The organism is Streptomyces venezuelae, assembly GCF_008642355.1.
GTDB classification, from domain to species: Bacteria; Actinomycetota; Actinomycetes; order Streptomycetales; family Streptomycetaceae; genus Streptomyces; species Streptomyces venezuelae_B.
The window spans coordinates 6,528,732-6,586,402 of the sequence record NZ_CP029193.1 but is presented as its reverse complement, the minus strand read 5'-3'; the positions used below and the strand labels follow the sequence as shown (position 1 = coordinate 6,586,402).

At 73.5% G+C, this 57,671-nt stretch carries 39 protein-coding genes (2 of these 39 cut by a window edge); 25 read left to right on the top strand and 14 right to left on the bottom strand.

All coding sequences use genetic code 11. The features are described 5' to 3' along the window. On the top strand, window positions 1-1,961 hold the 3' portion of the coding sequence (gene glgX, locus DEJ47_RS30150; protein ID WP_150173519.1) for a glycogen debranching protein GlgX. 148 nt of this gene lie to the left of the window's left edge; the window shows 1,961 of its 2,109 coding nt (coding positions 149-2,109); its start codon lies beyond the left edge, outside the window; the stop codon is at window positions 1,959-1,961. Here glgX and DEJ47_RS30145 read toward each other — a convergent pair. Further along, entirely contained in the window at window positions 1,915-3,225 is a 1,311-nt protein-coding gene (locus DEJ47_RS30145; protein ID WP_150173517.1) for an MFS transporter, read from the bottom strand. The genes glgX and DEJ47_RS30145 overlap by 47 nt on opposite strands. A gap of 90 nt (window positions 3,226-3,315) precedes the next feature. Between DEJ47_RS30145 and treY the strand changes: the two genes are divergently transcribed. Further along, window positions 3,316-5,826, top strand: coding sequence for a malto-oligosyltrehalose synthase (gene treY / locus DEJ47_RS30140; RefSeq protein WP_150175951.1), 2,511 nt, complete (start codon window positions 3,316-3,318; stop codon window positions 5,824-5,826). Here the strand turns inward: treY and DEJ47_RS30135 are convergent. Then, the gene (locus DEJ47_RS30135) at window positions 5,762-6,832 is read right to left on the bottom strand and encodes a cytochrome P450 (RefSeq protein ID WP_317850846.1); all 1,071 of its coding nucleotides are present in this window, start codon (window positions 6,830-6,832) and stop codon (window positions 5,762-5,764) included. The genes treY and DEJ47_RS30135 overlap by 65 nt on opposite strands. A 411-nt stretch (window positions 6,833-7,243) precedes the next feature. On the opposite strand from DEJ47_RS30135, the gene DEJ47_RS30130 reads away from it, so the two are divergent. Further along, on the top strand, window positions 7,244-8,521 hold the full coding sequence (locus DEJ47_RS30130) for a M14 family zinc carboxypeptidase (protein ID WP_150175950.1): 1,278 nt from the start codon (window positions 7,244-7,246) through the stop codon (window positions 8,519-8,521). Window positions 8,522-8,544: 23 nt separating this feature from the next. Here DEJ47_RS30130 and DEJ47_RS30125 read toward each other — a convergent pair whose 3' ends face one another. After that, a complete protein-coding gene (locus tag DEJ47_RS30125; protein WP_150173513.1) occupies window positions 8,545-9,096 on the bottom strand; it encodes a DUF1707 and FHA domain-containing protein in 552 nt (183 codons plus the stop codon). A 155-nt stretch (window positions 9,097-9,251) separates the two neighbouring features. Here DEJ47_RS30125 and treZ point away from each other — a divergent pair, with 155 nt between their 5' ends. Both treZ and DEJ47_RS30115 read left to right on the top strand, forming a co-directional pair. Then, the gene (treZ, locus tag DEJ47_RS30120; RefSeq protein WP_150173511.1) at window positions 9,252-10,997 is read left to right on the top strand and encodes a malto-oligosyltrehalose trehalohydrolase; all 1,746 of its coding nucleotides are present in this window, start codon (window positions 9,252-9,254) and stop codon (window positions 10,995-10,997) included. Window positions 10,998-11,060: 63 nt separating this feature from the next. Then, the gene (locus tag DEJ47_RS30115) at window positions 11,061-12,074 is read left to right on the top strand and encodes an aldo/keto reductase (RefSeq protein WP_150173509.1); all 1,014 of its coding nucleotides are present in this window, start codon (window positions 11,061-11,063) and stop codon (window positions 12,072-12,074) included. A gap of 25 nt (window positions 12,075-12,099) precedes the next feature. On the opposite strand, the gene DEJ47_RS30110 is transcribed toward DEJ47_RS30115, so the two are convergent. From DEJ47_RS30110 to DEJ47_RS30100, 3 genes are all read right to left on the bottom strand, one after another. Continuing rightward, window positions 12,100-13,224, bottom strand: a complete 1,125-nt coding sequence (locus DEJ47_RS30110) for an aminopeptidase P family protein (protein ID WP_150173507.1) — start codon at window positions 13,222-13,224, stop codon at window positions 12,100-12,102. Between the two features lie 74 nt (window positions 13,225-13,298). Next, the gene (locus DEJ47_RS30105) at window positions 13,299-13,802 is read right to left on the bottom strand and encodes a PDZ domain-containing protein (protein WP_223828551.1); all 504 of its coding nucleotides are present in this window, start codon (window positions 13,800-13,802) and stop codon (window positions 13,299-13,301) included. A 1,030-nt stretch (window positions 13,803-14,832) separates the two neighbouring features. Next, the gene (locus DEJ47_RS30100; RefSeq protein WP_150173494.1) at window positions 14,833-15,702 is read right to left on the bottom strand and encodes a LysR family transcriptional regulator; all 870 of its coding nucleotides are present in this window, start codon (window positions 15,700-15,702) and stop codon (window positions 14,833-14,835) included. A gap of 210 nt (window positions 15,703-15,912) precedes the next feature. Here DEJ47_RS30100 and DEJ47_RS30095 point away from each other — a divergent pair, with 210 nt between their 5' ends. Beyond that, entirely contained in the window at window positions 15,913-16,641 is a 729-nt protein-coding gene (locus tag DEJ47_RS30095; protein ID WP_150173493.1) for a glutamine amidotransferase-related protein, read from the top strand. Between the two features lie 95 nt (window positions 16,642-16,736). Here the strand turns inward: DEJ47_RS30095 and phsA are convergent, their stop codons facing one another. Both phsA and cyc2 read right to left on the bottom strand, forming a co-directional pair. Then, entirely contained in the window at window positions 16,737-18,686 is a 1,950-nt protein-coding gene (gene phsA, locus DEJ47_RS30090) for an O-aminophenol oxidase PhsA (RefSeq protein ID WP_202457482.1), read from the bottom strand. Between the two features lie 58 nt (window positions 18,687-18,744). Beyond that, window positions 18,745-20,967, bottom strand: coding sequence for a germacradienol/geosmin synthase Cyc2 (gene cyc2 / locus DEJ47_RS30085; protein ID WP_223828550.1), 2,223 nt, complete (start codon window positions 20,965-20,967; stop codon window positions 18,745-18,747). Window positions 20,968-21,198: 231 nt separating this feature from the next. Between cyc2 and DEJ47_RS30080 the strand changes: the two genes are divergently transcribed. From DEJ47_RS30080 to DEJ47_RS30030, 10 genes are read left to right on the top strand one after another with little or no spacing between them, the layout of a single operon-like run. After that, on the top strand, window positions 21,199-21,705 hold the full coding sequence (locus DEJ47_RS30080) for a hypothetical protein (protein WP_150173492.1): 507 nt from the start codon (window positions 21,199-21,201) through the stop codon (window positions 21,703-21,705). 34 nt (window positions 21,706-21,739) lie between these two features. Then, complete coding sequence (locus DEJ47_RS30075) at window positions 21,740-23,842, top strand: tetratricopeptide repeat protein (protein WP_150173491.1); 2,103 nt, start codon at window positions 21,740-21,742, stop codon at window positions 23,840-23,842. Continuing rightward, window positions 23,839-29,643, top strand: a complete 5,805-nt coding sequence (locus DEJ47_RS30070; RefSeq protein ID WP_150173490.1) for a CHAT domain-containing protein — start codon at window positions 23,839-23,841, stop codon at window positions 29,641-29,643. The genes DEJ47_RS30075 and DEJ47_RS30070 overlap by 4 nt, the downstream gene beginning before the upstream one ends. After that, on the top strand, window positions 29,640-29,996 hold the full coding sequence (locus DEJ47_RS30065; protein WP_150173489.1) for a hypothetical protein: 357 nt from the start codon (window positions 29,640-29,642) through the stop codon (window positions 29,994-29,996). Before DEJ47_RS30070 ends, DEJ47_RS30065 begins: the two co-directional genes overlap by 4 nt. Further along, window positions 29,989-30,420, top strand: coding sequence for a nucleotide exchange factor GrpE (locus DEJ47_RS30060; RefSeq protein ID WP_150173488.1), 432 nt, complete (start codon window positions 29,989-29,991; stop codon window positions 30,418-30,420). Before DEJ47_RS30065 ends, DEJ47_RS30060 begins: the two co-directional genes overlap by 8 nt. Continuing rightward, the gene (locus DEJ47_RS30055) at window positions 30,417-32,558 is read left to right on the top strand and encodes an Hsp70 family protein (RefSeq protein ID WP_150173487.1); all 2,142 of its coding nucleotides are present in this window, start codon (window positions 30,417-30,419) and stop codon (window positions 32,556-32,558) included. Before DEJ47_RS30060 ends, DEJ47_RS30055 begins: the two co-directional genes overlap by 4 nt. After that, on the top strand, window positions 32,555-34,435 hold the full coding sequence (locus tag DEJ47_RS36650; protein ID WP_161237669.1) for an Hsp70 family protein: 1,881 nt from the start codon (window positions 32,555-32,557) through the stop codon (window positions 34,433-34,435). The genes DEJ47_RS30055 and DEJ47_RS36650 overlap by 4 nt, the downstream gene beginning before the upstream one ends. Before the next feature lie 29 nt (window positions 34,436-34,464). After that, window positions 34,465-36,108, top strand: a complete 1,644-nt coding sequence (locus DEJ47_RS30040) for a hypothetical protein (RefSeq protein ID WP_150173486.1) — start codon at window positions 34,465-34,467, stop codon at window positions 36,106-36,108. Beyond that, a complete protein-coding gene (locus DEJ47_RS30035; protein WP_223828549.1) occupies window positions 36,105-36,599 on the top strand; it encodes a hypothetical protein in 495 nt (164 codons plus the stop codon). The genes DEJ47_RS30040 and DEJ47_RS30035 overlap by 4 nt, the downstream gene beginning before the upstream one ends. A gap of 3 nt (window positions 36,600-36,602) precedes the next feature. Continuing rightward, window positions 36,603-38,720, top strand: a complete 2,118-nt coding sequence (locus DEJ47_RS30030) for a hypothetical protein (protein WP_150173485.1) — start codon at window positions 36,603-36,605, stop codon at window positions 38,718-38,720. A 37-nt stretch (window positions 38,721-38,757) separates the two neighbouring features. Here the strand turns inward: DEJ47_RS30030 and DEJ47_RS30025 are convergent, their stop codons facing one another. From DEJ47_RS30025 to DEJ47_RS36645, 4 genes are all read right to left on the bottom strand, one after another. Beyond that, complete coding sequence (locus DEJ47_RS30025) at window positions 38,758-40,104, bottom strand: serine/threonine protein kinase (RefSeq protein ID WP_150175947.1); 1,347 nt, start codon at window positions 40,102-40,104, stop codon at window positions 38,758-38,760. A 38-nt stretch (window positions 40,105-40,142) separates the two neighbouring features. Further along, complete coding sequence (locus tag DEJ47_RS30020; RefSeq protein ID WP_161235469.1) at window positions 40,143-41,042, bottom strand: protein phosphatase 2C domain-containing protein; 900 nt, start codon at window positions 41,040-41,042, stop codon at window positions 40,143-40,145. After that, window positions 41,039-41,698, bottom strand: a complete 660-nt coding sequence (locus tag DEJ47_RS30015; RefSeq protein WP_150175946.1) for a vWA domain-containing protein — start codon at window positions 41,696-41,698, stop codon at window positions 41,039-41,041. Before DEJ47_RS30015 ends, DEJ47_RS30020 begins: the two co-directional genes overlap by 4 nt. Before the next feature lie 152 nt (window positions 41,699-41,850). Next, window positions 41,851-44,682: a GTPase-associated protein 1-related protein gene (locus tag DEJ47_RS36645; RefSeq protein WP_190415636.1), complete on the bottom strand. Its 2,832-nt coding sequence runs from the start codon at window positions 44,680-44,682 to the stop codon at window positions 41,851-41,853. Between the two features lie 212 nt (window positions 44,683-44,894). Here DEJ47_RS36645 and DEJ47_RS30010 point away from each other — a divergent pair, with 212 nt between their 5' ends. The 9 genes from DEJ47_RS30010 (at window position 44,895) to DEJ47_RS29970 (ending at window position 56,204) form a co-directional block, all read left to right on the top strand. After that, window positions 44,895-45,785: an alpha/beta fold hydrolase gene (locus tag DEJ47_RS30010; RefSeq protein WP_150173481.1), complete on the top strand. Its 891-nt coding sequence runs from the start codon at window positions 44,895-44,897 to the stop codon at window positions 45,783-45,785. Window positions 45,786-45,877: 92 nt separating this feature from the next. Next, window positions 45,878-47,224 carry a cytochrome P450 gene (locus DEJ47_RS30005; RefSeq protein ID WP_150173479.1) on the top strand — a complete coding sequence of 449 codons (1,347 nt, stop codon included), beginning with the start codon at window positions 45,878-45,880 and terminating at the stop codon, window positions 47,222-47,224. A 50-nt stretch (window positions 47,225-47,274) separates the two neighbouring features. Then, window positions 47,275-48,591, top strand: coding sequence for a DUF1266 domain-containing protein (locus tag DEJ47_RS30000; protein WP_223828548.1), 1,317 nt, complete (start codon window positions 47,275-47,277; stop codon window positions 48,589-48,591). Window positions 48,592-48,723: 132 nt separating this feature from the next. Further along, window positions 48,724-49,773, top strand: a complete 1,050-nt coding sequence (locus DEJ47_RS29995; RefSeq protein WP_150173477.1) for a LacI family DNA-binding transcriptional regulator — start codon at window positions 48,724-48,726, stop codon at window positions 49,771-49,773. Beyond that, window positions 49,770-51,341, top strand: coding sequence for a sugar ABC transporter ATP-binding protein (locus tag DEJ47_RS29990; RefSeq protein ID WP_150173475.1), 1,572 nt, complete (start codon window positions 49,770-49,772; stop codon window positions 51,339-51,341). The genes DEJ47_RS29995 and DEJ47_RS29990 overlap by 4 nt, the downstream gene beginning before the upstream one ends. Continuing rightward, window positions 51,331-53,277, top strand: a complete 1,947-nt coding sequence (locus DEJ47_RS29985) for a substrate-binding domain-containing protein (protein ID WP_150173473.1) — start codon at window positions 51,331-51,333, stop codon at window positions 53,275-53,277. The genes DEJ47_RS29990 and DEJ47_RS29985 overlap by 11 nt, the downstream gene beginning before the upstream one ends. 85 nt (window positions 53,278-53,362) lie before the next feature. After that, window positions 53,363-54,298 (top strand): ribokinase, encoded by a 936-nt coding sequence (locus DEJ47_RS29980; protein WP_150173471.1) that lies wholly within the window; start codon window positions 53,363-53,365, stop codon window positions 54,296-54,298. Then, window positions 54,295-54,684, top strand: coding sequence for a D-ribose pyranase (rbsD, locus tag DEJ47_RS29975; RefSeq protein ID WP_150173469.1), 390 nt, complete (start codon window positions 54,295-54,297; stop codon window positions 54,682-54,684). Before DEJ47_RS29980 ends, rbsD begins: the two co-directional genes overlap by 4 nt. Before the next feature lie 218 nt (window positions 54,685-54,902). Then, a complete protein-coding gene (locus tag DEJ47_RS29970; protein WP_150173467.1) occupies window positions 54,903-56,204 on the top strand; it encodes a M28 family metallopeptidase in 1,302 nt (433 codons plus the stop codon). Window positions 56,205-56,256: 52 nt separating this feature from the next. On the opposite strand, the gene msrB is transcribed toward DEJ47_RS29970, so the two are convergent. Together msrB and murC are read right to left on the bottom strand one after the other, a co-directional pair. Further along, window positions 56,257-56,664 carry a peptide-methionine (R)-S-oxide reductase MsrB gene (gene msrB / locus DEJ47_RS29965; protein WP_150173465.1) on the bottom strand — a complete coding sequence of 136 codons (408 nt, stop codon included), beginning with the start codon at window positions 56,662-56,664 and terminating at the stop codon, window positions 56,257-56,259. 32 nt (window positions 56,665-56,696) lie between these two features. Continuing rightward, window positions 56,697-57,671, bottom strand: the 3' portion of a protein-coding gene (gene murC / locus DEJ47_RS29960) for a UDP-N-acetylmuramate--L-alanine ligase (protein ID WP_150173463.1). Its footprint extends 429 nt past the window's final position; only the last 975 of its 1,404 coding nucleotides appear in the window; the start codon falls outside the window, past its right edge; its stop codon occupies window positions 56,697-56,699.

The window sequence follows — 57,671 nt, the reverse complement described above, 5'->3', positions numbered from 1 at the left end:
AGTCCGACGCGTTCGTGCGGCACGCGTACCTGCCCGGCGTCATGCCGGGCCAGCGGTACGGCTTCCGTGTGCACGGCCCGTACGCACCGGAGCAGGGGCACCGGTGCAACTCCGCCAAGCTGCTCCTCGATCCGTACGCGCGCGCGGTGAGCGGGCGCATCGACTGGGGGGAGGAGGTGTACGGCTACCACTTCGACGAGCCCGACGAGCGCAACGACATGGACTCGGCGCCGCACATGATGACGTCGGTCGTGGTCAACCCCTACTTCGACTGGGGCGACGACCGGCCCCCGCGCACCCCGTACCACGAAACGGTGCTCTACGAAGCGCACGTCAAGGGCCTGACGATGCTGCATCCGGACCTTCCGGAGGAGCTCCGCGGGTCGTACGCGGCGCTGGGGCACCCGGCGATCATCGAGCACCTCACGGGCCTCGGCGTCACCGCCCTGGAGCTGATGCCGGTCCACCAGTTCGTGAACGACCACCGCCTGGTCGACATGGGCCTGAACAATTACTGGGGCTACAACACCATCGGCTTCTTCGCCCCGCACAACGCGTACGCCTCCTGGGGCGACCGCGGCGAGCAGGTCCTGGAGTTCAAGCAGGCCGTCAAGGCGCTCCACGAGGCGAACATCGAGGTGATCCTCGACGTCGTCTACAACCACACCGCCGAGGGCAACCACCTGGGTCCGACGCTCTCCTACAAGGGCCTCGACAACGCCTCGTACTACCGCCTGACCGACGACCCCCGCTACTACATGGACACCACGGGGACCGGCAACTCGCTCCTGATGCGTTCGCCCCACGTCCTCCAGATGATCATGGATTCGCTGCGGCACTGGGTCCAGGACATGCACGTGGACGGGTTCCGCTTCGACCTCGCGGCGACGCTGGCGCGTCAGTTCCACGAGGTGGACCGGCTGTCGTCCTTCTTCGACCTCGTGCAGCAGGACCCGGTGGTGAGCCAGGTGAAGCTGATCGCCGAGCCCTGGGACGTCGGCGAGGGCGGCTACCAGGTGGGCAACTTCCCGCCGCTGTGGACCGAGTGGAACGGCATGTACCGCGACACGGTGCGCGATCTGTGGCGCGGCGAGCAGCGCACCCTCGCGGAGTTCGCGTCGCGGCTCACCGGCTCGTCCGACCTCTACCAGGACGACGGGCGGCGCCCTCTCGCGTCCATCAACTTCACCACCTGCCACGACGGTTTCACCCTGCACGACCTCGTCTCGTACAACGAGAAGCACAACCACGCCAACGGTGAGGACAACCAGGACGGCGAGAGCCACAACCGGTCCTGGAACTGCGGCGCGGAGGGTGAGACGGACGATCCGGACATCCTGGCGCTGCGCGCGCGGCAGATGCGGAACTTCACCGCCACACTGATGCTCTCGCAGGGTGTGCCGATGCTGAGTCACGGCGACGAGTTCGCGCGCACGCAGTCCGGCAACAACAACGCGTACTGCCAGGACAACGAACTGGCGTGGGTGCGCTGGCCGGACGGTGAGAACTCCCTCCTCACCTTCACCCGGACGATGGCGATGCTCCGGCGCGACCATCCGGTCTTCCGCAGGCGCCGCTTCTTCCACGGCAGGCCGGTGCAGGGCACGCACGACGAGCTGTCCGACATCGCCTGGTTCACCCCGGAGGGTGATGAGATGGAGCAGCCGGACTGGGACTCGTCGCAGGCGCGGGCGCTCAGCGTGTTCCTGAACGGCAACGCCATCTCGGAGCCGGGGCCGCGCGGGGAGCGGATCTCCGACGACTCGTTCCTGCTCCTGTTCAACGCGTCCCCCGACGCGATCGAGTTCGTGGTGCCGGTCAACCACGGCCGTCAGTGGCAGCTCGTGATCGACACCGCGCGCGAGGACGGGGTGCCGCCGGAGCCCGGACCGAAGGTGCGGGCCGGCGACCGGATCACGCTGGCGGACCGGAGCCTTGCGGTGCTGCAGCGTCCGGCGTGACGGTGACGGTGGCGGCGGTTGTGCGGTACGTCTCATGGGGGCGGTGTGACGGGTCGGGGCGGTGCGGGTCGTGGCGGGCGATCAACGCGATCACGAACGCGACCGCCGCGGCCGCGCTGCCGAGGGCGAACGCCGCCCCCGCGCCGTGCGACTCCGCGAGGCGCCCGGCCACCGCGAGCGTCACCGCCTGGCCGCCGACGAACGCGCTCGCCGCGAACGTCATGCCCTCGGCGAGCCGCCGCGGCGGCACGGCGCGCTCGGTCAGTGCGAAGCCGGTGATGAGGTTCGGCGCGTAGACGGCGCCGAACAGAGTGACCACTGCGTAGAGGCCGATCAAGCTGTCCGTCCACACCAGGGGCAGTGACAGGAGTGCCGCGGCGGCCGTCGCCACGCGCCAGCGGGCGATCAGCCCGAAGCGTTCGGGCAGCGCGGCCATGGAGAGACCGACGACCGCGCTCATGACGCCCATCGCCGCGTACACGAGACCCGCCTGCCCGGGTCGGCCGAGCTCGTCGGTGAGCGCGGTGATGCCCGCGCCGCAGGCGCCGAGCAGCACCCCGAGGAACAGGAGCCCCACCCGCACCACGTACACGGAGCGCGGCAGGCGCGGGCGTCCGCCACGCGCGCGTGCGGGGTGCTCCGGGACCGCCTTCGGCGTACGTCCGGTGGGGTGCAGGGCGAAGGCCGTGCCGCAGACGGCGACGAGGAGCGAGGCGAGACCGAAGGCGTACGCCGGGTGGCCCGCGACGGACGCGAGGCCCACCAGGGCGGGGCCGAGGACGAAGGACAGCTCGTCCATGGTGCTCTCCAGGGACAGCACGGTCCCGGCGAGCCGGTCGTCGCCGCCCTTGGCGCGGACCAGTGGGACGACGCGGGCCCTCGCCAGCGGGCCGATCCCGGGGACGGTCGCGCCCGCGAGCGCGCCGAGGGCGAGGAGGGCGGGTGTGGGAAGGCCGGCGAGGGCGCCCAGGGTGTACGCCGCGATGGCCACGGCGTTGACGAGGGAGAAGGCAAGGACGACGGAGCGCTGGCCGCGCCGGTCCGCGAGGCGCCCGACGAACGGGCCCAGGGCCACCTGGCCGAGCGCGAGCGCGCAGGCGACGATCCCGCCGGTGGCCAGCGATCCGCTGGTCTCGGTCACCAGCAGCACACTGCCGAACTGGATCATGGCGACGGGGAGCCTGCCGAGGAACGAGACGACCGGCAGCGGCACCCCCGTCATCCGGAGCACTGTGCGGTACGCGTCCCGTGTGTTCTCAGCCATCGTCCGACGCTAACGACGCCGTCGTCCCCGCACGCATGAGTCGATGACACGAAAGCCTCCCGAGCGGGTACGTACGTTCGCATGACGCGCATGACGCCGGAGCGCCCCGGCCCCGCGGCACCGCCGCCGCCCACCGCCACGTACCGGCTGCAGCTGCAGCCGGACTTCCCCTTCGCGGCCGCCGAGGCGGCCGTCCCCCATCTGGCCTCGCTCGGTGTCTCGCATCTGCACCTGTCACCGGTGCTCGAGGCGGTCCCTGGTTCCACGCACGGCTATGACGTCGTGGACCACGCGCGCGTGCGCGACGAGCTCGGCGGCGAGGACGGGCTGCGGTCCCTGTCCCGCACCGCCCGGCAGTCCGGGCTCGGTCTGGTCGTGGACATCGTGCCGAACCACATGGCGGCGGTGCCGCGCCACAACCACGCGCTGTGGGAGGTGCTGCGCGAGGGGCCCGGCTCGTCCTACGCGCGCTGGTTCGACATCGACTGGGACGCGGGCGGCGGGCGCGTCCTGATGCCGTTCCTCGGCGGCAGGCTCGGCGACGAGCTCGGACAGCTGCGGGTCGACGGGAACGTACTGCGCTATCACGAACACGCGTTCCCCATCCGGGAGGGCACGGCGGGGCTGCCGCTTCCGCAGCTCCTGGACGCGCAGTGGTACCGCCTGTCCTGGTGGCGGCTGGCCCGTACCGAGCTGAACTACCGGCGCTTCTTCACCATTTCCGATCTCATCGGGGTGCGCGTCGAGGACCCGGACGTCTTCGACGCGACACACGGGAAGATCCTGCAGCTGCTGCGCGAGGACGTCGTCGACGGGCTGCGGATCGACCATCCGGACGGTCTCGCGGACCCAGGGGCGTACCTCCAGAGGCTGCACGAGGCGACGGGCGGACGTTGGACGGTCGTCGAGAAGATCCTCGCCGACGGCGAGCGCCTGCCCGCCGCCTGGCCGGTGGCGGGCACCACCGGCTACGACGCGCTGCGGCACGTGGACGGCGTCCTCGCCGACCCCGCGGGCGCCGGTGAACTCCTCGGGCAGTACCGGCGCTTCGCCGCGGCCCCCGCCGACCGGGGCGGTGACTGGGACGCGACGGTGCGCCGGGCCGCGTACAAGGTCGTCACGCGCGAGCTGGCCGCGGAGGTGGACCGCCTCACCCGCGCGGCGGGCGCGATCTGCGCGACGGTCCCCGCGCTGCGCGACCACGCGCCGTGGACGCTGCGCACCGCCCTCAGGGAGCTGCTCGTCCGGCTTCCCGTCTACCGGCCGTACGTCTCCGGGGGCGACGCACCCGAGACGGTGCTCACCGAGCAGGCCGCCGAAGAGGCCAGGGCGGTGTTCAGCGTGCCCGAGGAGGCACGCGCGGTCGACGTCGTGCGCGACTTGGCGCTGGGGCGCGTCAGGGCCGTCGGAGAGGCCGCGGAGGCCGCCGACGCCATGGCCGGGTTCCGCGCCCGGTTCGCGCAGACCGCGTCCGCGCTGCGCGCCAAGGCCGTCGAGGACACCGCGTTCTACCGGCACGCGCCGCTCCTCTCGGCGGCGGAGGTGGGCGGCGCCCCCGAACGGCCCGCGGTGCCCGTGGAGGAGTTCCACGCGTACTGCGCGCGCGTGCAGCGCGACTGGCCCTACTCGGGCACGGTCCTGACGACGCACGACACCAAGCGCAGCGCGGACGTACGGGCGGGCATCTCCGTCCTGACGCAGTGTCCGGGCCGGTGGGCCGACCTCCTCGCCGAGGTCACCGAGCAGACCTCGCGGACGGGCGGCACGGGCGCGCCCGACCCGCAACTGGCCTGGGCGGCCTGGCAGACGGCCGTCGGCTTCGGGTTCCCCTACGACCAGCGGCTGCAGAACGCCCTCCTGAAGCACGTCCGCGAGGCGGGCCTGCACACGAGCTGGACCGAGCAGAACGAGGCGTACGAGAAGGCGGTGGCCGCGTTCGTGGAGGCGGGTCCGTGCGGGCCGCCGCTGTACGCGGTGGCGTCCTTCGCGCGGGAGATGGACGCGCATGTGCGGGCGAACGTCCTGGGGGCGGCGCTGCTGCACCTGACGATGCCCGGCGTGCCCGACGTCTACCAGGGCACGGAGGGCGAGTACCGCGCGCTGGTCGACCCCGACAACCGGCGGCCCGCCCGCTTCCAGCCGCACGTCCTGGAGCGGCTCGACTCCCAGCGGGAACGCTGGGACCTGTCAGAGGAGAAGCTGGCGCTCACGGCGGCGGCGCTGCGGTTGCGCGGGCGGCGGCCCGAGCTGTTCGGGGGCGCGGCGACGTACGAGCCGCTGGCCGCGCAGGGGCCCGGCGCCGGGCACTGTGTGGCGTTCGCGCGCTCCGGGGAGATCGTGACCGCCGTGACACGGCTGTCGCTGCGGCTCGCGGACGCGGGCGGCTGGCGCGGGACGGAGCTCGCGCTCCCGCCGGGCCGGTGGACCGATCTGCTCGCGCCGGGGCGGGAGTTCGAGGGGCACGCGCGCGTGGAGGAGCTGTTCGCCGCGTCACCGGTGGCACTCCTGGCGCGCGTCACCGGTGCCGGGGAGTCTCCTACCGGGGGCGTACGAGAAGAGTCCGCGGGCCGCGGGTCAGCAGCCCCCGGGGAGCCGGTCTGAACCCGGGGGCCCAGCGCAGGCCCGGCAGGGCGTCGAGCAGGGCGCGCAGGCCGTACTCGGCGGTGCGGGCGGCGAGCTCGGCGCCGGGGCAGGCGTGGCGGCCGGTGCCGAACGCGAGGCGGCCGGGGTCGGAGCGGTGGATGTCGTAGCGGTCCGGGCGGGCGAACCGGGCGGGGTCCCGGTTGGCGGCGCCGACCAGACACGCCACGACCGCCCCCGCGGGCAGGGGCGCTCCGGCCACGGTGACCCGACGGACCGCGCGGCGCAGGACGACGGGGGCGGGCGGGTCGCGGCGCAGGGACTCCGCCCAGGCGGCGGGGATCAGTGCGCGCCGTTCGCGGACGACGGCCAGCTGCTGCGGGTCGTCCAGGAGGTTGGCGAGGAACGAGGCGAACGCGAGCGCGGTGGCCTCCCCGCCCCCGCCGAGCAGCGAGCCGACGAGTCCGCACACGGCCTCGTCGGAGAGCGGCCTGCCGTCGATCTCGGCGCCGCACAGCACGGAGAGCAGGTCGGTGCCCGGGTGGGCCCTGCGGCGGTCCAGGTGGGGGCGCAGGCAGGCGTCCAGTTCGTGGTGGTGGCCGCCGAGGTGGGTGAGGCCGCCGCGGCACCACACCTGGACGCGGGCGGTGTCTTCGTGGGGCAGGCCCAGGGCCGCCATGACCGCGGCGGTCGGCAGCCACTGGCAGAACTCGGTGAAGAGGTCGGCCTCCTCGCGGGCGGCGATGCGGCGGGCGAGGACGTGGGCGGTGCGCGAGGCGCCCGCGGCCAGGGCGGCGACGGCGCGGCCCCGCAGCGCGGGTTCGACCAGGGCCCGGTGGGCGCGGTGCGTGTGGCCCTCCATGTGCGTGAGGGTCCGCCCCGGCGGCACCGCGACGAGCCCCTCCTGGACGAGCGCCCCGCACACGTCCGCGTACCTGCTGACGACCCACGCGCCGAGCAGTTCGTCGCGCACCAGCGGGAAACCCTCCCGCAGCGCCCGGAACGCGGGGTACGGATCGCTCGCCACACCGGGGGACATGAGGCTGGGCGGCGCCGCCCGGGGCGGTCTCGGTGTCCGGGTTCCGGTATCCACGGGGGCGCACGACGTGAACGGCGGGGGGCGCAGCGCGGCCGGGGCTGATCCTGCGCTCAGCGCGGACGGCGCGCGCGGGGCGGGACGTGTCTCCGGCGGGGGTGTCGGGCCGTCCGGCGGGACGGGAGGGCAGCGCACCGCGGGGGCTCCCACCTGTGCGTCGGCGCGGCGAGCGGCCGCGCGGGTGTGTTCCAGAGGATCACTTCGGGACTTCCGCCGCAGTCCGCGTACGGCCGTTCGAGTGAGGGTCGTCGGCGCGGCGGCCCGGCGGAGGCGTCCTTGACACCCCTCCGGGGGGCATGGGGTACTGCGATTGCCTCAGGGGTGAACCGGACAGGGGGCCAACTGGCGGTGCAGCACTATCCGAGCGTTCCTGAACTCGTCCTTTCCGCTCGACAGTTGGCAGCACACCGTCCCGAACTGGCCTCCCTGCGCGAAGTGGGTGCCTCGCGCGCGGGACGGCCCCTGCACCTGCTCTCCATAGGGCACCGGCCACGCGCCGTCCTCGTCGTCGCGGGCGCGCACGCCAATGAACCGGCCGGCGGGTCCACGCTGCTGCACCTCGCGGAACGGGCCCTGCGCGATCCGCGGCTGCGCGGTGACACGTCGTGGCACTTCCTGCTCTGCGCGGATCCGGACGGCGCGAGCCTGCACCGCACGCCCGCCCCGCGCACCCTCCTCGACTACCACCGGCACTTCTTCCGCCCGGCGGGACCCGAGCAGCCGGAGTGGTCGCCCTCCGTCCTGCCGCCGGACCGGCTGCCGCCGGAGACCCGCGCCCTGACCGCCGTCATCGATGAACTGCGCCCCTACTTGCAGGTGTCGTTGCACGGCACCGACCTGGGCGGCAGCTGGATACAGCTCACGAAGGACATCCCCGGCCTCGCCGAACCCTTCGTCAAGTCCGCTGCGGAACTGCACATTCCGGTGGAGACGGGGGCGTCGGACGCCGCCGGCTGGCCGGTCTCGGGGCCGGGCGTCCACGTGCTGCCGCGCCCCGGCACGGACGCGGCGTACCCGAGCCTGCCCGAGGACGCCCGGCGCACCACCTGGCACCGCCCCCACCGCTACGGCGGACGGACGGCGATCATCGAGGTCCCCATGTGGGCCAGCGACCTGGTCGACGACCCGCAGACGCATCCGACGCCCACGCTGGCGATGCGGGCCCTCGCGGGCCGCCTGCGGCGCGACGCACGGCTCGTGGAGGACATCCTGGCCGACGCCCTGCCGCGGCTGTCCGGGAACGGCGCGGACGGCGGCCCGGACGGGCCGCTGCTGCGGGCCGCGCGGTGGGCGCTCGCACTGGTGCCGGGCCTCGCCGACGACTGGCGGCGGCTGCCGCCCGCGGGGACGTCACGTGCGTATATCGGGAGCGTCGACGCCTTCGGCAGGCGCCTGCCGCTGCGGGCGGCGGCGATGCTGCTGCGGGTCCTGGACGAGGCGGGCGACCGGGCGGCGCCGCGGCTGGAGGTGCTCGTGGCGCAGTGGAGCGAAGCGTTCGCCGAACGGTTCAGGGCTCGTTGGGTTCCGCTGGAGCACCAGGTGGAGCACCAGTCGCGCACGACGGTCGCGGCGGCGCGGTACGCGCGCGTGCAGGCCGATGGCGACCGCGGGACGGGCTGACCGCGTGCCTCCGCGAGCGGCGCTCAGTTCGTCGAGAGGCGGAACGCCATCCGGCCGAAGCTCACCGAGTCGCCGTCCTGGACGATCGCCGCGCCGGTCACCCTGCGGCCGTTCACGGAGGTGCCGTTGGTCGAGCCGAGGTCGCGCAGCACCCACACCCCGCCCTGTCGCCGCAGCTCGGCGTGGACGCGGGACACCGTGTCGTGGCTCAGCCGCAGGCCGTTGGCGGGGTCGCGGCCGATGCGCAGCGGGAAGGCGCTGTCGGGCGAGGGCAGCAGCAGCTTCGGCAGGCGCTCGGCCTGCCAGGCCCTGCGCAGCTTCATCGTGAACCCGGAGACCGCGCCCACACCGCCGAGCACCATCCGCGACCAGCGGTTCTCGGTCCGCAGGTCGTCGGTGAGGGCGGCCAGTTCATCGGGCCGCCTGGCGGCGAGCACGAGCTCCATGCGCCGCAGGAACGTGTCGTGCGAGAGCCTGCCGACGGCCGCGCCCTCCTTGAGTGCGTCCAGCGCCCGGTCGCGCTCCGCGTCCGTCACCCGCGCGGGGTACGTGGAGAACTCGAAAGAGGATGTCACCAGGGAATTGTCCGTCACTCGCGGCCCGGGTGTCCAGAACGGGGGGTTCGAGCGGCGTTCGATCGTGTCCCGGGCGGATCCCCCCACGGACCGCGGGTTTCTGACGCACCATGGGACGCACGGTGTGACGGACAGCGGACGAGGGAGAACCGTCGGTGAGGTTCGAAGTGTGGGCGCCGGAGGCCGAGCGGGTCGTACTGGAGTGTGCGGGAACCACGCGCGCGCTGGAGCGTGACGGGGACCGCGCGGGATGGTGGACGGGGGAGGCGGCGGCCGAGGACGGCACCCGTTACGGCTTCTCGGTGGACGGGGGCCCGGTCCTGCCGGACCCGCGCTCGCGCCGCCAGCCTGAGGGGCCCGACGGGCTCAGCGCGGTCGTCGACCACGACCGGTACGCGTGGCGCACGCCGTGGGCGGGGCGCGGGGTGCGGGACGCGGTCCTGTACGAGTTGCACGTGGGGACGTACACGCGCGAAGGGACCCTCGACGCGGCGGCGGACCGGCTCGGGCACCTCGCGGAGCTGGGCGTCACGCATGTCGAGCTGATGCCGCTGTGCCCCTTCCCCGGGCGGTACGGCTGGGGGTACGAGGGGGTGTCTCTCTGGGCGGTGCACGAGCCCTATGGCGGACCCGAGGCGCTGAAACGATTTGTCGACGCAGCGCACGCGCACGGCCTCGGTGTCGTCCTGGACGTCGTCCACAACCACCTCGGCCCGTCCGGCAACTACCTGCCCGCGTTCGGCCCGTACTTCACCGAGACGCACCAGACACCGTGGGGCGCCGCCGTCAACCTGGACGCGCCGGGATCGGACGAGGTGCGCGCGTACCTGATCGGCAGCGCCCTGGCCTGGCTGCGCGACTACCGCATCGACGGCCTCCGACTCGACGCGGTGCACGCGCTGGTCGACACGCGCGCGTGCCACTTCCTGGAAGAACTCTCCGTCGCCGTGGACTCCTTGGCCGCCGAACTCGACCGGCCGCTCTCGCTGATCGCCGAGTCGGACCTGGGCGACCCGCGCATCGTCACCCCGCGCGCGCGGGGCGGACTCGGCCTCCAGGCGCAGTGGAACGACGACTTCCACCACGCGCTGCACACCGCCCTCACGGGTGAGGCGCAGGGCTACTACGAAGACTTCGCGCGCGCCCCGCTGACCGCGCTCGCCAAGACACTGACGCACGGCTTCTTCCACGACGGGACGTACTCGACGTTCCGCGGCCGTGCCCACGGACGCCCGGTGGACCGCGCGCGGACCCCCGCGTACCGCTTCCTCGGCTACGCGCAGACCCACGACCAGATCGGCAACCGCGCCCTGGGCGACCGCCTTTCGGCCTCCCTCTCCCCCGGCCTGCTCGCCTGCGCCGCCGCGCTCACCCTGACCAGCCCGTTCACGCCGATGCTGTTCATGGGTGAGGAGTGGGGCGCCACGACTCCCTGGCAGTTCTTCACCGACCACACGGACCCCGAGCTCGCCGAGGCCGTGCGCCGGGGTAGGCGGCGGGAGTTCGCCGCGCACGGGTGGGCCGAGGAGGACATCCCCGACCCGCAGGACCACGGGACGCGCGACCGCTCGTGCCTGGACTGGTCCGAACCCGCGAAGGGCCACCACGCGCGGCTCCTCGCCTGGCACCGGGACCTGATCGCCCTGCGCCGCGCCCGCGGCGACCTGACCGACCCCGATCTGGCCGCCGTGCGCGTCGCGTACGACGAAGAGGCCCGCTGGTTCGCGTTCCGGCGCGGGGATCTGCGGATCGCCGTGAACCTCGGCAAGAAGCCCGTCACCGTGCCGCTGGACGGGCGCCACGCGCGCGTGCTCGCCGCGTGGGAGCCGGTCGAGACGCCGGGCGCGGACGGAGTGGTGCGGCTGCCGGGCGAATCGTGCGTGATCCTGGCGACGGCGTGATCCCGGCGACTGCCTGATTCTCCTGACCGCGTAACGTCGGGGGCCACTTTCGGGAGGCGGATCATGAAGCAACGATTTCTGGGCCGGACCGGTCTGCGGGTCAGCGAACTCTGCTTCGGCACGATGACGTTCGGCAGCGGCGCGGACGAGACCACGTCGCACCGCATGCTGGACACGTTCACCGAAGCCGGCGGCACGTTCATCGACACGGCCGACATGTACGGGCGCGGCCTGTCGGAGGAGATCCTCGGCCGCTGGCTGAAAGGCCGCCGCAGGGACGAACTCGTCGTCGCCACCAAGGTGTTCGCCACGATGGGCGACGCGCCGAACGCCGGAGGTCTGAGCCGCAAGCACATCGTGTCGGCCGTCGACGCGAGCCTGCGGCGACTGGGCACCGACTACATCGACCTCTACCAGACCCATGTGTGGGACGCGACGACACCCGTCGAGGAGACCCTGTCCACCCTGGACACCCTCGTGAAGGCGGGCAAGGTCCGCTACCTGGGAGCGAGCAACCACTCCGCGGCACAGTTGCAGAAGGCCCTCGACGTGGCGCGGGCACACGGCTGGGAGCCGTACGCGTCCCTGCAGCCGTTCTACAACCTGCTCGGGCGCGACATCGAGTGGGAGCTGCTGCCGCTCAGCGAGGCGGAGGGCGTCGGCGTCATCCCGTACAGCCCGCTGCACGGCGGCTGGCTCTCCGGCAAGTTCCGGCGGGGCATGGCGGCACCGCCGGAGGGCACGCGGGGCGCGGGCAGCTGGGAGGAGCGGGCCACGGAGGACACGTGGCGGGTCGTCGACGCGGTCCTGGCGGTCGCCGGGGAGACCGGGCGCTCCCCGGCGCAGGTGGCGCTGCGCTGGCTCCTCCAGCAGCCCGGTGTGACAGCGCCGATCATCGGGGCGCGCTCCGTCGAGCAGTTGGCCGACAACCTCGGCTGCGTGGACTGGGAGCTGACGGCCGGGCAGCGGCAGCGGCTCACGGAGGCGAGCGCGCGCCCGCTGCCGTACCCGTACAACGTCCTCGCGCACTACCCGGGGCGCGAGCCGCGCACCGGCCCGCGCACGGACGTCGGCTGACGGCCGCGCGCGGGCCGCCCGGACGTCAGTCGACGATCGCCATCTCGCGGGCCGTGGTGTTGAGCCGCCGCCCGCCGTCCTCGGTGACCGTCACGATGTCCTCGATGCGCACGCCGAAGCGGCCGGGCAGGTAGATGCCGGGCTCCACGGAGAAGCACATGCCGGGCACGAGGGGCTGCTCCTCGCCCTCGATCATGTAAGGCGGTTCGTGGGTGGTGACGCCGATGCCGTGCCCGGTGCGGTGGATGAAGTACTCGCCGTAGCCGAACTCGGTGATCACGGCGCGGGCCGCGCGGTCGATGTCCTGGCAGGCCGCGTCGGGCCGTACCGCCGCACAGCCGGCCGCCTGCGCCTCGCGCACCACGTCGTGGACGCGCTGCTCCTCGGCGGTCGGCTCCCCCACGTGGACCGTGCGGGAGGTGTCCGAGCCGTAGCCGTGCAGGAGCCCGCCGAAGTCGAGGACGACCATGTCGCCCCGCTCGATGACGCGGTCACCCGCCTCGTGGTGCGGGTTGGCGCCGTTGGGCCCTGAGCCGACCACGGTGAAGTCCACCTGCGCGTGCCCGAACCTCCGCAGCAGATCCGCGAGATCGCCGGCGACATCCGTCTCCCTGCGGCCCGCGAACGGCACCTTCTGGATCTCCTCGTACGCCGCGTCGGCCGCCGCGCCCGCCGCCGCGAGGCGCTCCAGCTCGGCCTCGTCCTTGACCGCGCGGAGCATCGGCAGGGCTTGGGTGAGCGATACGTAGGAGGTGCCGGGCAGCGCCTGCTGGAAGCCGAGCAGGTGCATCGCCCAGGCGTTGTCGCTCACTCCGAAGCGGCCCGATACGTCCAGGAGGGGCGCGGTGACGGCGTACGGGTCCTTGCCGTCGGTCCAGTCCCGGAGGGTGAGCGCGGGGGCGCCCGCGGCGCGCGCGGCGTCCGGGGCCTCCAGGGTCGGCACGACGAGAACGGGGTCCTGTCCGGCCGCGAGCACGAGGAGCGTCAGGCGTTCGGTGTCCGCGGTCGGGCGGTAGCCGGTGAGCCAGACGAGGTCGGGGCCCGGCGCGACGAGCACGCCCGCCAGACCCGCGTCCGCGGCCGCGGCGGCGGCCCGCTCCATGCGTGCTCGGTAGTCGTCGGCGGTGAAGGGCGCGGGCGCGCTGCTCATGGTGACCTCCTGGTGTCCACGCGAGAGATCCTGCCCCTCGCCGCGCGTGACCGCGAGCCCGGGTCGGGGCCGGGTCACGTCACGACGCCGGGCCGCGCGGCCAGAACCTGCCGCGCGCCGCTCTGGTGGCGGACCGTCAGGGTCACGGTCCTGCCGGGCCGCGCTCGACCGACCTGCAGGGCGAGCTCGGCGGCCGAGCCGACGCGGGCGCCGCCGAACACGACCACGGTGTCGCCGCGCACGAGCCCCGCGGCGTGTCCGGGGCCCGGCACGTGCACGCCGACGAGCAGGGCACCCGCACCCGCGCCCCGGGGCGCGTCGACGGCCTCGACGCCGAGGGCAGCGGCGGGAGGGCGGGGACGCGGCGGTGGGGGGACGGGGTCGCGGGGGCCGGGGGCGGGGTGCTTCGACCCGCTCATCGGCATGTCGGCCCCGGGCGCCGAGCCCGCCCCGGTGGGGACGGCAGAGGCCTCCCGCACCCCGGCGAGCCTGCTCATCCCGATGACGGTGGCGCCGACGGTGCCGATGCCGATCCCCGAGAGCACGAGGGCGGCGGCACAGAGGACCCCGAAGACCAATGTCCCCCACCGCCTGCCGTGACGCCGCCGGGCGGCGTGGGGGCGGCGGGGGCGGTGGGTGTCGCGGGACTCGGGCGACGGACGGAGAGGCCCGGCGGGCGCCGACCGCACCGGCGCCGCCGCATCCGGAGCGGGCCCTCGACGCCGGCGTCGAGGGGGGCGGGGCGTCGGACTGGGGGGCTCACCGGGACTTGAGGTGACGTATCCGCCGGGACTTGGGGTGGCGTGCCTGTCGGGGCGGGGGGTGGTGTGGTTGCTGGGGCGGGGGGCGGTGTGCGTGTTGGGGCTGGGGGCGGCGTACTCGCTGAGGCGGGGGGCGGTGTGCCTGTGACGGCTGGGGGTCACGTACTCGCCGGGGCCGGAGGGGGTGCGCTCGCCGGAGCTGGAGGCAGTGTGCTCGCCCGAACTTGGGGCGGCGTACTCGCCGGAGCCGGGCGCGGTGCCCTCGCCGAAACCAGGGGAGACGTACGGGCCAAGGCCCGAGGAGATGCGCCCGCCGGAGCCCGGGGCGGTGCCTTCGCCGAAACTCGGAGAAACGTGCCCATCGGAACCCGGGGCGGTGCCCTCGCCGGAGCTCAGGGGCGCGTATGTGTCGAAGCCGTTGGCAGTGTGCTCTTCGGCGTCAGGGGCGGTGCGCTCGGCGGAACGCGAGGGGGTGTACTCGCCGGAACTCGGGGCGGCGTGCCGGCCTGTGCTCTGGCGGGTCCTTCGGTCCGGCTCCGGTTGTTGTCCGGCGCTGTGGCCCGGGCCCTCCCCTGGGCCGCCCCACCCCGTGTCCTCCCCTCGGCCAGGTAGTCCGTCCTGGCTGCGGACGCCGGGGAAAACCTCGTCCTGGTCCGAGTCGACATGTCGGTCGGCGCCTCGGCCCGGGGGTCGGCTCAGGTCCGCGGCCGGAGCCTGGGCCTGGGCAGAGCCCTGGTCCGGGTTCTGGCCCGGGTTCCGGCCCGGCATCGGCTTGGGACGCAACGTGGTGTGATCCATGGATCGCCTCCGGCCACAGCTCTACCCGGAGTGACCCCGCGTCGACGCCTCACGAACGGGTGACATCCAGCTGGGCGGCCAGCGTTCGGGCGGGGCCTCGCAGCGTGCCGGTGTGGAGGAGTTCCGTGCGGTGGACGACGCGAGGTGCCGTCAGAGGTACGGCGACCGTGCCCCGCGCCTCCTCCGCCGCCCACCGCGGCAGCAGGGCGAGACCGTGGCCCGCGGCGACCAGCGCGGTGAGAGTGCGCAGGTCCGTGCCGTCGTAGCGCACCGCGGGGCGGAACCCCGACGTGCCGGACGCCGCACGGAGTCGGGCCAGCGGCAACCCCGTGTCCGGGGCGTCGATCCAGCGGGCGTCCACCAGGTCTCCGAGGCGCAGACCGGGGCGACGGGCCAGCGGGTGGTCCTCGGCGAGGAGCACGGCCACGGGTCCCTCCGCGAGGCCGCGTACACCCAGCGGCGCGACGTCCGGCAGGCGCAGGGGGTCACTCGGCGCCGCGAGCCCGTCGACCAGGCCGAGGTCGGCCGCACCCGTCGCGACCGCCGCGGGGACCTCGTCGCGCGGCAGCACGGCGAGGGTGACGCCCGCCACGGGGAGCGCCCGGACCGTACGCGGGGTGAGCGCCGTCGACGTGGCCGCGAGCGTCAGCCCCTGCTCGGGAGCGGCCGCCATGCGGACGACCTCCGCGCGGGCCGCGTCCAGGCGCAGCAGCAGCGGGCCCGCGTGCTCCAGCAGCCGGGCCCCCGCCGGAGTGGGCGCGACGGGGCGGCGCGTGAGCAGGGCCGCGCCGAGGTCCTGCTCCAGGGCGGCGATGTGCTGGGAGACGGCGGACTGGGTGTAGCCGAGTTCGCGGGCCGCCTCGGAGAAGGAGCCGAGGCGGGCCACCGTCACGTAGGTGCGCAGGAGGTGCGGGTCCATGGCCGCAAGGATCTCCCGGTTCGGCGGGCGCACGGCCACCAGGGGTACTCGGCCACCACGGGTGCTCGGCGATCAGGGGTGCTCGGCGACGTCACCAGGGGTGCTCGGAGACGTCATCAGCGGCGCCCTGACGACGTCATCAGGAACGCTTATGGAGCGTGCAGCAATCATCGTTGGACGTGAACTGGGGGCCCGGCCAGGATGATTCGCATGACCACCACCGCCCACACCCACCGCGCCGCCCGCCTCGCCGTCGTCGGCGACCGCTCCCCGAACGTCACCGCCCACACCCGGATCCCGCTTCTCCTGGACGCCCTCGCCGCCCAGGACCACCTCGTCCTCGACGCGTACTGGATACCGACCGAGGACGCCGTTGAGCCGGACGCCGTGCGCGGTTTTGACGCCGTGTGGGTGGTGCCGGGCAGCCCGTACCGCAGCGAGGCCGGCGCGCTCGCCGCGATCCGCACGGCCCGCGAGGACGGCGTGCCCTTCCTCGGTACCTGCGGCGGCTTCCAGCACACGCTCCTGGAGTACGCGCGGAACGTGTGCGGTCTGACCGACGTCGCCCACGCCGAGAACGACCCCGGCGCCGATGACCTGCTCCTCACCCCCCTCGCCTGTTCGCTGGTCGGCCACGAGGGCACGGTGACGATCGCGGAGGGCTCGCTCGCCGAGTCCGTCGTGGGCGCCCGCACGTCGGTCGAGCGCTACCACTGCTCGTACGGGCCCACCGCCCACCTCGACACGCTGCGCGCCCACGGTCTGCGCTTCTCCGGCGAGGACGAGGAGGGCCAGGTGCGGATGGCCGAACTCCCCGGCCACCCCTTCTTCCTGGCCTCCCTCTTCCAGCCGGAGCTGGCCGGCGACGGCTCGCGCCCGCACCCGATCGTGCGGGCCCTGGCGCGAGCCGCCGTCCGGCACGCGGGCGTGGCCGCCTGACCCTCACCCGCCACCCGGCACGGGCACCGCCACCGGAACCGGAGCCAGAACCGGCAGCGGCACTACCACCGGCACCGGCTCAGGACCGTCCGCCGTCACACGGACTGACCGCCGTGATCCCCGTGACCACCCCCGTGTCCGGCGCCGTGGTCGAACTTCAGGGCCTCCTTGGGCATGACCACGAAGGGCCGCATCATGCCCATGTCCTCGTGCTCCAGGAAGTGGCAGTGGTACATGAACCGGCCGTACGCCCCGTCGAACTTGCCCATGACGCGCAGCATCTGCCCGCCGGGCACCCGGAAGACGTCCTTCCAGCCGCGCTCGTTCGGGGCCAACGGAACGGGCCGTTTCGGGTCGACCGCTATGGGCGCGAGGGTGCCGCCGATGCTGACGTCGAAGCCCGAGACGTCGCAGGCGTCCCTGCCGAGGAGCTGGAAGTCCGCCAGGTGGATGTGCATCGGGTGGAGCACCGGTGGGTTCGCGGCGAGGTTCAGGAACGTCCACTGTTCGTGGCTGCCCTCGGCGATCGTGATGCCGAGGCCGTCGTTGAACGTGCGGGCGATCCTCCGGTACGTCCTGACCCTGCCGTCCTCCCCGCGCAGCTGGATGATCCCCTCGGTCGGCACCTGGATGTCACCGGGCTTCTCGACCTCGGCCATCTCCCAGATCTCCGGGTGGCCGCCGCCGCCCTTCGTGGCGGGCGGGGTCAGCACGATCAGCCGGTGCCCGTGCGCGATGTCGTGGGTGAGCGGGCGGAAGGAGCCCGAGAGGACCTCCGGCAGTTCGAACGTGTCCGGTTCGGCGCACTCGCCCACGCGGAACTCCATGACCTGCGGGTAGCGCACGTCGTTCGCCACGTCGGGCACACCGGGCGCCTGCCCCCGTCCCTTGTTGACCAGCCGCAGCCGCTGCCCGGCGAGCTCACGGAAGTCGATGAGCAGGTCCATGCGCTCGGCCGGTGCGACGGTGAGCGTGGGCAGTGCCCCTTCGAAGTCGACGGGCACGGGGCGCGGCAGGAGCCCGCCGTCGCTGCCGATCTGGTGGAGGACGCCCCGCACGGGGTTGTTGTCCTCGTCGACGAGAACCAGGTCGTAGATGCGCGCGTTCGACGCGTTGACCAGGCGGAAGCGGTACCAGGCCGCGTCCACGTCGGCGTACGGCCAGATGCGGCCGTTGACCGTGGTGTAGGGGCCCGAGAAGGGCAGGGAGACCGGCTTGCCCGTCTCCGCGTTCTTCGGGTCGACGATGGTGGTCTTGTGCAGGAGGCGGCCGTTCAGCCGGCCGTCGCCCTCGTCCGTGTCAAGGTTCCTGTCGGCGATGAGCAGCGGTATCTCCCGCTCGCCGCACGGCAGTTGCAGCGCGTCCTCCTCGTCGTCCCGGACCAGGTACGTGCCGTAGAGACCCGCCATCACGTTCCAGCGCGTGATGTTCATGGCGTGGTCGTGGTACCACCACTGCACCGCCTGGTGGTCGTTCGGATACTCGGAGAGCTGGGCGTCTCCGTACCCCACGGCGTTGTCCGCCCAGCCGTCGTTGCCGCCGCCCGTCTGCGCGCCGTGCAGGTGCGTCACCGACCAGGCGGGCAGCGACGCCACGTCCTTGTTCGGCTCGATGCCCCCACGGCCCGGCAGAGTGCTGGGCAGCGGGTCCTTCTGCGGGTCGCCGCGCGGCGCCTCGACGGCCGTGACGGGATACTCGCCCTGCGGAATGCGGTTGGTCCAGGCGATGCGGACCCGCTGCCCGCGCCGCACCTCGATGGTGGGGCCCGGCACCGAGCCGTCATACCCCCACATCAGCGTCGGCGGAAGCTGCGGGTGCAGGCGCACCCATGTCGGCCGCAACACGATCTCGGTCTCCTCCAGCACGTCGGTGGAGTCGGGCCGCAGGACCGGCGGGACGGTCAACGGCGCCACGAACGGTGCCAGTTCACCGTCGGCGGGGCCCCGGGCCCTCCCCGCCGCATCCTCGTCGGCCACTTGCGCACCGGCGATGTCCGCCGTGCCGCCCGTCGGCTCTTCCGTGCTGCGCTCAATGATGTCGGTCAAGATCGAACACCCCCGTGTCCATCCCCCGTTTCGCGGCCGGTCGACGGCCGCCTTCACTTCAGAAGACTCCTGGCGCCTCACCGAAGTTCCACGAATCCTGCATTCCGGATGAAACCATCCGAAGGGGGCTCGTCGGAGCGCCGGAGGGCGCGCGATCGGGCAGGAAGCCGTGTGCGCGCCCGGCCAGGTCCCGTGCCCCGTAGCGTCGGCAGCCGTGGTGCCAGTTGAGGATGCCCGCCATCCAGTTCTTCAGGTCGGCGACGTAGCCGTCGATGGCCGCGCGGCCCTCGCGTGACAGCGCGAAGTCGTCGTACAGGGACGTCAATTCGTGGGCGCAGACGTGCTCGAACTGGCGCAGGCGCTGTGTCGTCAGATCGTGGACGACCCGCAGCGCCGACGGGTAGTCGCAGCCGAAGAAGTTCTGCACGACGAGGATGCCGTTGTGGAACTCGCCCTCGTACTCGATCTCCTTCTGGTACGAGAAGATGTCGTTCACGAGCATGGCGTAGTCGACGGCGGCGTTCTCCAGGGAGCGGACGGGACCGCTGCGGTAGAGCGCGGGCGGCACGGCGGGGCCGTGGCCCATCCGGCACAGGCTCATCGTGAGGTCGGCGCCGAACGTGGCGCGGCGCATCTCCAGGTAGTCGACCGGGTCGGGCACGCGATGGTGCAGCTGGTTGAAGATCTCCCACACCCAGCTCTCCGTCATGACGTCGACGGCGTCGCGCAGCACCCTGCGCTGCCGGTCGGTCATGTCACGCGTCGTGCGCGACCACAGGTCGACGAGGCCGCGCTCCATGGCGTTCGCGGGCACCGGTACGGGCTCGCCGACGAGGGGCATGCAGGCGGAGAGGCGTTCGGTGCAGAGCTTCGCGGCGGCGAGGTCGCGGCGGCGGCCGAAGAGGAGGGGGTAGTAGTCGTCGCCGTAGGTGCCCCACACGAGCCACTGCGTGCTGAGGTCGAGTGCCTGTTGTGTGCCGTCCGGGTCGAGTCCCGCGGCGCACAGCGGCAGGTCGTACGCGTCGAGCCTGTCCTCGTCCCAGACGCCCTCCTCCAGGATGCCCATCGCGTGCGCCCACCCGGTGATGCGCTGCCGCGCGGTGTCGAGACCGGGGTTGAGCCGCAGCGGGAACGGCATGTACAGATCGGGGATGCGGGAAGGGCCCACTTTCTGGAAGGGCACATGCGTGAAGGGCCGTGCCCGTTCCGCTCCCGCGGCGGAGAGCAGCGACGCGATGCCGACCCCTGATGTCCCGAGGCCGGTCGGACCGGCGAGCGGAGAGCCGGTGACCGCGCCCTCGTTCATGTACCGGCTGGAACGCAGATGCCACTCGTGGCCGCCGGACTGCCAGTCCTGGAGGCCTTTCGTGTACGCGGCGACGGCCGCCACCTCGGACGGGGTGAGACCTTTCTCCAGGGCCAGAGCGGGCACTTCGGTGACCGCCGTGTGCTCGAACTGGTGCAGGCGCGAGGTCAGCACGTCGTTGACGGTGTCGGCTGCCTCCTGGGTGGTGCAGTCGAAGAAGGTCTCCAGGACGAGCACACCATTGCTGAGCTCGCCCTCCTCCTGGACTTCGCGCTGGTACGAGAACAGGTCGTTCCTCAGGTGGACGGCGTCGGCGAACGTCTCCATGAGCACGCGCAGCGGCCTCGTCCCCGCGACCGCCGCGGGCACCTCCGCCGTCGCGTACTCGATGAGGCCCGCCGACCAGGGTGCGCCGCCGACCTTGCGGCGCATCTCGATGTACTCGACGGGGTTCGCGATCCGCCCCTCGTTGATGTTGGAAAGCTCCCACATCGACTCGTTCAGCAGGTGTTCCGTCGATTCCGCGAAGCGGCGGCGCCAGTCCTCGGACATCGCGGGCACGGTGCGCGCCCACAGGTCGGCGAGGCCCGCCTCCACGGGGTTGCGCGGCTCGGGCACGGCGGCCGACAGGTCCATGGGCATGAAGAGAGGCAGGCGTTCCAGGTGCGCCTTGCCGGCCGCGCGGTCGTTGGTGCGCTTGTACATGTCCAGGAAGTGGTCGTCGAAGAAGAAGACCCACACGTACCAGTCGGTGATCAGCGACAGCGCCGGGCCGTCGCAGTCGGGGTGGGTGTACGCACACAACAGGCCGTAGTCGTGCGCGTCGAGGTCGCTCTGCTCCCAGACGCCGCTGCCCTCCAGCATGCCCATGTCGCGCGCCCAGCGCGTGGAGTGCGCGCGGGCCTCGTCCAGGTGTGGATTGAGCCTCGCGGCGTACGGCATGTAGAAGCGCGGCAGGTCGAACGGTTGCGTCATGTGCCCGGCCCTACCCGGGGCTCCCCGCGGGCATCCGTGCGGCGCCCCACGATCGCACCATCGCGTGAAAGGGGGACAGTTCGCCTTCGAGAGGGGAAAAGACGTGCGAAGGACCGGCCCGTCGGCGTCCGCCGCGCCGCACGTTCCCCGCCCGCGAATCTCGGTTTTCCCCGCGTGCGCACCGTTCACGCCTCTAGGCTGCCGACGACGCCCTCGGAAGGAAGCACGTCCATGACCGATGCGCCGCTGCGAGCGGAGCTGCTCCTGGACCGCGAGGTCCCCGACGAACTGCGCCGCGAGCTGGTCGCCGCCTTCGCAGGCCTCGGCGCCCCACCGGCCCGGGTCCGGCACACCGTCGACCACCGCGGCGCCGCCGACGTCCCGTGGATCGTCCTCGCCTCACTGCCGCTCCAGGCGTTCCTCACGGGTCTGGGGGCGGAGGCGGTCAAGGACGCGTACGACGCGTTCAAGGCGGTCGTACGAAGGACAGCGCGCCCCGCGGCGTCCGATCCCGCCACCCCGTCCGAGGGACATGAGGCCCGCGCCGAGGGCGCGGCCCGGCCCATCGTGCTGCAGGACGCGTCCACGGGCCTCGACATCGTGCTGGAGCCCGACCTGCCCGCCGAGGCGTACGAGCGGCTCACCGCACTCGACCTCACGGAGTTCGCGGTGGGGCCGCTGCACTACGACCGCGACCGGGCCCGCTGGCGTTCGCTCCTCGACGAGGCCACCGGCTGACCCGCCCGCCACGGACCGGAATCGGGGGCCGACTGTGACGACGCAGACCACGGAAGAGGACCTTTCCCAGGCGGAAGAGGCGTGCGCCGAGGGTGAATCGGCGCTGGAGCGCGGCGACACGGCCGCCGCCGAGAAGTGCTTCACCCGGGCACTGGAGCTCGCGGGGGCGGAGGACCGGGAGGGCGGCACGCGTCTCGCCGCGCGGGCGCGGACCGGCGCCGGACGGGTACGGCTCGCCCGCGGGGAGATCGAGGGCGCCGAGACCGAGTTCGAGCGGGCGCACGCGCTGCGGCCCTCGGCGGCGGGTCCGTTGCACTGGCTGGGCTGCGCGGCCGCGCACCGCGGCGACCTCGTGACGGCGGAACGCCACCTCACCGCCTCCCTCGCCTGCGCGGTCCCGCACGGCCGCAGCCTCGTCCAGCGCGCCTACGTGCACGCCCGCGCCGGAAACGCGGACGCCGCCCTCGACGACCTGCGGACCGCGGCGTCGGCCGGCCCCCTGGACGACGAGGCCCGCTGGCTGCACGCCACGCTCTCCGGCCGCTCCGCCCGCGAGGTGGCGCTGCGGCTGCGCAGGGCGGCCCTCGCCGCGCTCACCCCACTCGCTCCCCACGGGGGTTTCGGGGCGGAGGGCGACAACGGCTGGCGGCGGGCCGCGGATCTGATCGACGCCGCGCGGGGAATCGATCCGGGGCCTTGGACGTCCCCTTCGCTGTACGCCGTGGCTCTGGTGCGCGGTGGGCGGCGCAAGGCCGCCGTCGCGCTCCTGGACGATGCCGTCCGGGGCGACCCCGCCGACCATCGGGTCACTCACTCGCTCGCGGTGGCCCTCCTCAACTCCTGCACACACACCGAAGGTTCGCGTTGGGAGCGGTGCGTCGCCGCCTGGGCCGCGCTGCTGCACGACGCCGCGTTCTGGGCGCACGTCCTGGCCTCCGCCTCCCGGCGGTACGGCGTCACCGTCGAGCCGTCCCTCGTACCCGTACTCCGTGCCGGGCTGCGTGAGGTGCTCGAACGGCACCTGCCCGACGACGCGGGCACCCGTGTCGCGCTCGGGCCCCTGCTCCAGCGTGAGGCCGACGCGGCGAAGCTGCTCGCCGCCGTCGGCGGCTTTCCGACGTCGGGAGGCGGCGGGCCGCCGCTGTTCTGCGGGCCGCTGCGCATCGCCGAGCTCGGCAGGTCGGCGGAGTTCGGCGCGTTCGCGGCGGCATGGGAGCGGTCGTTCGCCGACGCACGGGCCGCGCAGGCCTCCGCGTACACCGGATCGACGGACCCGGCCGCCCCGGCCGCCCACACCTCCCTCACCTACGCCTTCTCCGAACTCGGCTTCGCCCAGCTCCTCCTGGGGCACGACAAGGCGGCCGACGCACTCGCCGCCCTCTCCGAACTGCGCTGCCCCGGCTGCCGGGCGCGCGGCGGGCCGGGGGCCGCGGCCGTCTGCGAACCGGCGTGCGGACGCTTCGACGAGCTGAACCCCGGGTACGCCGGAATTCCCGACAAACACCTCCGCCTCTCCCTCGACGCGCGCGGACTCGCCCTGGAGGCGCGGCTCAGCATGGGCCGCGCCGAGATGACGTCCGCGCGGCCCGACTTCGCCGCCGCCGCCGCGTACTGGCGCCGGGCCCTGGTGCACAGCAGGGAGATCGACCGGTACCGCGAGACGCAGACCGCCATCGTCGACATGGCGCTCGGCGCGGCGCGCGACGCGCACCGCGACGGGCGGCTGAGCCTCGCCGTGTCCACGCTCGACGCGACGCGTTCGGTGATCGGCGCGAACGAACGCGGTCGCCTGGAGGGCCAGTTGGCGCGTGTGCTCGCCGACCGCGGGATCTCCGTAGCCAACGACGAGGAGGCGCTCCTCGACCGGCCCGCCGCCGACCTGCGCCGCTCCGTGGCGTTCAACCCGCACCTGCTGCGCGCGCAGGTCAGCCTCGGCATCGTGCTGCGCGGCCTTGCCGCGGCCCGCTGGAGATCCGGCAGCCTGTCGGGCGCGCGGGACACGCTGCGCGAGGCCGTCGACCAGCTCACCGCCGCCCTCGTCCTCTTCCCGGACGACCCGGACCTCGAGGAGCAGCGCGAGGCCGCGGTCGCCGACCTCGATCACGTCATGTGGCAGCCCGACGAGAGCGAGCAGTGACGCCCGTGCTCGGTTACGAGGAACTGCGCATCCGGGTCCGCCGCGTCGGCGGCTCCCGCTACCTGGTGGCGGCCGGCGGACCCGCGTGCGCGGCCGAGGTGGTGACAGTCGACGGGGAGCCCGAGGCGTTCCGGGAGCAGTGGGACCGGCTGATCGCGGCGGAGCTCGGGTACGCGCCGATGGGCGAGCAGCACACCGCGGCGCAAATGCGGGCGCTCGGGCGGGGCGTCTTCCGGCTGCTGTTCGGGGACGCGGCGGCGACGGAGGGTGAGGGCGCGGAGGCGGACGGCTCCGGGGAGGACGCGGTCGGCTGCCGCGTCGGGGCGTGTGTCGACACCGCGCTCGACCGCGCGCAGGGGATGCGTCCCGCGCGCGGGCTGCGGCTCCGTTTCGACCTGCCGCCCGAGCTGCGCGACCTCCCTGTGGAGTCGCTGTGCGCGCCGCCCGGCAGCCCGCAGCAGTCGCTCGCGCTCAACCACGGTTATTCGTTGGTGCGTTCGCTCGCGGGCGGGCCCCTGGGGCAACGGCTGCCCGAACCGGCGGACGAGCCGAGCGTGATCCGGCTCCTGGTCGTGTGCGCCTCGCCGCGCGGACTCCAGCCGCTGCGGACCGCGCCGGAGGTCGCCGCGATCCGCAACGATCTGCCCGAAGTGGCGGTGCAGACGGCGGTGGTGGAGCGGGCGACGCGCGCGAGCCTGGAGGAGGCGCTGGGTGTCCACTCCGAACTCCCCACGGCCGTCCTGGTGATCGCGCACGGAGCGTACGACCGGGACATCGGCAAGGGCGTGGTGGCCCTGGAGACGGAGGGCGGCGGCATCGACCGGGTGCCGGCCGATCTGCTCGCCGCGATCCTCCTGAAGGCGCAGCGGCTCAGACTCGTGGCGCTCAACCTCTGTGCGGGGGCGGACAGTTCGCATCTGGAGCCCTTTTCCGGGCTCGCGCAGGCACTCATCGGCGGGGGTGTGCCCGCCGTGGTGGCGATGCGGGGGCGGATCAGTGACGTGTCGGCGGGCGCGTTCGGTCCCGAGCTGCTCAAGGGCATCGCGGCGAACAAGACCATCGACGAGGCGGTGGCCGCGGCGCGGCTGCGGATCTCGCACCAGCCGGAGCACACGGCCGTGGAGTGGGCGACCCCCGCGCTGTTCCTGCACGAGGGGTGCAGGCAGGGCTGGCTGTTCAAGGCACGCGAGGTGCGGGACGACGAGTTCGGGGCGGGCGGGACGGCCGTCGCGGATCCGCTGCGCGAGGGCGAGGACGCGCTGCGGGCCTTCCAGAGCTTCGTCGGTCACGTGGGCTCCGCGGCGCTGATCGGCGCGGCACGCTTCCAGCGCGACCTGGGGAACTGGACGCAGGTGCAGCGCATTCTCCGTACGCCGACGCAGAGTTACGCCGACGAGCGGCGCCGGTTGCGGGCCGAGGCGGCGTTCGAGCTGGCCTGGCCCGAGCTGGAGAGGCTGTGCGCGCTGCTCGCCGGGGAGCGGGACGCGGCGGGGGCCGAGGCGCAGCTCGACGTGGTCCGCGAGCTGCTGCCGGGGCCGCTGCCCGGCGCGCTCACGGCGGAGGTCGCCGGGCTGCGGCGGCTCGTCTCGCTCGTCGACGAGGCGCGCGCGGCGGAGGCGGCCGCGGACTGGGCGACGGCCATCGCCCGCTACGAGGAGGTGCTCACCCTGCGCCCCGGCGGGCTGCGGGACGTCACGGAACGGCTCGCGGTCGCGCGCGACGAGCTGCATGTGGCGCGTGTGTGCGAGGCGGCGGAGCGGGCGCGGGCCGCGGGCGACTGGAGTGCGGCCGCCGACGGCTACGCCGCGGTCCTGACCCTGCGCCCCGGCCATGACACGGCGCTCGCCCGGTCCTCGTACGTGGCGGGCCGGGCCGCCGAGGCACGCGAGGACTGGGCCGCGGCCGGGGCGGCGTACGCGGGGTGTGCGGGCCTCGACGACGCGGCGGCGCGGGCGGCGTACGCGCGGGGGCGCGCGGCGGCGGAGGACGGGGAGTGGGCGACGGCGCGGGACGCCTTCGCGCAGGCGGGCCCGGACTGCCGCGCCTGGCAGGTGTACAGCGCGGGCCGTGCCGCGGACGCGGCGGGCGCGTGGGGCGCGGCGACGGAGGCGTACGAGGCCGCGGACGGCTTCCTGGACAGCGCGGTACGTCTCCTCTTCGCGCGGGGCCGCGGCGCGGCGGAGGCGGGCCGCCCCGCCGAAGCGCTGACGGCCCTCTCCGCGGCGGCCGCGCGGGGCTGGGACACCGAACCGTGGCTGGGCGACCTGCGCCACGGGCTGTACGAGGCGGCCCTGACGTCGACGGACGCCGCCGACTGGCCGACGGTACTGGCCCACTTGGCGCCGCTCCCGGCCGACTTCCGCGCGACCCACCTGCTCAGGCGCTACGCCGAGGGCCGCTTGGCGACGGCGGCGGAGGACTGGGCGTCGGCGGCGGAGGCGTTCGGCGAGTGTGTGGGGGGCGGGAGCACGGATGGTGCGGGCTCGCCCCCGGGGGCCGCGCAGCAGCCGCCCGTCGACGTGGCGGGCCCGGTGGCCGGGGCCCCCGGGCAAGGCGGCACCGTGGGCGGCGTATCCGCCGATGCCGGTGGTTCTCGGGATGTCATGGGTGACGTGCCCGGGGACGCCGGTGATCTCCGTGCGTACGCGCGGGCGCGGCTCTGTGAGGTGCGGGGGCTGTGGGACGACGCGCTCGCGCTGTTCGGGGGGCTGGCGGGTGGGTTCGGGGACGTGGCCGATCGGGTGCTGTACGCGCGGGGGCGCGCCGCCGACGTGCGGGGCGAGTGGGACGGCGTCATCGACGGGTTCGGCCGGCTGCCCGACGGTTACGCGGACGGGGAGGTCGGCGTGCGGCGCCTCTACGCGCGCGCACGCCTCGCCGCCGACCAGCGCGGCGACTGGGCGGCGGTCCTCAGCCTCCTCACCGGCGTACCGGACGCGGCACGCGAGGGCGCGGTGTCCGCGCTCCGCCGCAAGGCCGAGGGCCGGCGCGCGGAGGAGGCCGGCGACTGGGCGGCGGCCTGCTCGGTCTACGGCCGGGCGTTCCCGGGGGGTGCCCCGCAGCCCGGCGCGGCAACCGGCACCATCGGTGTCAGCGACCCCGAGGCGGTTCCCCTTTACCGCTACGCCCTCGCCCGTACCCATGAGCAGCGTGAGCAGTGGCAGGATGCCGCCGACGTCTATCGGTTGATCGAGGGCGAGGTCGGGGGCGACTCGTGGGCCGACGTCGGCGTTCGGCTGCGGTACGTACAGGCTCGGCTCGACGAGAGCGCCGCCGACGGGGTCGAGGACTGGCGGCGCGTCGTCGAGGCGTACGACGAGCTGGAGCGGGAGGGCGTGCCGGGGCTCGACGTCGACGCGCGTGGGCGGTACGCGCGCGTGCGGGCCGCCGAGGCCGAGGGGGACTGGGCCTGCGTGGTCGCCGAGGCCGACGCGCTCGGCACGCACCGCGACGCGCCCGCCGTCGCCGCGTACGCCCGCGGCCGGCTCGCCGACGCGCACCAGGAGTGGCAGCGCGCCGCCGACGCGTTCCGTCAGTGCACGGGTCACCGTGACGCCGACGCCCATCTCGCGTACGCGGAGGGGAGGTTGCTGGAGTCGGCGGGGAGGTGGAGCGCCGCGGTCGCCGCGTACGAGAAGGCGGGCGGCGTGCTCGACCGGGCCGACGTGCGGTGCCGCAGGCTGCGTCGGCTCATCGGACTGCTCCCGTGGGCGGACGGGCTGACCGTCTCCCCGCTCGTCGCCGACCCCTTCGCCGTCCGGGACCAGGCGTTCCCCTACCTCGCCCTGCGCGACGCGGGCGTCGACCCCGGTGCCTCCATGGACGTCGTCAAGAACGCCTCGTACGCCCTCCTCGAACGCGGCACCATGTCCTGGCACGAGCGCGTAGCCCTGGAGCGGCTGCGGCTGCCGGGGCGGCGCCTCCAACTGGACGCGCTGCTCTACCGCTGGCACTCCCCCGCCGCCCTGCGCGACGCCCTCTCCGCGCTCTCGCCGGACGAGGGCCCGGGGCTCCTGGACGCCCTGTGCGCGCGTTCCCCGCAGGACGCCCCGCTGCTGCTGCTCCTCGCGCGGGGCAGGGAAGCCGCCGCCGCGGAGTGGGAGCGGCGCCTGAAGGAGGCGCCCGGCGACATGGCGGTGGTGCACGGGCTCGCCGTGGCGAGGCTGTGGCAGGCGCAGGAGCTGGAGCAGAGCGGGGCGTGGGAACACGCCGTGCAGGCCTGGGAGTCGGCGCTCGCGTATTGGGCGACGCTGCTGAGCGACGACGAGTACTGGGACGGCTGGCGGGTCGAGCGCGCGACCGCCTATGAACGCGACCTGACGCACGACGACATGGCGTCGCTCCGCTGGGAGCTCAGCCAGCACCTCTTCGGCCAGCTGTCGGCGTACGAACAGCGCCACACCGAGCAGGCCCGGCCCCAACAGGCCGCTGCCTACCAGGCGTTGGCCGCTCTGCTCGAATCGGAGCTGGGCGGCGCGCGGGTCCTGAAGGACGTGGGCGGGCTGCCGTCCGTGCCGGGTTCGGGCGGCACGCTCGCGTGCGGGCCGCGGTATCTGCGGCTGCTGTGCCTGCAGGAGCCGCTCGCCGAGCTCGCCGCGGAGCTCGACGCGGCCGCCCAGCAGGGCAAGGACCCGGGCGAGTACGCCGTACGGGAACTGCGCTGGGCGTTCTCGGAGCTGGCGCGGGGTTTCGCCCTGTCCGAGGTGCGGAAGTTCGAGGCCGCGCTGCGCGCGCTGCCGGTCTTCCCCACCCTGACCACGCTGCCGGACGACTGCGCGGGACCCGCCGAGCAGCCCGCGCACACGCGGGGGTGCGGCCCCTGCCAGGACTTCCTGCGGCGCAATCCCGCGTACGTACGCCTCCCGAGGCGCCACGCCCGGCTTCTCCAGGACGGTGTCGAGCTCGCCGTGCACGTCCGTCTCGCGCTCGCCAGGACGGCTCTGACGCGCGGCGACGGCGGACTCGACGAAGCCCTGTCCCACTGGGGCGAGCTGGTGAAGGTGTCCCGGAACGCCGGGATGCAGGCCCGCTCCAAGAAGGCCGTCATCCGTACCGTCCTCGGCCGCGTCGAGGCGCTCACCGACGAGGAGGGCGTGCAGCTCGGCGGCTGCCTCGACGAGGCCGTCACTCTCGTCGAGTCCGTGATCGCCGCACTGCACCCGCTCGACCGCGAGCTGCTGAGCCAGCTCAACGCGAAACTGTCGGCGTTGCTGTCCATGCGCGGCGTGTGGCGGGGCTACACCCGCACCAAGCACGGCATGCGCTCCGACATGTACGGCGCCGAGACCGACCTGCGCCGGGCCCTGGCCCTCAACCCGGAGTCCAGCCACGCCCGCGACAACCTCGCGCGCGCCTTCGTGTTCACGCTCGACGAGCGGACGTACGAGGTGCCCGCGCGCCTGAAGCTGCTCCACGACGCGCTCGGCCTCCTCGACGTGGGCCTGGGCCAGGCGCTGACGCACCGGTACCGCGAGACGCTCGCCGAGGCGCTCGACGAGATGGAGAAGCTGCTCACCCGGCACCTCGGCGTCGAGGGCATGGGCGACCTGATCCGCAGCGACGGCCGTGAACCGCCGCCCGACGAGGCCGATCTCGCTTCCTGGGCCGCAGAGTTGACGCTCCGGGCGGAACGCGCGCTGCGCGACGGTGACATCCTGTGGGCGCTGCACCATCTGATCCGCGCCACCCGCGCGGAGCCCACCGACAGCCGCATCAGACAGGCCCTGCTCGACGCGGTGAACCGCTGGCTCGCCGAACTCACGCCCGACGAAGACGACGAAGCAGGAGGCAGCGTCGCGTGATCAAGGACCCTTCCGCGAGCGGGACAGGACCCTCGCACCTCTCCCCCTACGAGCTGCTCGCCCCGGCCGGTGTGACCCCCTGGACGTCCCACAAGGACATGCAGGACGTCTCCTTCGAGCTGCTCGCCCGGCACCTGATGACGCAGGTCACCCAGCAGGCCTGGGACGAGCTGCGCAGCGTACGCCGCAGACTCCTCGTGGACCTGATGCTCTACGACGTCGACCTCGCCGCCGAGCTCCCCCCGGCCGTCGACGCCATCGACCGCGCGCTCGCCGCCGAACCGGACCCGCCGCAGCATGACACCTCGGTCCGGGCGGCCGACCTCCTCGACCTGATCCGGTTCGATGTCTGACCCGGCGGCCCGGCTCGCCTACGAGCACGCCCGCGCCCTTGCCGCCCGGGACGCCGCCCACCGCGCGCTCACGGAGCGGCTGCTGCTGCGCTGCGCCGACGCCCTCGACTCCTTCGACCGGCTCCTCGCCGACGGCGCGGCGAGCGACGTGGACACGTACCGAGGGAGCCTGGCGCTGATCGCCGGGCAGCTGGAGCGGGACCTCGCCGAGGAGGGGCTCGAACGGGTCGGGCACGTCGGCGAGCGGGCCGAACCGGCCACGCACCACGTCGAGGCCGTCCGCGCCGCACCGCCCGGCGCGGACGGCGACGAGGTCCTTGAGATCCTGCAGCGCGGGTATCGATACCGGGGGCAAGTGCTGCGCGCCGCCCGGGTGGTCGTCGCCGTCGACGGCGGCACGGAACAAGGGACGGTACGCGAATGAAGGCCATCGGCATCGACCTCGGCACCACGAACAGCGCGGTGGCCGCCCACGATCCGCACCGCGCGGACATCGCCGTGCTCACCAACAGCAAGGGCGAGCGGCTCACGCCGTCCGTCGTCGGGGTCGTGCGCCGCGACGGCAAGGACCAGCCGCTTGTCGGTGAGGACGCGCTGAACTGGGCGATCAGGCAGCCCAAGGAGACCATCGTGTCCGTGAAGCGCCTGATGGGGCGGGACTTCGCGGACGCGTCGGTGGCGCAGGCGCGCGACCGGATGAGCTACGAGATCGTGGCGGGGCCCGACGAGGACCCGCGCGCGCACGTGCTGCTCGGTGGGCGGGCCCGCACCCCGGCGGAGATCTCGAGCGTCATCCTGGACAAGCTCGTCAGAGACGCCTCGCGCGTCCTCGGCGAGCCCGTCACGCACGCCGTGATCACCGTGCCCGCGTACTTCCGTGACGCGCAGCGGGCCGCCACGCGTGAGGCCGCCGAGCAGGCGGGGCTCGTGGTCAAGAAGATCGTCGACGAGCCGACGGCGGCGGCCGTCGCGTTCGGCCTGCACAAGCCGGGCGGCGCCCGCAGCCGGGTCCTCGTCTACGACCTGGGCGGCGGCACCTTCGACATCTCGATCCTCAACGCGGTGAAGGACCAGGAGGGCAGGAGCCAGTTCCAGGTCCTGCGGTCGGCCGGCGACATCTGGCTGGGCGGGGACGACTTCGACCTGGCGATCGTGGAGCGGATCATCGCGTGGATGCGCGAGCAGCACCACGTGGACCCGGCCGGCGACAAGGCGTTCCTGTTCCAGGCGAAGAAGGCCGCCGAGCGCGCCAAGCGCGAGCTGAACGACCTGCCGGAGACGTACATCGTCATCCCGGCCGCGTACCGCAGCGAGAACGGCGTCCTCGACGTCGAGATGAAGCTGACGCGCGGCGAGTTCCAGGGGATGATCGCGCCGCTGGTGGCCAGGACCATGAACCTCGTCCAGGAGTCCCTGGCCCGCTACGAACTCTCCACCGAAGACATCTCCGACGTGCTCCTCGTCGGCGGCGGCACCCTCACCCGGCCGGTGTACGAGGCCGTCGAGGCGTTCTTCGGCGCCGGCAAGGTCCGCAGGAACATCAACCCGATGGAGTGCGTGGCGTTCGGCGCGGGGGTGCTCGCCGAGACGCTGCGCGGTGTGGAGTGCTCGGACGCGGAGTGCGCGAAGGTCAACGAGTACGGGGCGGACGCCTGCACGGAGTGCGGTCGCAGCCTCGCAGACGGGCGCTCCAAGGGGGACACGGGGCTGTACGAGTCGACGCCGATGGCGATGGGCATCGCGGCGATCAAGGGCAGCCAGCGGGACGTGTTCGTCGAGATCATCGAGGCGGGCTCGCCCTACCCGCTCTCCGAGCCGCGCCAGCGCACCTTCCACGCCACCGACAGCCGCCGCATCCGCGTGCCGGTCTACGAGGGCGACAGCAAGGTGGCGAGCGAGAACCACGAGCAGGGCGTCGTCGAGTTCGAGCTGCCGCAGGAGATCGAGATCAACCGTCAGGTCGACGTCAGCTTCAACTACTCGGCGGACCGCATCATCACGGTGAAGATCTCCGTGCGCGGCACGGACATGGTCCTGGAGGCGACCCCCAACCGGGAGAAGCCGCGCACGCCGCCGCCCGAGCCCGTCGAGGTCCTCGACAGCGCCTCGCTGCGCGAACAGCTGGGCTACGCCGAGCGGGAGGCCGACCACTTCCTGAAGCGGTACGGGCCCTACATCGAGCCCGTGCAGGCGATGAAGGTACGCCGCGACATCGAGCAGGCGCAGCGGGCGGCCGCGATGGGCGACAGCGGCGAGTACAAGCGGCTCACCGAACTGCTGCTCGACGACATGTACCGCCAGTGCGGCCTCGCGAGCCAGTTCCGGCAGGCCGAGCTTGCCTCGGAGGGCGCGCCGCCGGAGACGGTCCGGCGGATCAACGAGGCGGTCGAGTACGTGAAGCAGGCGCACCGGCAGGGCAACAGCGTCGGCACCGCCCAGCAGGCGCGCAACCTCGTGAACCTGGTGGCGGTCGCCCAGTCCGAGCGGGCGGTGCCCACACTCCCCGACCGGCCCGACTACGAAGGCATCCTCCGCTTCGCGGAAGAGACGGCGGGCGGATGACACAGGCACGGCCCGCGCGGGGGGCACCGGTCCCCGTCAGTCTCGGCATCGACTTCGGCGCCACGGGCATCCGTGCGCTCTACGCGCCGCCGGACGGGCCGGGGCGGCGTCTGGACGCGGAGTGGGGCGACGGGCCGTGGCTGCTGTGCGAGCAGGCAGAGACCGGCGAACTCCCGGTGACGTTCCCGAGCCTCAAGAGCCGGGTGGGCAGCGGACGCCCGGTCCATCTGGGCGGCAAGCCGGTCGACGCCGACCGGGTCGTCGTACGCCTGCTGCGGTCGGTGCGGGAACGCGTGGAGGCGGCGACGCGGGGCAGGGTGGCGCAGACGGTGATCAGCGTGCCGGCGCGCTTCGGGTCGGCGCAGCGGGCGGCGCTGCGGGACGCGGCGCGCGAGGCGGGCCTCGACCCGACGCGGCTCGTCAGCGACTCCATGGCCGCCGTCATCGGCCACATGACGGAGCGGGACAGCGGCACGTGCCTGGTCTACGGCATGGGGTACGAGGGGTTCGAGATCGGCCTGGTCCGCAGCGTCCGCGGGCACTTCAGGTCACTCGGCTACGAGGGCGGGGCGACGTCGGGCGGGCGGGCGTTCGACGCGGAGACGCTGTCGTCGGCGGTCCGGCTGCTGCGCAGACACCGGGGCGCGGGCTCGGTCCACGGGGTCGACGCGGCGGTGTGGCAGGGACTTCGCGCGCGGGGGCAGGAGGCGCGGGAGGCACTCGGGGCGCCCGGCGGCCCCGAGGCGGCGGTGCTCGACCTGGAGCTGGGTGCCGGGCCCGCGCTGTGGGTGCGGTTCGCGCGGCCCGACCTGGACGCGTATCTGGAACGGCATGTGGGGCGCACGCTCGACCGGGCACGGGCACTGCTCGACCAGTCGGGCATGACGCCCGCGGACGTCGACACACTGCTGCTCGTCGGCGGCAACACCCGGATGGAGCAGGTGCGTTCGCGGGTCTCCGCACTCGTCGGCGGGGAGAGCGTGCAGGCGCCGCCCGAGCTCCTCGCGCTCGGCGCGCTGAAGCACGCGGTGCGGCTCGCGGGCGGTGCGGCGTCCTCGGGGCCCGCGGCCCTGGAGGAGGGCCCGCTGGAACCGGCCGCCACGGCCCAGGACACCCTGTCCGACGCGCCTCCGCTCACGGCGACGCTGGTGGGCGCGGAGGAGCGGGGAGGCGGGGCGCGGGACGTGGAGGGGGCCCGGCGGCTCGTACGGGAGGGGCGGGAGGCGGAGGCGGCCGCGGTGCTGCGCGGGGTCATCGCGGAGGCGCAGGAGCTGCTGGACGGCTTGGAGCGGCGCGGGTCGCGGCCGCGGTCCCTGCCCACGTCGCCGACGCCCGCCACGGCCCCGGCTCAGCGGCTGTCGTCGTCCCCGCCTCCCTCCGGGACGGGCCCGGCCCCCGCCCCCGTGCTCGACCACACGTCACGGCGGCAGATCGCCCGCGCGCGGGCCCTGCTGTCGCTCGGCAGGTACGACCACGCCGTGCAGGCCTCCCACATCGCCTGGCAGGACGCGGCGAACCGGCCCGCGGGGGCCGACATGCTCGACGCGATGATCGACGTGCACTGCGCGGCGGCGATGGCGGACATGGCGCCCGAGCACTTCGCCGACGCGGAGCAGTGGCTCAACTGCGCGTACAACCACGATCCCACGAACGTCCGGGTGCGCGGGCTGCTCGCCGAGCGCACGTTCCGGCACGCCGTCGAGCTGGACCGGCGAGGAGAGCGGGATGAGGCGATTGAGGCCCTGGGGAAGTGCCTCACGTGGGACCCTGAACACGCCGAGGCGGATGCGCTGTTGCGGCGATTGAACCGTGGCGGAAGGAACCGGCGCGGCAGGGGGGACGTCCTCGGACAGAGGTCACTCGAACCACCCCCGTGAAGCATCCCGCGAGTCAGGGAGGGAACCGTTTGACGCCCGCACAACTGCTCGACAAAGCCTTGATCGTCAAGGAGTTGCGGCGGCTGGCGGCCCTGCCCGCGCTGGCGCCGCGCTCGGCCGAACTCTCCGTGCTGCACCAGGACCTGGGCGGGTCGAACCAGCTCGACCGGTGGGCGGAGATCGACCTCGTCCAGACCTACGTACGCCCCGAGAGCGTCCGTACGCCGCTCGACCGGACGCCGGGCCGGCACGACCGCCTGCTGGAAGCCGCTCTGGGGGTCCTCGTCTTCATCCCCCTGCTGATCACCTGGTTCGGGTTGCGGGAGGCGGTCCGGGCGTACGGGGAGCTCGCCGACGAGAACCCCGAACAAGCCACGCGGCCCTTCCTGCAGCTCTGGCAGTCGGGCTTCGGCGGGCACCTGTCCTCGCTCGGGCGCTTCGAGAACGTGGCCCTGATGGCGGTCCTCCTGATCGCCCTGCTCGTGGGGCTCTCCGTGTGGCACGCGCGCGTGCGGGTGCGTACGGAGCGGGCCGAGGACGCGCGGGAGGCGGAGCAGGACCGGCTCCTCGCGGAGCTGGCAGCCGTCCTGACGCGCACGCAGATGCTGCTCGCGTCGCACCGCAGCGCGTCGCCGCAGCAGTTCACGGCGGAGCTCACGAAGGCCGCGCTGAAGATGCAGCAGGTGACGACCAAGGCGGAGCGCAGCCACAACGCGCTGACCGGCGCGACGGCGTCCGTGAGCCAGGCCACGGACGCGCTCAAGCAGGCGGCCCTGTCCCTCACGAAGGAGGTGCCGAAGCTCGGCGACGCGGCGGACCGCATCAACACGACGCTGCGCGACGGCACGGCGGAGACCGCCAAGGCGGGCCGCGCCAACGCGCAGGCGGCGCGCGGCATCGTCGACCACGTCAAGACGGTGGGCGACACGGTCGAGGCGTCCCTGAAGGCACTCGTCGCGGCCCAGCAGTCGCTCGTGACGAAGTCCGAGTCGGTGGCGAAGGCGACGGAACTGGCGTCGCAGGCCCTGGTGACGAGCGCCGGCCGCACGGGCGACGCGGTGGACGGCATGCGAGAGGCCACGGAACGCTGGGACGCGGCGGCGGCCCACTGGCAGGACGCGGCGGCCCGCCTGGACGCGCGGCTGGCCACGCTGACGGGGGCGTTGCCGGTGCCGGCCCCGGCCCCGGTGAGCGGGGGCTATGGCGGGGGTCGGGGTTCCGTGAACGGAGCGCACAACAACGGCGGCTCCGCGACCACCGGGCACGACACGGGCAGCGGAACTCCGCACACCGGGTATGACGCAGGCAGCGGCTCCCCGCACACCACCTACGACACAGGCAGCAGCACCCCGCACACCACCTACGACACAGGCAGCAGCACCCCGCACACCACGTACGACACCAACAGCAGCTCCGCAACCACCAGGCACGACACGAGCAGCGGCTCTCCGCGTACCGCGCACGGCACCGGCAGCCGCTCCGTGGCCGAAAGTCGGGCGCCCGGTGAACCGTCCTCCCCCCACACCCGAGCCGCCACACCACCCGAAGCCGCCTCCGCTCCCGCCGGGAGCGCGCCCCTCGATCCGCCCGCCGACGCACCCCACGACGCCCCCCTCGACGCGCCGACCACGCGGTTGCCGCCGCCGCGGCCGCGGAGCGGAGGGGGCGCGTGAGGCGAGGGCGGGACGGGCGGCGGCGCGGTGGCCGGCCCGGGGTCGTCGTGCTCGCGGGGTGGCTCTTCGCCGACCTGCTCCTCGTCCTCGCACTCGTGTCCATGGCCGACCGCCCCGACCCCAAGGCGAACGAGCGGCCCGAGCCCGAGCCGTCGAAGACCGAGACCACCGAGTCCCCCACTCCCACGGCGCCGCGCGCCGTGGACCGGCACCCCCGGGAGTTCGAGGTCGCCGGGCGGAAGAAGGGCGACCTCGTGAAGCAGATCGCGAAGGACACCCGCAAGTGGTCGGGCCGCGAGGCCGCTCTCGTCCTCACCTTCGGCGGGAGTTCGAACGGCACGGTGTACGCGCACCGCGTCAACGAACTCCTCGGCAAGGCCCGTCCGGAGATGTTCACCGAGAAGACGGCGACGGACGACTACCACGCCCTCGGCAAGCGCGCGGAGACCGCCGTGGTCCGCGTCTACTTCTACACGGCGCCGGGCGGCTGAGCCATGGCCGTCCTGCGCCCCGGCGAGCACCCGAAGGCGAGCGGCGCCCGGCCCCCGCTCCCCGCCCTGCCCCGCTGCCCCGGCCTACGGGGATACCTGCAACTCCACCAAGCCATTCGCGAGTTGAGGTTCCGGCACGCCGCCGACGCCCTCCGCGCGCCCGAGCCCGCCCCCGCCCACGACGCCGTCTTCCGCACGCTGCCCAAGGCCACCACGGACGACGGTTTCCGTGTCCTCGACGGGCTCTGGTTCCCGGGGCGCGGCGGCATCTGGCACCGCGTCGACCTGCCGTACGTACGGCGGGCGCGCGGCCGGTGGCTGTCCTCGTCGGATCCGCGCGCCGACTCCGCGGCCGCCGTGGTGGACACCCTGGAGACCCTGGTGCGGGACGACGCGCAGGGGCTGCGGCGGCTCGTCCTGTGGGAGGTGTGCTGCCTGCTGCGGGACGGCGGCGAGCGCCCCGGCGAGTCGGACGCCGTCGCCCTGGGCGTGCACCGGAGCGAGGCGGGGCTGCTCGCCTCCGCCGTCGCGGCCGGATTCCCCGCGACCGGACCCGCCCGGCACGCGGCCGAGACCCTCAACGACGTCTGGCCGGGTGTACGGCTGCGCGAGGCGGAGCGCCTCGCGGCCCGGCTCCCGCGCGCTTCCGAGTACGCCGACGGCCCCGACGACCACCGCCTCACCGCGCTCGTCGACGGCATCCGCGCCCGGTCCGCCGAGGTGCGCCGCCTGACCGCCGACGGCGCCGCCGCGGAGGCCACCGGCGCGTTGCGCACCGCGGCCGGCGCCTGGCTGGGCGCGCTCCGTCTCGCCCGGGACGACCCGGCGGCCCAGACCGGCCTGCTGCGCGTCGCCGCGCTCCTCGCCGACGACCCCCGCACGCCGACGGACGCCGCGGTCACGGCCGTCCCCGACGACCGTGCCGTACGCCTGTCCTGGTGTGCGCCCGCGCGTCCAGCCGGGGTCGCGTACCGCGTCCTGCGCTTCCCCGACGGCGCCCCCGAACTGGCCGTGGAGACCTCGGCGGGCGAACCCCGCCCCGCGTCCGTCGACCCGGATGCTCCCGTCGGCCGGCCCGTGCGGTACGCCGTGGTTCCGCTGCACCAGGGTCCGGGCAGGAACCGGGACCGCATCGCGGGCGTGCCGCGCGTGACCGCTCCGGTGCTGCTCACGCCCGTGGCGACGGAGCTGCGCTGCACCGTCGTGCCGGGCGGACTGCGCCTGCGGTGGCGGCCCGATCCGACGGCGGCCGAGGTGCGGGTGACGCGGTCCGGCACGGGGGCGGACACCGGCGGCTGGGGCGAGTCGTCGCTGGTCCGGATCCCCTGCGAGCACGACCGGGTCCTCGACGCACCGCTCGCCCCGGGGACGTACACGTACGAAGTGCGCTGCGGCTACCGCGATCCGGACGGCGACCTCGTCTGGTCGCGCGGCGTCACCGTCACCGCCCGCGCCGAGCAGTGGCCGTCACCCGTGGAGGAGCTCAGCGTGCGTCGGCACACGGACGGCGAGCGGGTGACGATCGCGTGGCGGCCGCCCGAGCGCGGCGACGGGCTGCTCCTGCCGTGGACGACGGCGCCGGTCGCGCCGGGCACGGACGTGTCCGACGTCGTGGGCGGCGTGGACCGGATCCCCGCGACCGCGGTCGGCGCCGAGTCCCACGCCGAGCTGACGCCGGAACCCGAGCAGCGGATGCGCGTCACCGCGGTGAGCGTGCTCGGCGGGCGGGCCGTGTCCGGGCCGAGCCTCGTCATCGAACACCCGGCAGCCATCAGGGGATTGCGCGTACGCAGAGTCGGTACGGACCGTGCCGAGCTGCGCTTCGACTGGCCCGAGCCCGCGGTCCTGGTGTGCGTGGCGTGGACCGACGGGCGGCGCGGCGGCGAACGGCGCGTCGCCCGCAGCGCGCACCGGGCGGGCCTCCCCGTCGACCTCGCCGTGTCGGCCGACGAGTGCGTCATCACCGTGACGCCCCTCCCCCGCCCCGACGCCGTGTCGATCGACCCGGGCCCGGCCCGCGCGACCCTGTCCGCCGCGCCCCTGCCCCCGCCTCCTCCGGCGCCGCCCCCGCCGTCCCTCTGGGGCACGTGGTGGCGGCGCTGGCGCAGATGGTGGGCTTGAAACGGACTCCGGGGGGCGGAAGCGGGGCGCCGCCCTGTTACTCCTTGACCACCGCTTCCGTCCCGCCGCCGAACTCGATCAACAGCCCCGACCGGAGCGCGATCGTCTTGCCCGGGTCCACGTCCCGTACCGTCCCGTCGTCCTTGCGGGCCGTCCACACCGCCTTGGTGCGGTTGGTGAGGCCGAACCTGCCGCGCTGTTGCGGGTGTTCGGTCACCTCGCCGACCACGGCGGAGAAGTCGTGGCGTTCGGGGTCGTCCCGCAGGTGGTGGGCGTAGACGCGGGCGTTCGGGGCGAGCCGGATGCCGCGCCTGGTGCGCAGTGTCCCCGTGCCGGTGACGAGTTCGAGGCGGGGCGGCAGCGTGAGGACGGTGCGGCACTTCCAGCAGGTGGGAGGCGCGCCGTCGGGCTGTGTGAGGTTCTGCTTGCCGCACGCGCCGCACTGCGTGATGGCGTCGAGGACCTGGCTGAGCGCGTCACGCCACACCGTCTCGCGCACCCGCTGCGTGGAGTCGCGCAGACCCGTGGTGAACGTGTGGACGAACAGGTCGCGGAGGATCTGCGGCAGCGCGCCCCACGTCGCGACGACGGTCGGCTGCTCACCGGGCACCGGGCGGTTGCGGGTGTCGGACGGATCGTAGACGAAGACCGGGTCGGTGCCGTACAGCCTGCGTTTGGCGGCCTCGTCCATGCAGCGGATGTTCAGGGCGAGGGCGCCGTTGAACGGGTGGTCGTTCATCAGGAGCAGGAAGAGCAGCACGGCAAGGGAGTGCAGGTCGGTCTGGGTGCCGGGCTTTTTGTCCTTGTCGCCGCGGACCAGCTCGGGCGCCATGAAGTCCATGGTGCCCGCGACGGCGGCCTCGGCGCCCTCGACGACGGCGTTGTCGTTGTCGCAGATCAGGACGTCGCCGGTGCGCGGGTCGAAGAAGATGTTGCCCCAGTTGATGTCGCGGTAGGCGATGCCGCGGGAGTGCAGGGCGCGGTAGGCCTCGACGGTGTGCAGGGCCACGGTCACGAGGGTCCGCATCGTCGCGGACGCCACGGACGGGTCGCGGCGGAACAGGGCGGGCAGATCGCAAAAGCGTGCGGGGCGTACGTCCATGAGGTAGCCGAAGCCGGGCTGCTTGCCCTCGGGGTCCATCACGATGGAGCGGGGCCACAGGAAGCGGGGGTCGTCCCAGCCTTTGGCGATGAGCCCTTCGAGGATCTCGCGCTGCCGGGCGTCGGCGAGTTGGGGGTAGTACCACTTGACCGCGCGGTCGCCGGTGGGCGTCTGGACGCGGTAGACCTCGCCCTGGCCGCCGGAGCCGAAGAGCTCGGCGACCTTGAGCTTCTCCCCCGACTCGGCCACCAGGGTCTTTCCGGCGGCGAGCATGCCGTTCACCATTCTGTTCCTCTCTGACCTTGCGTCTGCGTCTGTTGCTACTGCTGCTGCGTCTGTACGGGTACCGCTATGGCGCCCACGAGCGTCGTGTCGTCCCCGGAGTACTTGGCGGCCCGTGCCAGCCAGTCCGGCAACTGCGCCTGGACTGCCGCGACGCCCTGTTCCGCGGCACGCTCGCCGAGGCCGGTGGCGAAGTCCAGGAACCCCTGGTGGTCGGCGAAGCTCTTGGAGAGCCCGTCGGTGGACAGCAGGACGCACGGCGGCGCGCCGCCGGTGAACGGCTGCCAGTGCGATCGCATCTTGCGCCAGGGCTCGGGCTCGCAGAGGGAGTCGGTCTCGTCGCCCATGTCGGGCCCGGTGGAGAGCGGGGTGTGCGGGGTGCCGCCGTCGTCGACGAGCACGACGTCGCCGTCCCCCAACTGCCAGCAGAACAGCACGTGTTCGGTCAGGACGGCGCCGATGAGGGTGCTTCCGTAGGCGGCGAGGTCCGGTACGTCCGGGCGGTCGCCGTGTCCCGTGCGGTCGGTGGCGGGCCGCGAAAGTGCGCCGTGCGCGGGCGAGTTGGCGTCGTGGTACAGGGCGCGCTCGTGCCACAGGTGGGCCACCCGCTGCGGCAGGCGGCGTGCCTCCTCGCGCAGGGCGGGCCACCCCGCCGCGTCGTCGCCGACCCGCGCGGCCTCACGTGCGAACGCCGCCGCGCACGCGGTGAACTCCTCCACCGCCCAGTACGCCCCCAGGTCGCTGCGGAAGTGCGCGGCGCTGCCGTGCCCGTCGGCGACCGCGAGGACGACCGCGCGGCCCCCGGCGACGGGCAGGGCGGCGCTGCGGTCCTGGCTGTACTTCTTGGCCACTCCCTTGACGGCGCCGCTGAGCAGCGCCCACGGACCGGCGGGCGCGGCGGGGCGGTCGAGCCCGGTCGTCGTCTGCGGCCCGGTCACCAGATGTCGTCTTCGCCCTTGGTCATCGACGGCACGTCGAGCGGCGTCGCGGGCTTCGCGCCGTCGTCGACCTTCGGCGTGGAGGCGTCCTTGACGACGGCGGTGGACATCCAGCGGATGGCGGCGGCGAGCTGGCGCGGGTTCTTCGCCTGCAGGGGCTCCAGTTCGGGGTTGCCGAGGAACTCCTTGAGCATGCTCTTGTCCGCGTCGTCGCCGATGGCCACCGCGACACGCACGGCACGCTTGCCCCACGGGGTGCCGTCGATGGCGCGCAGTCCGGCCCGCCAGTCGTCGGTGGGCTGCCCGTCGGAGGCGAGGGCGAGGACGGGGGGCAGGGCGCGCTGCGGCATCGGCGGGGTCTGCAGCGCGCCGGCGGCCAGCTTGAACGCGGCGCCCATGTCCGTGCCGCCGTAGATGTGTACGTCCTCCCAGGTGAACCGGTCGACGGGGGTGGGCTCGCCGACGTGCCAGCTCGCGCCGCTGGCGAAGGTGATGGCGCGCACCAGCAGGGACGCGGCGGGGTTGGACTGGGCGGCCTGCTGCATCTCGGGGATGGCCTCACGGATGGCGAAGTTGAGCTCGCCGATCTTGCCGTTGACGCCCATGGAGCCCGAGCAGTCGAGCATCCAGATGAAGTGCACGGGGCGGCTCGCCATACTGCCGCCGGGGAAGTTGTCGACGACGACGGTCTCGCTGGTGTCGCTCACGCTGGTCCTTTCATGGGAAGGGGCTGGGAAGCAGGTTGGAGAACGGGCTGGGAAGCGGGTTGGAGAACGGGCCGCGAAATGGGCTGGGGAGTGGTCATCGGTCAGCTCTGCTCCTGGGCGATCCGGTGCCGCCACGCCGTCCATTCCTGTACGTCCTGGCCCTCCCGTCGGAGGACGGTGGCGACCTGGCCGAGGCGGTGGTCGTCCAGATGTGCGAGGACGGGCGCGAGGACCTGGTCGAGCAGTTCGGCGGCGACGTCCCGCCAGTGGGCGGTGACACCGTGCCGCTTGCGGGGCCGCCACACGTGGTAGTAGGCGGCCAGCTCGGCGGGGCAGCCGGGCAGTTCGCGCTCAAGGCGGTCGCGCGTGCGTTCCTCCAGGAGGTGCGCGCGGTAGGCGCCGAGGAGGTCGGGTCCTGCGGCGACGAGGATCTGCAGGCCGTGGGACTCGCACACGTCGAGCGGGTTGGCACCGGCGAGGGCCCGGCCCACCCGTTCGTCGACGCCCTTGCGCAGGACCATGCCGAGCGGCGACACCTTGCGCCCCAGCTCCTTGAGCCGCGCGACGGAGGCCCGGCTCACGGCGAGGCGCCCGTCGGCGAGGTCCTGGGCAGTGACGAGGAGTTCCGCGGTGTCGCGGTCCTGGGCGCCGAGCTTGGGGTCCTTGCGCATCTCCCGCGCGAAGTCGACGAGTTCGCGGTCGCAGCGGTCGGGCTCCCTGAGCCATCCCGTGACACGGCGGCCGAGGTCGGCCTCGATGATCAGGCGAGGGGTGCAGAGGCGGGCCACGCGGGGCTGTTCGGCGCGGTCGGGCGGGTCGTTGCGCCACACGATGCGCCACAGCAGGTTGAGCGTCCTGACGTCCTCGACCCGTCGGTTGGAGAGGAATCCGGTGAGCCGCTCGAAGAGCTCGACGCCGCGCAGCCGGTCCGGCGGGCCGTGCCACTGCGCGGCGGCCGCGGCGAGGCGGACGGTGAGCGGCGCGTCGTCGATGTTGCGCCGCAGCCAGTCGCCCTGGGGCGAGTCGGCGAGGGCGCGCAGGCGGTCCAGTTTGCGCTCGGTGAAGTCCACGAGGAGGAGCCGGAGCACGCGGCGGGTGAGGGGGGCGTGGTCGAGCGCCGCCAGGACCTGGACGGCCTGCGCGCAGTCGCGCCGCTCCGGGTGCAGCAGGGCGTCGGCGAGGCGTTTCATGGCCTCGTCGAGCCCGGGTCCGCCGTCGGCGCCCACGGCCAGGGCCAGGCGCAGCGGCTCCGTCCAGGTGCCGACGGGGTCGCGGAGCCGGGCGCGCAGGGCGTCGTCGGCGCGGTCGCCGTACTCCTCGCGCAGCTCCCGCCAGGCCTCCTGCCCGAGGGGCAGCCCTTCGAAGGCGGCCAGATCGGGCAGGGTCCCCCGCCCGCGGCACGCGTCGAGCCGGTGCCGGACGAGGGCGAGGGCGAGGGGCCGCGCCGCGAGGGCCTGGTCCCCGTCGAGCCCGCGACAGAGCTGGTCGAGCTCCCCGAGCGTACGGTCGTCGGCTTCGCCTCGGGCCACGGAGTGCGTGAAAGCGTCGAGGACGGCACGCAGGGTGTCACCGCTCAGGCCGACGAGGGGGGCGGGAGCGGAGGGGCCGGGGTGGGCGTGCCGAGGGGCGGTGCGGGCGCCGTCGTCAAGGTGGTCGGCGCGGTGAGCACCGCCGACGCGGTCTGCCCGGCCACCATGACCGGCGCCGTCGGCGCCGCGGGAGCGGTCGCTGTCCGCAGCGCGGTCGGGCTCGTCGAGGTGGTTGGTCTGGTCGATGCGGTCGGCACGACCGGCACTTTCCGTGCGGTCGGCGCGGTCAGCACCGCGGAGGTGCTCGGTGTCCGCAAGGCGGCCGGGCTCGTCGAGGTGGTTGGTCTGGTCGAGGTGGTCGGCACAACCGGCACCGTCCGTACGGTCGGCTCCGTCGACACGGTCGGCACAACCGGCACCGTCGGCACGGTCGGCGTGATCAGCACCGCCAGCGCGGTCCGGCCCTGCGGTCGGGTCAGCGCGGTCCGCCCCGTCGACGCCCTCGGTGACCCCGGCGCCTCCGCCTCCCCGGGACCCCCGCAGCGCCCCTGCCACCAGCGGGATGAGTGCGAAGGGGCCCTCGGGTCCCGTCACCGCCCCGCGCGGGGGACGCGGCGGGTTTCCGGTGAGCCAGCGTTCGGCCGTCAGCCGGGCCCAGGCGTCCGGTTCGGTGGGCGGGCTCTCCGGGCCGCCGCCCGTGCCGTCATGAACCCGGTACAGGTACTCCACCACCGCGTCGTCGGACCGGTCGAACGCCGCGTCCGGCCCGATGCCGATGATCCGCTGTGGGGCGCGGCGCGGATCCGCGGACCGGGTGGTGAACGTCAGCGCGGAAACGTACGCCTCCGGTAGCGAGGCGCAGGCGAGGGCGATCCAGCGGGCCACGGTCCCGGAGTCGTCCTCGACGAGGACGATCTGCCGTCCCGCGGGGTCCTCGAAGAGCCGGCGCACGTCGGCGAGGAAGGGCGCGACACGGTCGGCGCGCTCCCGGGCGAACTCCACGAGGAGCTCGCGGTCGAAATGGGCCTCGGGGACGGGGAGTTCGGACTCGACGAAGCCCGAGCCCAGGGACTCGGCCCGCTCCCCCTCCCACGACGCGGAGCGCCACGTGTCGATGGGCCAGACGGGCCCCGGCCCCGGCGTGTCCGCGCTCAGGTGCAGCGCCTCGACCCGCTGCCCCGGCAGGGCCGCGCACAGGAGCCGGCCGCCGTCCGGGAGCAGGCTGTAGCTGAGTTCGGACCCCGCGTCGTCGGAGTCGGGGGCACCCATGACCCGTGTGACGGCACTCCTCAAACGCCCTTCGTTCTCGCACAGTTGCGAGACGTCCGGGTCCGACGGGACAAGACTGAGGGTTCCGGTGTCCGGCTCCTGGCCGAGCCGGTAGCTGAGGCGACGGATGGCCATGCCACATTCTGACCAACCGCGGCACCGCACCGCAGGCCGTCCGCCAAGTTCACCCCGCACCCCGGCAACACGCCCGGCATCCCCCTCCCCGCTGGTCGAACATGGGAACGGGCGGCGCGCGCACCCTTGCGCGACACCGCGGCCCGGGACACCGTGGTCACGTCCCGCACCGTCCGGTGCCGCCCCGGACCCCGTCGGCGATCGGAGTCGTCGTGAACCCTTTCCCGCTCCCGCACACCCTGCTCGGTGAAGGCCCGCACAAGGTGATCGCGGTCCACGGCTGGTTCGCGGACCGGTCGGCGTACGAGCCGGTGCTCGCGGACCTCGACACCGCCGCGTTCACGTACGCGGTGGTGGACCTGCGCGGGTACGGCGAGGCCAAGGACACGGCCGGCGCGTACACCACCACCGAGGGCGCCGCCGACGTGCTCGACCTGGCGGACCACCTCGGCTGGGAGCGGTTCTCGCTGATCGGGCATTCCATGGGCGGCAGCGTCGCCCAGCGCGTCCTGGCCGTCGCCCCGCACCGGGTGCGCCGCCTGGTCGGCGTGTCGCCCGTACCCGCTTCGGGGCTGCGCCTGCCGCCCGAACAGTGGGAGTTGTTCGCCTCCGCCGCACAGGATCCGGAGAGCCGCCGCACCATCATCGACATCACCACGGGTGGCGTACGTCCACAGGCCTGGCTCGACCGGATGGTCCGCCGCTCGCTCGCGGTCAGCGACGCGAAGGCCTTCCGTGCCTGGCTGGACTCCTGGGCGGGCGACGACTTCCACACCGAGGTCGAGGGTTCGCCCGTGGCGGCGCTCGCGGTCACCGGGGCGCTCGACCCCGCGCTCTCCGCGGACCTGATGCGCCGCACCTGGCTGCGCTCGTACCCGCAGGGCGAGCTGGCGGAGCTGCCGGGGGCGGGTCACTACGCGATGGACGAGGTGCCCCTTGAACTGATCCGCACGGTCGAGGACTTCCTGCGCGCGGAGGGCGACGCGAGCGAGGGCGGGGAGGGGTTCACCGGCGAGAACGACGTCACGGACGGGGCCGGGGGCGAGGAGGGAGACGGCGGCAGAGATGGAGACGGGGTGAGGGACGGAGACGGCGCCGCGTGAGTCGGCGCGACGCACAGCACCGGACGCCCCCACCGCCCGCCCCCCGCCTCCCCGAAACCCCCGGCACCCCCCAGCCCCCCGGCGCCCCCGGCATGACCAGCACCCGCGCCACCCCCGCCACTCCCCACACCCCTGACACCCCCGACGTCCCAGACGTCCCCGACATCTTCGACCCCCGCCTATACGCCTCCGGCATCCCCCACGCCCGCTACCGCATCCTGCGCGACCACCACCCCGTCGCCTGGCAGGACGAGTCCGCGGTGCTCGGCTGGCCCGCGGGCCCCGGCTTCTGGGCGGTCACCCGGCACGCGGACGTCGTACGCGTACTCAAGGACGCGGCGACGTACTCCTCGTACCTGGGCGCCACCCAGATCCGCGATCCCGCCCCGGACGACCTGCCGTTCATCCGGCGCATGATGCTCAACCAGGACCCCGCAACCGCCGCCGCAACCACCGCCGCGTCCACGGCCGGGGGCGGCGACCACGGGAGGCTGCGCAGACTGGTCAGCCGCGCGTTCACCCCGCGGCTCGTCGAGCGCTTCGAGGCCAGGGTGCGCGACCGGGCCCGTACGCTCCTCGCCTCCGCCCTGGAGCAGGCCCGCACCGGTGACGGCACCTTCGACGTCGTCACCGCCGTCACCGACGACTACGCCCTGCTCAACCTCGCCGACCTGTTGGGCGTCCCGCCCGCCGACCGCGGCCTGCTCCTGCACTGGACACAGCGCGTCATCGGCTACCAGGACCCGGACGAGGCACCCCCGCCCGTCCTCGGCCCCGACGGCGAGCCGGTCAACCCGCGCTCCCCCGCGATGCTGGCCGACATGTTCGCGTACGCGCGCACGCTGGCCGCGCACAAACGCGACCACCCCGGCGACGACATCCTCACGATCCTCGCCCGTGACCCCGAACTCACCGCGCCCGAAATGGAGATGTTCTTCTTCCTCCTCACCGTCGCGGGCAACGACACCGTGCGCAGCGCCGCTCCCGGCGGGCTCCTCGCGCTCGCGGAGAACCCCGGCGAGTACGAGCGGCTGCGCGCCGGGCGAGTCGATGCCGGCACCGCCGTCGACGAACTCCTGCGCCGCCACCCGCCGGTGCTCAGTTTCCGGCGCACGGCGGTCCGCGACACGGTGCTGGCAGGGACCCGCGTCGCGGCCGGGGACAAGGTCGTCGTGTTCCACGCGTCCGCCCACCACGACGAGCGCGTGTTCACCGACCCGCACCGCCTCGACCTGTCCCGCTCGCCCAACCCCCACGTGGCGTTCGGCGAAGGACCGCACGTCTGCCTCGGCGCGCACTTCGCACGGCTCCAACTGCGCGTGTTCCACGAGGAGGTGGCGCGCGCCCTGCCCGCCCTGCGCCTCGCCGCTCCGCCGCGCCGTCTGGTCTCTCACTTCATCAACGGCCTGAAGTCGGTGCGGGTCGAGGTGCCCGCGTAGGGTGCAAGATCGCCAGGACCGGCGCAGCGCCCGAGCGGAGAGACACACCCATGCACGACCCGACGCACGGCCCCATGCTCGACGGACACGCCGCCCCCGGTGGCGCGTACGGCATGGGGGCCGAGCTCCACGACGAGGTCTTCCCCGACTTCCCGGCCCCGGCGGACGGCAGTCCCTGGCAGGCGCCCGCCGACCTGGAGGCGCACCTGTACGAGCTGTGCCGGGAGAACGACGCGTACGGCTATCTGCGGGCGATAGCCGTCGAGGGGCTCTACCGCCCGGTGTCCGTCACGGAGACGGAACGCGACGCCACCGAGAGCGAGTTGCTCACCGTCGACCTGCCGGACGGCAGGAAGGTCGCGCAGGTCTACACGGCGGGCGTGCTGCCCCGCCCGCACCCGGCAGTCGTCTACGAGTACGTCACGCTGGACTCGCTCGCCCAGGGCTGCCCCGACGACGTCGACCTGCTCGTGGTGAACGCCGCGACACCGTGCCGGCAGTTCTTCCTGACCACCGACGACGAGCGCGAGGTCTGGGCGGACCTGCACGACACGTACCACCGCGCCGACGGCCTGGGGAACCGCATCGACACGCGCCGCACGGGCGCGCCCGAGACGGGCAGTCCCCTCCTGCACGGCCTGGCATGCGGCGCGCACCTGTGCTTCACCAACGGCGACGCCTGGAACACCGTCGACTGGCACGGCGCAGGCCACCACAACGAGATCGGCCGCCTGGAGGAGTGGTGGGGCGTGCACGACCGCGACGACTGGCTGTCCCTCCAGGAGCGGCTGCTCACCCGTGACGTCAGCCCCTGGTACTGGGACTTCGTCCTGGACGCCCGTACGGCCCCGGCCCGGCGGCACGGTCCCCGCGTCGACCCGGAGCTCTGGCGCGACCGGGTCGAGGCGGCGCTGCGGCACCGCGTGGCGGAGACCGGCGGCCCCGGCGAGCCGCACCGCCCCGGCGAGGACCCCGAACTCGACCAGTTCGTGACGCACCTGCGCGGCCTGGTCGGCAAGGTGCTGCGCTACGAGGCGCGGTTCCGCGCCGACGAGCTCCTGCCGCCCGACGGGCACGTGGGCACGGTCGCGGCGTGGGACATCGGGCGCGCGTCGAAGATGGCCCGCTGGGGCAGGGGCGCGCGGTACGCCACGCACGCGGAAATGACCAAGGCCCTGGAACGCGCCTCCGAGGCCGCCCGTGCCACGTACACCTCCTGGGAGACGTTCTCGGCGGGCTACGTCCTCGGTCGCTGCCTGCACTTCGACGAGGAGTCGTTCGGCTCCTGGTACACGGACGTGCTGCGCGCGCACCGGGCCCTGACCACGGACCCGGACAGCCCTTGGCTGACGGTGCCGTTCCCGTAGGGCCGACCCCTCCCGTCGATCATCACGATCAGATCTCACTCCCGCGTCCGGCGGCGTCCACCTCTTGCCAGCCTCCCGTGTAATCGTTTCCAATCCTCCGTGTAATCGATTCCACAAGGAGGTGGACCGACGATGACCCCGAGCTCGGTGGGCATCAAGGACGTCGCGGCCGAGGCCGGCGTGTCCGTCGCCACCGTGTCGCGCGTGCTGAACGGGCACCCCTCCGTCAGCCCCGCGTCCCGCACCCGGGTCCTCGCCGCCGTCGAGGCACTCGGTTACCGCCCCAACGCCGTCGCGCGCTCCCTGCGCACCGACCAGACCCGCACGCTGGGCCTGGTCATCAGCGACGTCCTGAACCCGTACTTCACGGAGCTGGCCCGGTCCGTCGAGGAGGCCGCCCGCGCGCTCGGCTACAGCGTGATCATCGGCAACGCCGACGAACGCCCCGAGCTGCAGGATCACCACGTACGGACCCTGCTCGACCGGCGGATCGACGGACTGCTCGTCTCCCCCACCGACGGCGGATCCCCGCTGATGCTCGACGCCGTGCGCGCCGGCACCCCGATGGTGTTCGTGGACCGGTGGATCCCGGGTGTGGACGTCCCCGTCGTCCGCTCCGACGGGCGGCAGGCCGTCCGCGACCTCGTCGCCCACCTGCACGGACTCGGCCACCGCAGGCTCGCCATCATCGCGGGCCCGGCCGCCACGACGACCGGCAGCGAGCGCGTCGAGGCGTTCCGCGACGCCCTGCGCGCACACGGCATCGCCCTGCCCGACGCCTACATCGGCCAGGGCGACTTCCAGGCGGACAGCGGCCGCCGCGCCACCGAACGCTTCCTCGCCCTGCCCGAGCCGCCCGAGGTCGTCTTCGCCGCCGACAACCTGATGGCCCTCGGCGCCCTCGACGCCCTGCGCGCCCACGGCCTGCGCGTCCCCGACGACATCGGGCTCGCCGCGTTCGACGACATCCCCTGGTTCGTGCACACCGACCCGCCGGTCACCGCGATCGCGCAGCCCACCGCCGACCTCGGCCGGGCCGCCGTCCACGCGCTGATCGACCGGATCGAGGGCAGGAGCCCGCGGTCCGTGACCCTGCCCGCCCGCCTCGTCGTCCGCCGCTCCTGCGGCGAGAACCTCCCCGGACGCGACGAGGACACCTCGGCACGAAGGAGCAACCCGTGAGCAACCAGGACGAGTTGCTGCGCATCGAGTCGATACGCAAGACGTTCCCCGGCGTCGTCGCGCTCGACTCCGTCGACTTCGACCTGCGCCGCGGCGAGGTGCACGTCCTGCTCGGCGAGAACGGCGCGGGCAAGAGCACCCTCATCAAGATGCTCTCCGGCGCCTACCGCCCCGACAGCGGGCGGATCTTCGCCGAGGGGCGCGAGGTCCGCATCAACGGCGCGCAGGACGCCGAGCGGCTCGGCATCGCCACGATCTACCAGGAGTTCAATCTCGTCCCCGACCTGACCGTCGCCGAGAACATCTTCCTGGGACGGCAGCCGCGCCGCTTCGGCCTGGTCGACCGGAGGAAGATGGAGGCCGACGCGGAGGAGCTGCTCCAGCGGGTCGGCGTCAGCGTCTCGCCGCGCGCGAAGGTGCGCGAACTGGGCATCGCCCGGCTGCAGATGGTCGAGATCGCCAAGGCGCTGAGCCTGGACGCGCGGGTGCTCATCATGGATGAGCCGACCGCCGTCCTCACCTCCGAGGAGGTCGACAGGCTCTTCGCCATCGTGCGCACCCTGCGCGAGGACGGCGTCGGCATCGTCTTCATCACCCACCACCTGGAGGAGATCGCCGCACTCGGCGACCGCGTCACCGTCCTGCGCGACGGCCGCAGCGTCGACCAGGTGCCCGCCTCGACCGACGAGGACGAGCTCGTACGCCTCATGGTGGGCCGCAGCATCGAGCAGCAGTACCCGCGCGAACGCCCCGACCCCGACACCGGTCCGCCACTGCTCCGCGTCGAGGGGCTGACCCGTGACGGCGTCTTCCACGACGTCAGCTTCGAGGTGCGGGCCGGCGAGGTCGTCGGTCTCGCGGGACTGGTCGGTGCGGGCCGCACCGAGGTGGCGCGCGCGGTCTTCGGCGCCGATCCGTACGACGGCGGTTCCGTCGACGTACGCGGGGAGCGGCTGCCCCGGCACGACGTGAACGCGGCGATGGGCGCCGGCATCGGCCTGGTCCCCGAGGACCGCAAGGGGCAGGGGCTCGTCCTCGACGCCTCCGTGCGGGAGAACCTCGGCCTGGTGACGCTGCGTTCGGCGACGCGTGCCGGGCTCGTGGACCTCAAGGGGCAGGAGCGGGCGGCCGCGCGGATCGCCGAGCAGCTGGGGGTGCGCATGGCCGGGCTCGGCCAGCACGTCCGCACGCTGTCCGGCGGCAACCAGCAGAAGGTCGTCATCGGCAAGTGGCTGCTCGCCGACATCCGGGTCCTCATCCTCGACGAGCCGACGCGCGGCATCGACGTGGGCGCGAAGGTCGAGATCTACCAGCTCATCAACGAGCTGACGGCCTCCGGGCACGCGGTCCTGATGATCTCCAGCGATCTGCCCGAGGTGCTCGGCATGAGCGACCGGGTCCTCGTCATGGCGCAGGGCCGGATCGCCGGTGAGCTGACGGCCGATGAGGCCACGCAGGACGCGGTGATGGCGCTCGCCGTCAGCACGGCGGCACCGCATCGAGACGCAGCGCACGACGAAGCAGCAGCACGGAACAAGGAAGAAGCGGAGGGCTCCCGTGGCCACTGAAACCCTGAAGCGCGACGCGGGTGGCACGGCCTCGCTCCGCCGCGTCCTGCTCGACAACGGCGCGCTGAGCGCCCTGATCGTCCTCGTCGTGGCGATGTCGCTGCTCTCCGGCGACTTCCTCACCACGCAGAACCTGCTGAACGTCGGCGTGCAGGCCGCGGTCACCGCGATCCTCGCGTTCGGTGTCACCTTCGTGATCGTGTCGGCGGGCATCGACCTGTCGGTCGGCTCGGTGGCCGCGCTGTCGGCCACCGTCCTCGCCTGGACGGCGACCTCGCAGGGCCTGCCGGTGTGGCTGGCGGTCGTCCTCGCCGTCGCCACCGGCATAGCCTGCGGGTTCGTGAACGGCCTGCTCGTGTCGTACGGGAAACTCCCGCCGTTCATCGCGACGCTCGCGATGCTGTCGGTGGCCCGCGGCCTGTCCCTGGTGATCTCGCAGGGCAGCCCCATCGCGTTCCCCGACTCGGTCTCGCACCTGGGCGACACCATCGGTGGCCGGCTGCCCGTCCCGGTGATCGTGATGGTCGCGATGGGGCTCGTCACGGCGCTGGTCCTCGGGCGCACGTTCATCGGGCGCTCCATGTACGCGATCGGCGGCAACGAAGAGGCGGCCCGCCTCTCCGGCCTGCGCGTCAAGCGGCAGAAGCTCGTCATCTACGCGCTCTCCGGCCTCTTCGCGGCCGTCGCGGGCATCGTCCTCGCGTCCCGTCTCGTCTCCGCGCAGCCGCAGGCCGCGCAGGGCTACGAGCTCGACGCCATCGCCGCGGTCGTCATCGGCGGCGCGAGCCTCGCGGGCGGCGTCGGCAAGGCGTCCGGCACGCTCATCGGCGCGCTGATCCTCGCGGTGCTGCGCAACGGCCTCAACCTCCTCTCCGTGTCCGCCTTCTGGCAGCAGGTCGTGATCGGTGTCGTCATCGCGCTCGCGGTCCTCCTCGACACGCTGCGGCGGCGGGCCGGTGCGACACCGGGGGCCTCCTCGGGTGCCTCCGGAGGGATACGCGGCAAGGGGCCGCAAGCGGTGAAGTACGCGGTCGCCGCCGTGGTCGTCGCGGCCGTCGTCGGCGCCGTCTCCTTCTTCAACTCCGGCTCGTCCGGCACCAGCACGAAGATCGGCATGTCGCTCTCCACCCTCAACAACCCCTTCTTCGTGCAGATGAAGGAGGGCGCGCAGGCCGAGGCCGACAAGGCGGGCATCGACCTGACGGTCACCGACGCGCAGAACGACGCCTCGCAGCAGTCGAACCAGCTGCAGAACTTCACCGGCGAGGGCGTGAAGTCGATCATCGTCAACCCGGTGGACTCCGACGCGGCGGGCCCCGCCGTGCGGGGCGCCAACAAGCAGGACATCCCGGTGGTGGCGGCCGACCGCGGCGTGAACAAGGCGGAGACCGCGACGCTCGTCGCCTCCGACAACGTCGCGGGCGGCAGGCTGGCGGCGAAGACGCTCGCCGAGAAGCTGGGCGGCAAGGGCAAGGTCGTCGTCCTCCAGGGCACGCCCGGCACCTCTGCGAGCCGCGAGCGCGGGCAGGGCTTCGCCGAGGGCATCAAGGCGTACCCCGGCATCGACGTCGTCGCCGAGCAGCCCGCGGACTTCGACCGCACCAAGGGTCTGGACGTCATGACGAACCTCTTGCAGTCCAACAAGGGCGTCACCGGTGTCTTCGCCGAGAACGACGAGATGGCGCTCGGCGCGGTCAAGGCGCTCGGCGACAAGGCGGGCAGGTCCGTCCCCGTCGTCGGCTTCGACGGCACCCCGGACGGGCTCAAGGCGGTCGAGGCGGGCACGCTGTACGCGTCCGTGGCGCAGCAGCCCAAGGAGCTCGGGAAGATCGCCGTGCGCAACGCGGTGCGGGCCTCGCAGGGCAAGAAGGTGCAGGAGATGGTGAAGGTGCCGGTGAAGGTCGTCATGTCGAGGAACGTGAAGGACTTCTCCTGACCGACGGCCGCCGACCACGTATTTGCGGCCGCACCGAGTACCGTCACATCGGCACCTCATCGTACGAAAGCAGGAACAAGCACCCATGAACGACGACTACGAGCTGCTGGTCGTGGGCTCCGCCAACGCCGATCTGGTGATCGGCGTGGAGCGCCGCCCCGCGCCCGGCGAGACGGTCCTCGGCTCCGACCTGGCCGTCCACCCCGGCGGCAAGGGCGGCAACCAGGCGGTCGCCGCGGCCCGCCTCGGCGCCCGCACCGCGCTCCTCGCCCGGGTCGGCGACGACGCCCACGGCACGCTCCTCCTGGACGCGCAGCGGGCGGCCGGCGTGGACACCGTCGGCGTCCTGGTGGGCGGCGCGCCCACCGGCGTCGCGCTGATCACGGTCGACCCGTCGGGCGACAACAGCATCGTGGTCTCCCCCGGCGCCAACGGGCGCCTCACCCCCGAGGACATCCGCGCGGCGGGCGGCCTGGTGTCGGCGGCGCGGGTGGTCTCCAGCCAGCTGGAGATCCCGCTGGAGACGGTCGCCGAGGTGGTCCGCGCCCTGCGTCCCGGTTCCCGTTTCGTCCTCAACCCGTCGCCGCCCGCCCCGCTGCCCGACGAGGTCCTCGCGGCCTGTGACCCGCTGGTGGTGAACGAGCACGAGGCCCGCGTCATCCTCGGCGACGACGCCGGTGACTCCCCCGAGGAGTGGGCGCGCGGACTGCTCGCGCTCGGCCCGCGTTCGGTGGTGATCACGCTGGGCGCCGAGGGCGCGCTCACCGCGGCGGGCCCGGACGGGAGCCCCGTACGGGTGCCGAGCCCGAAGGTCGACGCGGTGGACACGACCGGCGCGGGCGACGCCTTCACCGCGGCGCTCGGCTGGCGTCTGGGCCTCGGCGAGGACCTGCCGACGGCGGCCGCGTACGCGGTGCGGGTGGGTTCGGCCGCGGTCACCCGCAAGGGCGCGCAGGACTCCTACCCGACGGCGGCGGAGCTCGCCGAGACCGTCCCGGAGGAGGAGGTCCCGTCTCCGTGAAGAGGTCGGGCATCCTGAACCGTCATCTCGCGGGCGCGCTGGCCGAGTTGGGCCACGGCGACACCGTGCTCGTCTGCGACGCGGGCATGCCGGTCCCGGTGGGCCCGCGCGTGGTGGACCTGGCGTTCCGTGCCGGGGTCCCGTCCTTCGCGGAGGTCCTCGACGGGCTCCTCGACGAGCTGGTGGTGGAGGGCGGGACGGCGGCGGAGGAGGTGCGCGAGGCGAACGCGGAAACGGACCGGCTCCTGCACGACAGCCTCCCTTCCCTCGCGCTCGTCCCGCACGAGGAGCTCAAGGGGCTCTCGGCGGGCGCCCGCCTCGTGGTGCGGACCGGCGAGGCGCGGCCGTACGCGAACGTGCTGCTGAGGTGCGGTGTCTTCTTCTGACGACCGCCGACGGAACCGTACAGCCGGAGAGGTGTCCGGTATACGGACGTGGCTGACCGTCATGTGACCGGTTTCCGCTCTTGACCACCGGTCGTCCGCCCCTCAACATCAGGCAACGCACAGCACGCACAGCTCCAAAGGCGCCCCGCGGCAACCCGCGTCGCAGGGCGCCTCGCACGTTCCGTCCCTCACGCTGTTCGGAATACGGAGCCCCACACATGAACCTGTTCAGACGTGCGGCCGTCGGTGCCGCCACCCTGGCCATCGGCGGCCTGCTCGCCACCGCCACCCCCTCGGCCGCCGCCCCCTCGCCCACCCTCGCGGCGCCCGACATCCCGCTCGCCAACGTCAAGGCGCACCTCTCCCAGCTCCAGTCCATAGCCTCGGCCAACGGCGGCAACCGAGCCCACGGGCGCGCCGGCTACAAGGCCTCGATCGACTATGTGAAGGGCAAGCTGGACGCGGCCGGATTCACCACCCGCATCCAGCAGTTCACGTCCAGCGGCGCCACCGGGTACAACCTGATCGCCGACTGGCCGGGCGGGGACGCCGACCAGGTCCTGATGGCCGGCGCGCACCTCGACAGCGTCGCGTCGGGCGCCGGGATCAACGACAACGGCTCGGGCTCGGCGGGCGTCCTGGAGACCGCGCTCGCCGTGTCGCGCGCGCAGCTCCAGCCGACGAAGCACCTGCGGTTCGCCTGGTGGGGCGCCGAGGAGCTGGGCATGGTCGGCTCGCGGTACTACGTCAACAACCTGCCCGCCGCGGACCGTTCAAAGGTCAGCGGCTATCTGAACTTCGACATGATCGGCTCGCCGAACCCGGGCTACTTCGTGTACGACGACGACCCGACGATCGAGAAGACGTTCAAGGACTACTACACGGGCATCGGCGTCCCGACCGAGATCGAGACCGAGGGCGACGGCCGCTCCGACCACGCGCCGTTCAAGAACGTCGGCATCCCGGTCGGCGGCCTGTTCACCGGCGCCGAGCGCGCCAAGTCCAGTGCGCAGGCCCAGAAGTGGGGCGGCACGGCGGGCCAGGCCTTCGACCGCTGCTACCACTCGTCCTGCGACACCACGTCGAACATCAACGACACGGCGCTCGACCGCAACAGCGACGCCATCGCCCACGCGGTCTGGACCCTCGGCGCGGGCACCACGGTGCCGCCCGGCGACGTGTACGAGAACACGGCGGACGTCGCCATCCCGGACAACGGCGCCGCGGTGACCTCCACGGTCAACGTCGCGGGACGCACCGGCAACGCCCCCGCCACCCTCAAGGTGGACGTCGACGTGCGGCACACCTGGCGCGGTGACGTGGTCCTCGACCTGGTCGCACCCGACGGCACGGCGTACCGCCTGAAGAATTCGAGCAGCAACGACTCGGCGGACAACGTCATCGCCACGTACACGGTCAACGCGTCGAGCGAACCCGCCAACGGCGCCTGGAAGCTCCGCGCCCAGGACGTCGCGTCCCAGGACACGGGGTACATCAACAGCTGGAAGCTGACGTTCTAGAGCACGTCGGGGCCGGTGCGCTCCACAGCGCACCGGCCCCTTCGGCGCTGTCTCAGCCCTCGCTCGGCGTCAGCCGCAGCGAGATGCTGTTGATGCAGTACCGCTGGTCCGTCGGGGTCGGGTAGCCCTCGCCCTCGAAGACGTGGCCCAGGTGCGAGCCGCAGCGGGCGCAGCGGACCTCGGTGCGGACCATTCCGTGCGAGGTGTCCTGGAGCAGTTCGACCGCGTCCGTGTCCTTGGGGTCGAAGAAGCTCGGCCAGCCGCAGTGCGACTCGAACTTCTCCTTCGAGGTGAACAGCTCCGCGCCGCAGGCACGGCACGAGTAGACGCCTTCGGTCCTGGTGTCCGTGTACTCACCGACGAAGGCCGGTTCCGTGCCGGCCTGGCGCAGCACCGCGTACTCCGAAGGGGTCAGCTCCGCCCGCCACTGCTCGTCCGGCTTCTCGACGTCGTACGACATGGGTGCCTTCCCCTTTGCTTCGACAGCTCGACTTACTTCGACAGCTCGGCCAGGATCTGCGGGCCGAGGTCCGTGACGTCGCCCGCTCCCATGGTGAGAACGAGATCACCGGGCTTCGCCATTCCCGCGATCGCGCGGACGGCCTCGGCCTTGTCGTGGACGGCCGTGACCTCGGCGTGCGCCTCGCGCGCGGCGTCGACGATCAGGGCGCTGGTGATGCCGGGGATCGGGTCCTCGCGGGCCGGGTAGATGTCGAGGACCACGGAGGAGTCGGCGAGGGCGAGGGCCTGGCCCATCTCGGTGCCGAGTTCCTGGGTGCGCGAGAACAGGTGGGGCTGGAAGAGGACGAGGATGCGGGAGTCGCCCGCCGCGGAGCGCATCGCCTCCAGGTCGGCCGTCATCTCGGTCGGGTGGTGGGCGTAGGAGTCGATGACCTGGACGCCCGCGGCCTCGCCCTTGAGCTGGAGACGGCGCTTGACGCCCGTGTACGACTTCAGCGCCCCGGCGAGGTTGCGGGACGGGATGCCGAGGGCGATGCCCGCGGCGAGCGCCGCGACGGCGTTGTTCGCGTAGTGGCGGCCGGGCACGGAGACCGTGAAGGTCAGCAGCTTGCCGTCCAGGAGGACGGTGACCTCGCTGGTCAGACCGCGGGCCGTGATCTTGTGGATGCGCAGGTCGGCGTCGTCGGACTCGCCGTACGTGACGACCTTGAGCTCTCCGAGGTCGCGGACGCGCTTGGTCAGCTCGACGGCGCCCGGCTGGTCCGCAGAGATGACCAGGGTGCCGCCGGGGACGATCCTGCCCGCGAAGATCTCGAAGGATTCGTAGATCTCGTCCATGGACGCGTAGTTGGCGTGGTGGTCGAGCTCCACGTTGAGGACGATGGCGACCTCGGGGGCGTACTTGTGGAAGCTGCGGTCGCTTTCATCCGCCTCGGCGACGAAGATGTCGCCCTTGCCGTGCAGCGCGTTGGAGCCCGGCACGTCGAGGTCGCCGCCGATCGCGTA

Coding starts and splice junctions, on each gene's coding strand:
- DEJ47_RS30080 (WP_150173492.1), top strand. CDS start 21,199: ATGACCGATGCGCCGCTGCGAGCGGAGCTGCTCCTGGACCGCGAGGTC.
- DEJ47_RS29980 (WP_150173471.1), top strand. CDS start 53,363: ATGAACGACGACTACGAGCTGCTGGTCGTGGGCTCCGCCAACGCCGAT.
- DEJ47_RS36650 (WP_161237669.1), top strand. CDS start 32,555: ATGACACAGGCACGGCCCGCGCGGGGGGCACCGGTCCCCGTCAGTCTC.
- DEJ47_RS36645 (WP_190415636.1), bottom strand. CDS start 44,682: ATGGCCATCCGTCGCCTCAGCTACCGGCTCGGCCAGGAGCCGGACACC.
- DEJ47_RS30005 (WP_150173479.1), top strand. CDS start 45,878: ATGACCAGCACCCGCGCCACCCCCGCCACTCCCCACACCCCTGACACC.
- treY (WP_150175951.1), top strand. CDS start 3,316: ATGACGCCGGAGCGCCCCGGCCCCGCGGCACCGCCGCCGCCCACCGCC.
- DEJ47_RS30110 (WP_150173507.1), bottom strand. CDS start 13,224: ATGAGCAGCGCGCCCGCGCCCTTCACCGCCGACGACTACCGAGCACGC.
- cyc2 (WP_223828550.1), bottom strand. CDS start 20,967: ATGACGCAACCGTTCGACCTGCCGCGCTTCTACATGCCGTACGCCGCG.
- DEJ47_RS30145 (WP_150173517.1), bottom strand. CDS start 3,225: ATGGCTGAGAACACACGGGACGCGTACCGCACAGTGCTCCGGATGACG.
- DEJ47_RS30060 (WP_150173488.1), top strand. CDS start 29,989: ATGTCTGACCCGGCGGCCCGGCTCGCCTACGAGCACGCCCGCGCCCTT.
- msrB (WP_150173465.1), bottom strand. CDS start 56,664: ATGTCGTACGACGTCGAGAAGCCGGACGAGCAGTGGCGGGCGGAGCTG.
- DEJ47_RS30095 (WP_150173493.1), top strand. CDS start 15,913: ATGACCACCACCGCCCACACCCACCGCGCCGCCCGCCTCGCCGTCGTC.
- DEJ47_RS30015 (WP_150175946.1), bottom strand. CDS start 41,698: ATGGCGAGCCGCCCCGTGCACTTCATCTGGATGCTCGACTGCTCGGGC.
- DEJ47_RS30115 (WP_150173509.1), top strand. CDS start 11,061: ATGAAGCAACGATTTCTGGGCCGGACCGGTCTGCGGGTCAGCGAACTC.
- DEJ47_RS29995 (WP_150173477.1), top strand. CDS start 48,724: ATGACCCCGAGCTCGGTGGGCATCAAGGACGTCGCGGCCGAGGCCGGC.
- DEJ47_RS30055 (WP_150173487.1), top strand. CDS start 30,417: ATGAAGGCCATCGGCATCGACCTCGGCACCACGAACAGCGCGGTGGCC.
- DEJ47_RS30100 (WP_150173494.1), bottom strand. CDS start 15,702: ATGGACCCGCACCTCCTGCGCACCTACGTGACGGTGGCCCGCCTCGGC.
- DEJ47_RS29970 (WP_150173467.1), top strand. CDS start 54,903: ATGAACCTGTTCAGACGTGCGGCCGTCGGTGCCGCCACCCTGGCCATC.
- DEJ47_RS30000 (WP_223828548.1), top strand. CDS start 47,275: ATGCACGACCCGACGCACGGCCCCATGCTCGACGGACACGCCGCCCCC.
- DEJ47_RS30030 (WP_150173485.1), top strand. CDS start 36,603: ATGGCCGTCCTGCGCCCCGGCGAGCACCCGAAGGCGAGCGGCGCCCGG.